General features: G+C 41.4%; 60 protein-coding genes (1 of these 60 running past the window's edge). All 60 read left to right on the top strand.

Translation table 11 applies throughout. The annotated features are described in order from the left end of the window. Positions 1-860, top strand: partial view of an ATP-dependent protease ATPase subunit HslU gene (gene hslU, locus AB4114_RS22980; RefSeq protein WP_441990532.1) — the 3' portion only. 538 nt of this gene lie to the left of the window's left edge; 860 of the gene's 1,398 nt are visible here — the last part of the coding sequence; its start codon lies off the left edge, out of view; its stop codon occupies positions 858-860. Between the two features lie 36 nt (positions 861-896). Next, entirely contained in the window at positions 897-1,682 is a 786-nt protein-coding gene (gene codY / locus AB4114_RS22975; RefSeq protein ID WP_056624907.1) for a GTP-sensing pleiotropic transcriptional regulator CodY, read from the top strand. 225 nt (positions 1,683-1,907) lie between these two features. Further along, entirely contained in the window at positions 1,908-2,315 is a 408-nt protein-coding gene (gene flgB / locus AB4114_RS22970) for a flagellar basal body rod protein FlgB (RefSeq protein ID WP_056624910.1), read from the top strand. A gap of 6 nt (positions 2,316-2,321) precedes the next feature. Further along, on the top strand, positions 2,322-2,771 hold the full coding sequence (flgC, locus tag AB4114_RS22965; RefSeq protein WP_441990531.1) for a flagellar basal body rod protein FlgC: 450 nt from the start codon (positions 2,322-2,324) through the stop codon (positions 2,769-2,771). 11 nt (positions 2,772-2,782) lie between these two features. Beyond that, on the top strand, positions 2,783-3,091 hold the full coding sequence (fliE, locus tag AB4114_RS22960) for a flagellar hook-basal body complex protein FliE (protein ID WP_441990530.1): 309 nt from the start codon (positions 2,783-2,785) through the stop codon (positions 3,089-3,091). A gap of 41 nt (positions 3,092-3,132) precedes the next feature. Then, positions 3,133-4,704, top strand: coding sequence for a flagellar basal-body MS-ring/collar protein FliF (gene fliF / locus AB4114_RS22955; protein ID WP_441990529.1), 1,572 nt, complete (start codon positions 3,133-3,135; stop codon positions 4,702-4,704). 12 nt (positions 4,705-4,716) lie between these two features. Continuing rightward, positions 4,717-5,733, top strand: a complete 1,017-nt coding sequence (fliG, locus tag AB4114_RS22950; RefSeq protein ID WP_068662580.1) for a flagellar motor switch protein FliG — start codon at positions 4,717-4,719, stop codon at positions 5,731-5,733. Continuing rightward, entirely contained in the window at positions 5,687-6,550 is an 864-nt protein-coding gene (locus tag AB4114_RS22945; RefSeq protein WP_441990528.1) for a FliH/SctL family protein, read from the top strand. The genes fliG and AB4114_RS22945 overlap by 47 nt, the downstream gene beginning before the upstream one ends. Next, positions 6,550-7,878 (top strand): flagellar protein export ATPase FliI, encoded by a 1,329-nt coding sequence (gene fliI, locus AB4114_RS22940; protein ID WP_441990527.1) that lies wholly within the window; start codon positions 6,550-6,552, stop codon positions 7,876-7,878. Before AB4114_RS22945 ends, fliI begins: the two co-directional genes overlap by 1 nt. 9 nt (positions 7,879-7,887) lie before the next feature. Continuing rightward, a complete protein-coding gene (fliJ, locus tag AB4114_RS22935; protein ID WP_171635804.1) occupies positions 7,888-8,331 on the top strand; it encodes a flagellar export protein FliJ in 444 nt (147 codons plus the stop codon). A gap of 23 nt (positions 8,332-8,354) precedes the next feature. Continuing rightward, the gene (locus AB4114_RS22930; RefSeq protein WP_441990526.1) at positions 8,355-9,272 is read left to right on the top strand and encodes a MotE family protein; all 918 of its coding nucleotides are present in this window, start codon (positions 8,355-8,357) and stop codon (positions 9,270-9,272) included. Positions 9,273-9,305: 33 nt separating this feature from the next. Further along, positions 9,306-10,760, top strand: coding sequence for a flagellar hook-length control protein FliK (locus tag AB4114_RS22925; RefSeq protein ID WP_441990525.1), 1,455 nt, complete (start codon positions 9,306-9,308; stop codon positions 10,758-10,760). Between the two features lie 32 nt (positions 10,761-10,792). Continuing rightward, on the top strand, positions 10,793-11,236 hold the full coding sequence (locus AB4114_RS22920; protein ID WP_441990524.1) for a flagellar hook capping FlgD N-terminal domain-containing protein: 444 nt from the start codon (positions 10,793-10,795) through the stop codon (positions 11,234-11,236). Next, positions 11,233-11,625 (top strand): TIGR02530 family flagellar biosynthesis protein, encoded by a 393-nt coding sequence (locus AB4114_RS22915; protein WP_441990523.1) that lies wholly within the window; start codon positions 11,233-11,235, stop codon positions 11,623-11,625. Before AB4114_RS22920 ends, AB4114_RS22915 begins: the two co-directional genes overlap by 4 nt. A gap of 96 nt (positions 11,626-11,721) precedes the next feature. Beyond that, the gene (gene flgG / locus AB4114_RS22910; RefSeq protein WP_441990522.1) at positions 11,722-12,543 is read left to right on the top strand and encodes a flagellar basal body rod protein FlgG; all 822 of its coding nucleotides are present in this window, start codon (positions 11,722-11,724) and stop codon (positions 12,541-12,543) included. 62 nt (positions 12,544-12,605) lie between these two features. Then, a complete protein-coding gene (locus AB4114_RS22905) occupies positions 12,606-12,827 on the top strand; it encodes a flagellar FlbD family protein (protein ID WP_314804889.1) in 222 nt (73 codons plus the stop codon). Continuing rightward, positions 12,828-13,313 (top strand): flagellar basal body-associated FliL family protein, encoded by a 486-nt coding sequence (locus tag AB4114_RS22900; RefSeq protein WP_056624955.1) that lies wholly within the window; start codon positions 12,828-12,830, stop codon positions 13,311-13,313. A 35-nt stretch (positions 13,314-13,348) separates the two neighbouring features. Next, a complete protein-coding gene (gene fliM, locus AB4114_RS22895; protein ID WP_441990521.1) occupies positions 13,349-14,347 on the top strand; it encodes a flagellar motor switch protein FliM in 999 nt (332 codons plus the stop codon). Continuing rightward, positions 14,340-15,608, top strand: coding sequence for a flagellar motor switch phosphatase FliY (fliY, locus tag AB4114_RS22890; protein WP_441990613.1), 1,269 nt, complete (start codon positions 14,340-14,342; stop codon positions 15,606-15,608). The genes fliM and fliY overlap by 8 nt, the downstream gene beginning before the upstream one ends. Positions 15,609-15,632: 24 nt before the next feature. Then, positions 15,633-15,995: a response regulator gene (locus tag AB4114_RS22885; protein WP_028558282.1), complete on the top strand. Its 363-nt coding sequence runs from the start codon at positions 15,633-15,635 to the stop codon at positions 15,993-15,995. 48 nt (positions 15,996-16,043) lie between these two features. Beyond that, positions 16,044-16,676 carry a flagellar biosynthetic protein FliO gene (locus AB4114_RS22880; protein ID WP_441990520.1) on the top strand — a complete coding sequence of 211 codons (633 nt, stop codon included), beginning with the start codon at positions 16,044-16,046 and terminating at the stop codon, positions 16,674-16,676. Between the two features lie 44 nt (positions 16,677-16,720). Then, positions 16,721-17,446 (top strand): flagellar type III secretion system pore protein FliP, encoded by a 726-nt coding sequence (fliP, locus tag AB4114_RS22875; protein WP_441990612.1) that lies wholly within the window; start codon positions 16,721-16,723, stop codon positions 17,444-17,446. 26 nt (positions 17,447-17,472) lie between these two features. Continuing rightward, positions 17,473-17,742 (top strand): flagellar biosynthesis protein FliQ, encoded by a 270-nt coding sequence (gene fliQ / locus AB4114_RS22870; RefSeq protein WP_028558285.1) that lies wholly within the window; start codon positions 17,473-17,475, stop codon positions 17,740-17,742. 12 nt (positions 17,743-17,754) lie between these two features. After that, positions 17,755-18,555, top strand: a complete 801-nt coding sequence (gene fliR, locus AB4114_RS22865; protein ID WP_441990519.1) for a flagellar biosynthetic protein FliR — start codon at positions 17,755-17,757, stop codon at positions 18,553-18,555. Between the two features lie 10 nt (positions 18,556-18,565). Continuing rightward, positions 18,566-19,660 (top strand): flagellar biosynthesis protein FlhB, encoded by a 1,095-nt coding sequence (gene flhB / locus AB4114_RS22860; protein WP_441990518.1) that lies wholly within the window; start codon positions 18,566-18,568, stop codon positions 19,658-19,660. 21 nt (positions 19,661-19,681) lie between these two features. Then, on the top strand, positions 19,682-21,715 hold the full coding sequence (gene flhA / locus AB4114_RS22855; RefSeq protein ID WP_441990517.1) for a flagellar biosynthesis protein FlhA: 2,034 nt from the start codon (positions 19,682-19,684) through the stop codon (positions 21,713-21,715). Continuing rightward, positions 21,712-23,016, top strand: a complete 1,305-nt coding sequence (gene flhF / locus AB4114_RS22850; RefSeq protein ID WP_441990516.1) for a flagellar biosynthesis protein FlhF — start codon at positions 21,712-21,714, stop codon at positions 23,014-23,016. Before flhA ends, flhF begins: the two co-directional genes overlap by 4 nt. After that, positions 23,013-23,882 carry a MinD/ParA family protein gene (locus tag AB4114_RS22845; protein ID WP_441990515.1) on the top strand — a complete coding sequence of 290 codons (870 nt, stop codon included), beginning with the start codon at positions 23,013-23,015 and terminating at the stop codon, positions 23,880-23,882. Before flhF ends, AB4114_RS22845 begins: the two co-directional genes overlap by 4 nt. A 47-nt stretch (positions 23,883-23,929) precedes the next feature. Beyond that, on the top strand, positions 23,930-25,054 hold the full coding sequence (locus AB4114_RS22840) for a protein-glutamate methylesterase/protein-glutamine glutaminase (protein WP_441990514.1): 1,125 nt from the start codon (positions 23,930-23,932) through the stop codon (positions 25,052-25,054). Positions 25,055-25,097: 43 nt separating this feature from the next. Then, positions 25,098-27,170, top strand: a complete 2,073-nt coding sequence (locus tag AB4114_RS22835) for a chemotaxis protein CheW (RefSeq protein WP_441990513.1) — start codon at positions 25,098-25,100, stop codon at positions 27,168-27,170. Positions 27,171-27,239: 69 nt separating this feature from the next. Then, positions 27,240-27,701, top strand: coding sequence for a chemotaxis protein CheW (locus AB4114_RS22830; protein ID WP_057315684.1), 462 nt, complete (start codon positions 27,240-27,242; stop codon positions 27,699-27,701). A 3-nt stretch (positions 27,702-27,704) separates the two neighbouring features. Next, positions 27,705-28,325, top strand: a complete 621-nt coding sequence (locus AB4114_RS22825; RefSeq protein WP_441990512.1) for a chemotaxis protein CheC — start codon at positions 27,705-27,707, stop codon at positions 28,323-28,325. Further along, entirely contained in the window at positions 28,322-28,816 is a 495-nt protein-coding gene (locus tag AB4114_RS22820; RefSeq protein WP_171635822.1) for a chemotaxis protein CheD, read from the top strand. Before AB4114_RS22825 ends, AB4114_RS22820 begins: the two co-directional genes overlap by 4 nt. Beyond that, entirely contained in the window at positions 28,816-29,247 is a 432-nt protein-coding gene (locus AB4114_RS22815) for a hypothetical protein (protein ID WP_441990511.1), read from the top strand. The genes AB4114_RS22820 and AB4114_RS22815 overlap by 1 nt, the downstream gene beginning before the upstream one ends. Before the next feature lie 19 nt (positions 29,248-29,266). Then, positions 29,267-30,055 (top strand): FliA/WhiG family RNA polymerase sigma factor, encoded by a 789-nt coding sequence (locus AB4114_RS22810; protein ID WP_171635824.1) that lies wholly within the window; start codon positions 29,267-29,269, stop codon positions 30,053-30,055. Between the two features lie 28 nt (positions 30,056-30,083). After that, positions 30,084-31,499, top strand: a complete 1,416-nt coding sequence (locus AB4114_RS22805) for a DUF342 domain-containing protein (protein WP_441990510.1) — start codon at positions 30,084-30,086, stop codon at positions 31,497-31,499. An 18-nt stretch (positions 31,500-31,517) separates the two neighbouring features. Beyond that, positions 31,518-31,838 (top strand): hypothetical protein, encoded by a 321-nt coding sequence (locus tag AB4114_RS22800; RefSeq protein ID WP_171635826.1) that lies wholly within the window; start codon positions 31,518-31,520, stop codon positions 31,836-31,838. Between the two features lie 25 nt (positions 31,839-31,863). After that, complete coding sequence (locus tag AB4114_RS22795) at positions 31,864-32,445, top strand: hypothetical protein (protein WP_441990509.1); 582 nt, start codon at positions 31,864-31,866, stop codon at positions 32,443-32,445. Next, the gene (locus tag AB4114_RS22790) at positions 32,438-32,959 is read left to right on the top strand and encodes a hypothetical protein (protein ID WP_441990508.1); all 522 of its coding nucleotides are present in this window, start codon (positions 32,438-32,440) and stop codon (positions 32,957-32,959) included. The genes AB4114_RS22795 and AB4114_RS22790 overlap by 8 nt, the downstream gene beginning before the upstream one ends. A 248-nt stretch (positions 32,960-33,207) precedes the next feature. Beyond that, on the top strand, positions 33,208-33,906 hold the full coding sequence (rpsB, locus tag AB4114_RS22785) for a 30S ribosomal protein S2 (protein WP_056625008.1): 699 nt from the start codon (positions 33,208-33,210) through the stop codon (positions 33,904-33,906). 116 nt (positions 33,907-34,022) lie between these two features. Beyond that, positions 34,023-34,673, top strand: coding sequence for a translation elongation factor Ts (gene tsf, locus AB4114_RS22780; protein ID WP_057315674.1), 651 nt, complete (start codon positions 34,023-34,025; stop codon positions 34,671-34,673). A gap of 90 nt (positions 34,674-34,763) precedes the next feature. Beyond that, positions 34,764-35,489: a UMP kinase gene (gene pyrH / locus AB4114_RS22775; RefSeq protein ID WP_056625013.1), complete on the top strand. Its 726-nt coding sequence runs from the start codon at positions 34,764-34,766 to the stop codon at positions 35,487-35,489. Positions 35,490-35,492: 3 nt separating this feature from the next. Next, positions 35,493-36,047 (top strand): ribosome recycling factor, encoded by a 555-nt coding sequence (frr, locus tag AB4114_RS22770; RefSeq protein ID WP_056625017.1) that lies wholly within the window; start codon positions 35,493-35,495, stop codon positions 36,045-36,047. A gap of 68 nt (positions 36,048-36,115) precedes the next feature. Further along, positions 36,116-36,889: an isoprenyl transferase gene (locus AB4114_RS22765; protein WP_441990507.1), complete on the top strand. Its 774-nt coding sequence runs from the start codon at positions 36,116-36,118 to the stop codon at positions 36,887-36,889. Positions 36,890-36,964: 75 nt separating this feature from the next. Continuing rightward, entirely contained in the window at positions 36,965-37,759 is a 795-nt protein-coding gene (locus AB4114_RS22760) for a phosphatidate cytidylyltransferase (RefSeq protein ID WP_441990506.1), read from the top strand. A 23-nt stretch (positions 37,760-37,782) separates the two neighbouring features. Continuing rightward, on the top strand, positions 37,783-38,928 hold the full coding sequence (locus tag AB4114_RS22755; protein WP_441990505.1) for a 1-deoxy-D-xylulose-5-phosphate reductoisomerase: 1,146 nt from the start codon (positions 37,783-37,785) through the stop codon (positions 38,926-38,928). 274 nt (positions 38,929-39,202) lie between these two features. Further along, entirely contained in the window at positions 39,203-40,462 is a 1,260-nt protein-coding gene (gene rseP / locus AB4114_RS22750) for an RIP metalloprotease RseP (protein ID WP_441990504.1), read from the top strand. 21 nt (positions 40,463-40,483) lie between these two features. Then, the gene (proS, locus tag AB4114_RS22745; protein WP_441990503.1) at positions 40,484-41,932 is read left to right on the top strand and encodes a proline--tRNA ligase; all 1,449 of its coding nucleotides are present in this window, start codon (positions 40,484-40,486) and stop codon (positions 41,930-41,932) included. A 66-nt stretch (positions 41,933-41,998) separates the two neighbouring features. Continuing rightward, positions 41,999-46,309 (top strand): PolC-type DNA polymerase III, encoded by a 4,311-nt coding sequence (locus AB4114_RS22740; RefSeq protein ID WP_441990502.1) that lies wholly within the window; start codon positions 41,999-42,001, stop codon positions 46,307-46,309. A gap of 273 nt (positions 46,310-46,582) precedes the next feature. After that, positions 46,583-47,047 carry a ribosome maturation factor RimP gene (rimP, locus tag AB4114_RS22735; protein WP_441990501.1) on the top strand — a complete coding sequence of 155 codons (465 nt, stop codon included), beginning with the start codon at positions 46,583-46,585 and terminating at the stop codon, positions 47,045-47,047. A 36-nt stretch (positions 47,048-47,083) separates the two neighbouring features. Next, positions 47,084-48,181: a transcription termination factor NusA gene (nusA, locus tag AB4114_RS22730; protein ID WP_028558311.1), complete on the top strand. Its 1,098-nt coding sequence runs from the start codon at positions 47,084-47,086 to the stop codon at positions 48,179-48,181. Positions 48,182-48,210: 29 nt separating this feature from the next. Beyond that, positions 48,211-48,528 carry an RNase P modulator RnpM gene (gene rnpM, locus AB4114_RS22725; RefSeq protein WP_056625035.1) on the top strand — a complete coding sequence of 106 codons (318 nt, stop codon included), beginning with the start codon at positions 48,211-48,213 and terminating at the stop codon, positions 48,526-48,528. Further along, entirely contained in the window at positions 48,518-48,847 is a 330-nt protein-coding gene (locus AB4114_RS22720) for a L7Ae/L30e/S12e/Gadd45 family ribosomal protein (RefSeq protein WP_235550652.1), read from the top strand. The genes rnpM and AB4114_RS22720 overlap by 11 nt, the downstream gene beginning before the upstream one ends. Continuing rightward, positions 48,837-51,728, top strand: a complete 2,892-nt coding sequence (gene infB, locus AB4114_RS22715; RefSeq protein WP_441990500.1) for a translation initiation factor IF-2 — start codon at positions 48,837-48,839, stop codon at positions 51,726-51,728. Before AB4114_RS22720 ends, infB begins: the two co-directional genes overlap by 11 nt. A 7-nt stretch (positions 51,729-51,735) precedes the next feature. Then, a complete protein-coding gene (rbfA, locus tag AB4114_RS22710) occupies positions 51,736-52,095 on the top strand; it encodes a 30S ribosome-binding factor RbfA (RefSeq protein WP_056625044.1) in 360 nt (119 codons plus the stop codon). After that, the gene (locus AB4114_RS22705) at positions 52,092-53,093 is read left to right on the top strand and encodes a DHH family phosphoesterase (protein ID WP_441990499.1); all 1,002 of its coding nucleotides are present in this window, start codon (positions 52,092-52,094) and stop codon (positions 53,091-53,093) included. Before rbfA ends, AB4114_RS22705 begins: the two co-directional genes overlap by 4 nt. Continuing rightward, a complete protein-coding gene (gene truB / locus AB4114_RS22700) occupies positions 53,090-54,004 on the top strand; it encodes a tRNA pseudouridine(55) synthase TruB (protein ID WP_441990498.1) in 915 nt (304 codons plus the stop codon). Before AB4114_RS22705 ends, truB begins: the two co-directional genes overlap by 4 nt. 47 nt (positions 54,005-54,051) lie before the next feature. Further along, positions 54,052-54,999, top strand: coding sequence for a bifunctional riboflavin kinase/FAD synthetase (locus AB4114_RS22695; protein ID WP_441990497.1), 948 nt, complete (start codon positions 54,052-54,054; stop codon positions 54,997-54,999). A 154-nt stretch (positions 55,000-55,153) separates the two neighbouring features. Beyond that, complete coding sequence (gene rpsO, locus AB4114_RS22690) at positions 55,154-55,423, top strand: 30S ribosomal protein S15 (RefSeq protein WP_028558319.1); 270 nt, start codon at positions 55,154-55,156, stop codon at positions 55,421-55,423. Positions 55,424-55,689: 266 nt separating this feature from the next. Beyond that, positions 55,690-57,671: polyribonucleotide nucleotidyltransferase (locus tag AB4114_RS22685; RefSeq protein ID WP_441990496.1), on the top strand; the 1,982-nt coding region annotated here is incomplete at its 3' end.

The raw sequence follows: 57,671 nt of genomic DNA, 5'->3' as shown, positions 1-57,671 counted from the left end.
CCGAACAATTATCCAATGGTAAATTAGAAAACGATCATGTAGAAATTGAAGTGGAAGACGCTACACCTTCCATGCTTGATATGCTTGGTGGTCAAGGCAATGAACAAGCAGGGATGAATATGCAAGAAATGTTCGGGAGTTTGCTGCCCAAAAAGATGAAAAAGAGGAAATTGCTTGTGAAAGAAGCTAGAAAAGTTCTAACACAAGAAGAAGCACAGAAATTAATTGATATGGACGATGTGATCCAGGAATCAATCAACCGTGCAGAGCAAAGTGGTATTATTTTTATAGATGAGATTGATAAAATAGCAAGCAGCAGCCGCGGTGGAAGTGGTCCTGATATTTCGCGTGAGGGTGTTCAAAGAGATATCTTACCTATTGTGGAGGGTTCCACAGTTGTAACTAAATACGGTTCTGTTAAAACAGATTATGTGTTATTTATTGGGGCAGGAGCTTTTCATATTGCCAAGCCATCTGATCTCATTCCGGAACTTCAGGGTAGATTCCCAATCCGAGTCGAGCTAAGCGATTTGACATTAGAAGACTTCGTTTCGATTTTAACGGAGCCTAAGAATGCTTTGACTAAACAATATACAGCTTTGTTGCAAACGGAAGGTATAACGGTTGAGTTTGCGGAGGAAGCTATTCATGAAATTGCTCGGATTGCGGTTGAAGTAAATCAACAAACAGAAAATATTGGAGCTCGTCGTTTACATACAATTTTAGAAAAATTGCTGGAAGATTTATCTTTTGAAGCACCGGAAATCACATTAGAGTCACTTGTGATTAATCCAGCTTATGTACGCGAGAAACTAAGTAGTATTGTGCAAAATAGAGATTTAAGTCAGTATATCTTATAAGAAATAAGCAGGTTGCAGTTAGTAGGAGGCAGTTACATGAGTTTATTAAATAAAACAAGAAGGCTGAATCGTTTGCTCCAAAAAGAAGCGGGTAATGCGGTTAGCTTTATGGATATGGCAGAAGTACTGCGAGATGTCGTCATCGCAAATATTTATGTGGTTAGCCGTAAAGGAAAAATTTTAGGCTACGCGGTTACGAATGATCCAGTGTCTCCTGAAATGAATCAAACGATTCTAATCGAACGCAGATTCCCGATTGAATCTAACAATTTATTGCTAAAAATCGAAGAGACTTCATCTACATCGGAGCCAGACAGTCCGTATTTTTATTATACAGACCAGATGAAGGATATGTTTCCAGCGACGCATACAACTTTAGTGCCAATTATTGGTGGTGGCGACCGTTTGGGCACTTTGATTCTAAGTCGAAGCGAAGGTCACTTTATTGATGATGATCTAGTTTTAGCAGAATATGGTTCGACAGTAATCGCAATGGAAATATTGCGTGAGCGCGCGGAAGAGATTGAAGAGGAAGCTCGCAGCAAAGCAGTTGTTCAAGTTGCAATTGGCTCATTGTCTTTCAGTGAAATGGAAGCTGTTGAACATATATTCGAGGAGCTGGACGGCAAAGAAGGATTGTTGGTGGCGAGTAAAATTGCAGATCGTGTGGGTATAACTCGTTCTGTTATTGTAAATGCCCTGCGTAAACTGGAAAGTGCTGGCGTGATTGAAACGCGATCACTAGGTATGAAAGGCACTTATATCCGTATTCTAAATGAACAACTGATGCAGAGTATTGAACAGATGAAGTCAAAATTATAAAAATAGATGTTGAAGTCCTATCTGATAAAAAGATAGGGCTTTTTTCTTATTGTAACTTAACGTAATATCTTAGATGATAAAGAGTATAAGTCAAAGGTTTACAAAATTCTACATATAGAACTATTTTGTATCGGAAATCGAGAATTATGTCGAAACAAGAAGGAATCAATTCTCCCGATGTTGAAATAGTAACTGAATATTATTTAGAGTGAAGGGGAATCGTTTATGTCTTTATTAGACAAGCCTAGTTGGAATATGATGGAGCGTTCGCTGGATGCATCGACGCTAAGGCAAAAAGTGGCGGCGAATAACATTGCCAATGTAGATACTCCTAACTTTAAACGTTCCGATGTTGCATTTGAAGAGCTCTTACAAGGACAAATGAATGCGAATACACCTTCAATAGATGGCTTTCGTACAGATCCAAGGCATTTTGTAATTGGGAAAACGACGACATTGCCAAACACTGAAATTAAATCAGATAATTCGACAGCAATAAACAACAACTTAAACAATGTGGACATGGATTACGAAATGTCATTGATGGCCAAAAATCAACTTAAATACAATACGATGATTCAACAGATGAATAGCGATTTCAAAAAACTTCGTACGGTCATTGGGGGCAGGTAATAAACGATGAGACTTACAAACGGATTTGATATTAGTGCATCAGCTTTAACTGCGCAACGCCTGCGTATGGATGTTGTTTCGTCCAATATTGCCAATGCGGATACGACAAGAGCAAGGTTTGTTGATGGAAAATGGATGCCTTACACGAGAAAGTTAGTTTCATTCGAGACGAAATCTCAGCCAAGTTTCGCCCAGTCACTGAAATCAGCGATGGCCGATGGAACTGGTGAGGGAGTTCGAGTGAATAAGATATTTGAAGATACATCACCATTAAAACAAGTGTATAATCCTTCACATCCTGATGCAGATACCAATGGATTCGTCTATATGCCAAACGTTGATATTACCAAAGAAATGGTGGATATGATTTCAGCAACGAGATCATATGAAGCCAATGTGACAGCATTAAATGCAAGTAAAGCGATGATAACCAAAGCATTGGAAATTGGTAGATAGGAGGTTGCGCCATGATTGACAAAATTAGTTACAGTCCGATAAATATAATGAGTTCTATTACTCCAAAGGATAATGCAGGTGAGGGGGCAGATGATTTAGGTAAGAAATTTGGTTCATTTCTGAACGAGGCGATGACCAATTTGAGTGCTCAGCAAAAACAAGTCGATCAGTTGAACGAAAGCTTCATTAAAGGGGAACTTTCAGATGTACATCAATTGACAATTGCCTCGGAGAAAGCTTCATTAGGACTCGAACTAACTGTTCAGGTCAGAAATAAAGTGATCGAGGCGTACCAAGAAATCATGAGAATGCAGCTGTAACTATAGAGATGCTGCTAAATTTGGGTCAATGAGGTGACAGAGTGAACGAGAACCTGCTCCAGTACTGGGAAAAGGTGAAGCAATACTGGAATCGTTATAATCGAACGACGAAAATTATTTTTATAGCTACTGTGTTCTTATTAATTCTAACAGCTGCCATTATAAGTGTTAATTTGTCGAAAACAGATTATTCGTTGGCATATACAGAATTGCAGCCCAGTGATGCAGCCAATATCAAATCATATCTAGATACTGCCAAAATACCTTATCATCTGAGTGCCGATGGAAAAAGCATAGAAGTGCCAACAAGTGAAGTAGCTAATGTCAAACTTGCAGTAGAGTCTCAAGGATTGAATAAGAACGGTTCCTTGGGCTTTGAAGTTTTTAGCGGAAGCAGCTCATTCGGTATCACGGATAATGAATTCAAAGTGAAATACTTGAGCGCGATTCAAGGAGAACTTCAACAACTTATTAATGCGAATCAAGCTATTTCAAGCTCTAAAGTAAACATTTCTCTGCCAGAGGAAGGTCCATTCCTACAGCAGCAGGCGGAGAAAGCAACAGCATCAGTTGTTTTACAAATTAAACAGGGTTATTCCTTAGATCAACCTAAAGTAGATACGATTTACAATTTAGTATCTCATAGTATTAAGAATCTACCGATTGAGAATATTTCCATTTCGGATCAAAATTTACTCTCGTATAAGTTCAGTGGCGAAGCTAATAGCACACCGAGAGATACAGATATTAATACTCAGTTCCGAAATGATTTACAGAAGAACATCAACTCGATGTTGGGTACGATGTTTGGACGTGATAAAGTGAGTGTCAGTGTATTTACAACGATGAATTTTGATCAGAAGAAAACCAAAGAACAACTCGTAAGGGCACCGAACCAAGTTGATCAAAAAGGAATTGAAATCTCCCTCCAAGAAGCAAATGAGTCTTATCAAAATAAAGGCACGGAAACAGGCGGTGTTCCTGGTACCGGCGCAACGGATGTACCTGGTTATCCAGGGACAGCAAACAATGGGAACTCAACATCAGAGAAAAACAGTAAGACAGTTAATTATGAAGTGGATCGTATTACAAATGACATTATCTCTACACCGTATGTAGTGAAGGATGTAAGTATTAATGTTGGCATCGAGCCTCCAGTAAGAGATGATCCGAACTCTTTAACTGCTGAAACGAAAACAGCCATTCAGAATGCGCTAGTGAATATCGTGAGAACAGCACTAGCTGATAATAAGACTACTTATACAGACGATGAATTGCAGAAAAAAGTTACAGTTTTTGCTCATTCATTTGTAAGATCTTCCGATGCAAGCGCAACGAAGACATCTACTTACTTGACTTATGGTGCATTAGCGTTAGCGGCACTAGCTATTGGAGCATTTATTGGGTTTGCAATTAGAAAACGCAAGAAAGCAGCACAACAACTTCTGATTGATCAGGAGATGGATGTTGCTTCTCAAAAGGCAGAGCTTCCAACGATTGATATTGAAAATGTAACGAATGACAATCAAGTGCGTAAGCAGCTCGAAACGCTTGCAAGAAAGCGGCCGGAAGAATTTGTTAACTTGCTGCGTACTTGGTTAGTAGACGAATAGAGGTGCACTTGTATGGCCAGAGCCGCTTTACAAGGGTTGACCGGACGACAAAAGGCAGCTATTCTTTTGATCAGTTTAGGCCCTGAGGTTTCAGCACAAATTTTCAAACATTTGCGTGAAGAAGAAATTGAACAATTAACGCTTGAGATAGCGAATGTGCGTAAAGTAGATACCTTAGAAAAGGATTCAATTCTTGCCGAGTTTCACCAAATTTGTTTGGCGCAAGAGTTTATTTCTCAAGGTGGTATCGCTTATGCCAAAGATATTTTGGAGAAGGCACTAGGTTCTCAAAAAGCGCTTGATATCATCAATCGCTTGACAGCTACACTTCAAGTAAGACCGTTTGACTTTGCACGGAAAGCAGACCCTGCGCAAATTCTCAATTTTATTCAAAATGAGAATTCGCAGACCATTGCACTTGTTTTATCTTATTTGCAAGCTGAACAGGCATCGATCATTTTGTCGTCACTCCCACAGGAGAAACAAGCCGATGTTGCTAAACGGATTGCACTCATGGATAGTACATCACCAGAAGTTATTTCACAGGTTGAGCGCGTATTAGAACAGAAGCTTTCCTCGACGGTTACGCAGGATTACACAAATGCTGGTGGTATCGCATCCATCGTTCAAATATTGAATGGTGTTGATCGAGGCACAGAACGTACGATTCTCGACTCATTAGAAATTCAAGATCCAGAGCTTGCTGAAGAAATCAAGAAACGGATGTTCGTATTCGAAGATATCGTCAATATCGACAATCGTTCCATTCAACGTATTATCCGCGACATTGAAAATGCTGATTTGCAACTTGCGCTTAAAGTTGCGAGTGAAGAGGTTCGCGATGTGTTATTCAAAAACATGTCCAAACGTATGGCGGAGACTTTCAAAGAGGAAATGGAATTTATGGGGCCTGTTCGATTACGTGATGTGGAAGAAGCACAAACCCGTATCGTGGCTACGATTCGTCGTTTAGAAGAGTCGGGTGAAATCATCATCGCACGTGGTGGAGGAGATGATATTATTGTCTAATGTCATTAAATCATTCGCATATTATCCGATGGAAAGTAAAAAGATTTTTGAATCGCATGCCACTCAAACAGAAGCTGTTCCAGAAGCTCCCGCTGTTGAAAATAGCATGTCAGCTGAAATGCAAATTGAGATTAACGATGCAACCTCGTTGAAAAAACAAATTTTGGATGATGCTGAAGCTTTTGCTAGTGATCAAATTGAACAGGCCAAGCGAGAATGTGCATTAATCCGCCAAGAAACAGAATCTGACATTGCTAGCTGGTGGGAAAGCAAGCGAGCTGAAGATGTAGAGCTAGCGAACGCATCGAAACAAGTAGGATTTGATGAAGGTTATCGTCAAGGTGTTGCTCAAGCGGAGAATGTTCTTCGAAAAGAATATGATGAAATGTTGGCTGAAGCTAGATCCATCCTTGAGTTATCTTATAAGCTGAAGCAACAAATTATCCAAGAGTCAGAACCTTTTCTAATAGAATTAAGCACATCCATCGCAGAAAAAATTATTGTTCGACAGCTTTCTCTCGAACCCGGTTGGGTCATTGAGTTCATTCAGAAAATACTTTCTCGCCGACGTGAAAAGGGAATTATTACTTTATGTGTAGCTCCTTCGCAATTCGCGTATATCCAGGATGCTAGAGAAGAATTGATCACTTCCATTGATTCACAAGCCGAACTCGAAATTATTCCGGATTCTTCTGTGCAAGATCAAGGTTGCGTAATTCGCTCATCGTACGGAAGCATAGACGCGAGAATTGATACTCAGTTGAAAGAAATTAAGTCAACACTTCAGCAACTGGCCTTACAAAGTGAGGAATCATAATGACACAGACATCGCTCCCGAAGGTGGATAAATACAAAGAAGTTTTACAAACGATTGATCCAATTAGGGTAAACGGTAAAGTGACGCAAGTTATTGGACTTACAGTTGAATCTGAGGGTCCTGACGTCAGTATTGGTGATCTATGTTATATCTATCCGCATAAATCCAATAAACCATTAAAAGCGGAAGTGGTCGGTTTTCGAAGCAACAAAGTTATTCTAATGCCGCTTGGTGATCTCGATGCCATTGGACCTGGTTGCGATGTTGTTGGCACAGGTAAACCTTTAACAGTCCAGGTTGGACATGAGCTATTGGGAAAAGTTTTAGATGGTCTAGGTCAACCATTAGATGGTTCCTATCTGCCTTCAAGGATGGCGCAGTATTCGACGAATAATTTACCCAGTAATCCATTAACACGCCCACGTGTGCTTAATCCAATATCTGTTGGTGTTCGTTGTATTGATGGATTATTAACAATTGGTAAAGGTCAACGTGTTGGTATTTTTGCAGGGTCTGGTGTTGGGAAAAGTACTTTAATGGGAATGATAGCCCGCAACACTTCAGCCGATGTCAATGTTATTGCTCTCATTGGAGAACGAGGCAGAGAAGTGTTGGATTTCATTGAGCGAGATCTAGGTCCAGAAGGTTTGGCAAGATCGGTTGTGATCGTGGCGACATCCGACCAACCCGCATTAATTCGGATTAAAGGCGCTATGATTGCGACAAGTATTGCTGAGTATTTTAGAGATCGCGGCTTAAATGTCATGATGATGATGGATTCCGTAACACGATTTGCTATGGCACAACGTGAGGTGGGATTAGCCGTTGGTGAACCTCCAGCCACACGTGGATACACTCCATCTGTGTTCGCTATGCTTCCTAGGCTTCTAGAACGGTCAGGTACAGGTGCGAAGGGCTCCATTACTGCATTTTACACGGTGCTTGTCGACGGTGATGATATGAACGAGCCTATTGCAGATGCGGTCCGAGGAATCTTGGATGGTCATATCGTCCTAAATCGTAGTATTGCGAACAAGGGTCATTATCCTGCGATCGATGTCTTATCAAGTGTAAGTCGAGTTATGAAAGAGATTGTACCGTCAGAACACATGGAAGCTGCTGATCAACTTAAGCGTCTTCTCTCTATTTATAAAGATTCGGAAGATCTTATCAATATCGGGGCGTACCAGAAAGGTTCTAATCCAAATATTGATATAGCGATGGATAATATTGAAGCTATTTGGGATTTCACGAAACAGCGAACAAGTGAAAAGTTAACATACGAAGAAGCTCAAGAACGATTAATCCAAGAATTTTATAAGGGATGAGGGTCCTAGATGAGTTTTCGCTACTCTTTCCAGCAAATTGTCGATTTGAAGAATAATGAACGAACGCAAGCAGAATGGATTTTATCTGAAGCAATGGGGCAGTTAAGGAATGAAGAAACAAGCTTAAACGGATTGTTCGAGCAGAAGGAAAACTTGCACAATGAAATGATTCAAGCAACTAGCCATTCTGTGTCGATATCGAACATGCTTCTCATGCAGAGCTATATGAATCATGTGGACAAACAAATTGTTCGCAAGCATCAGGATGTTAAACAAGCTAAACATATCGTAACTGAGAAGCAAGAACATTTGTCTGTGAAAATGATAGATGAAAAAGTATGGACCAAAGCAAGAGAAAAAGCTCATACCCAATTCCAATTCATGATCGCTAAAAAAGAGCAGGATGCTCTTGATGAAATGGCTACGAATCGTTTTAGGCGTTTATCGTATTAAGCTAGAAAAGGAGGGACGAAGAGATGGCCGATACAAGCGTAGAGGGTGCATCTTATAGTGCACTGGAGCGATTTTTGATATGGTTTGTCATCCCCTTTGTGTTTACGGCGGTTTTACTCTTCGTGCTGCTTTCAATTTTTGATTATGATATCAAAAGTAGTATTCAAAAAGCATTGCACAACACGCCTGTCGTTGGATTAGTAGTCCCAGCACCAAAAGAAACTGCACCAGTGACAGCTGAAGGTAAAGCAGTATCATCTGAGCAAAGTGTAAAACTTAAGGAAGATGAGATAGCGAAGCTGAATGCTCGCGTTAATGAATTGACAGCAGCCTTGCAAAAAGCGGATTCGACGACTGAGAATAAAGACGTTTCCCTAAAAGCAGCAGTTGCGAAGGTTGCCGAACTTGAGGAAAAGTTAAAAGATAAAACGCAATCAGAAGAAGAGTACACGAATCAAATCACACAGCTTGCCAATATGTACGCCAAAATGACGCCGAGTAAAGTTGCACCTATCATTGAGGCATTGACACCAAATGAAATGGTACTGGTGTTCTCTATGATGAAAGCAGATAATCGTGGAGCGATTCTTGAGAAAATGGATGCTGCAAAAGCAGCTGCTGCTTCCATCGGCTTGAAAGATATCGTGCCAGTTCGTGACAAAGAAATAGCTGCTTTACAAGAAAGACTTGCCACGAATAACACGAAGGATGCGAAGGCAGCGACAAGCACGGTGAGCACTTCGGATCTTGGACAAACTTTTGCCAATATGACACCAAAAAGCGCTTCAAACGTCCTGCTAGAGATGAATAAATCAAACCCAGCAAAAGTTGTATCCATTTTAAGTGGGATGGATAATTCATCACGTTCTAAAGTGATGTCAGCCCTCTCAGATGCTAATAAGGAGATTGCAGCAACAATTGCAGCAAAGCTTGTACCGTAACTTGCAGGTAAATTAGGAAGGGAGGTGAAAAAAATGGACGTACAGATGACTTCAGCACCGGTAACTCAAACAGGAGCAACAGCTTCAACAACTACAGGTAAAGCGACTTCTAAAGGAAATGGAACGACAGATAGCTTTTCAGCACTTCTTTCTGACCAAACCGCACAAGAGAAGGTACCAATGGTTGAAGGGCAACCATCAGAAACTGAGCTTTCAATGAGTATGATGTTGCAAATGCTTCAAAGCTTGGTCATGCCAATTCAAACTGATGTGGCTCAAGAATCAAAAGTGACTTCGTCCGATGGTACTTTGCCAGAATTGCTTTTAGAAGCCATGAATAGTAATCCTGAACTTGCTGACAAATTATTGCAAGATCCTAAAGTGAAAAAGTGGTTTGTTGATGCAGAAGATTTGTTAGCTGCACTTAGCAACACGCCAAACCCACTTGCGGCTGGAAATCTTGCAATGTGGCAACAGCCAACAACTAATTCGCTGAGCCTGAAAGCACAGAATACTTTGTTAACACTGTCAGCTTTATCCAAGCAGCAGCCAGACAATCCGATTCTAAACTTCTTGAATACAGAACTCGCGAGTACGATTCAACCGTTACTTCCAGAGGTTATAGCAGAAGTTGGAAGAGCACAGAAGATAATAACTGTCGATGATGTATCCTCTAGTTCTATTGAGTCTAATGTTCCCGTCACTGGAGCTAAAGAACACACTTCACCAAATGGGAGAATTGCTTCCAACAAGTACATAAGCAAACGTGATAATGACTCGTCGCTAGATAACAGTCTTTCCGTAAATCTTCAATCGCTTCAGCCAAAACAAGAGAAATTTGCAATTAAGCATATCCCATTCGTTGTAACTAAACAGTCAAATGACGTTTCGGAATCGACAATTCTCCCACTCGTTGATCTACCAATTGAGACAACTACGGGAACAAATTCAATCGTAACGATTGGTGATTTACAGAAATCTCAGCAAGTGACGATAGTAGCTGATAAAACGCCAGTACCGGTGTTAACAACCGCTAATTTCACAGAAGAGATGACAACACATGTATTAAAAAACATGAGAATTACGATGTCCGAAGGATTCTCTGAGGCTAAACTATCTTTGTTTCCTAAGAATTTAGGACATGTAGATGTGAAAATTTCCATGCATGATGGACAACTATTTGCTCAGTTTGCGGCTGATACTTTAGCTGGCAAACAAATGTTAGAAAGCCAGTTGCCTCAATTACGTCAAGCGCTTCTGACGCAGGGATTACAAGTTGAGAAATTAGAAGTTACGCAAAGTCAAAACATGTCTTCTAACATGTTCCAAGAACAACGTCAACCGCAAAGCTTTAATCAATCACAACGACAACCCAAAAATCGCTCGAGTGAAATTGAAGTGGATGCTACCCAGTTTAAAGAAGATATGGAGCAAATTGCACAGCTTCGCATTCATACAAACGGTAATTCCTTCGATGTCATTGCCTAATTGAAGTAGAATGAATTGTTGGAGGTGAACGTATGGCTACAAATCCAATCGTTGGTAATGTCACTGACCTGATTAATAAAGGGACTAACGCGAAAACCAAAGAGAAGGACAGTACAACCCTGGGTAAGGATGATTTCCTGAAAATTTTAATTACACAGCTTCAGAATCAGGATCCTACACAGCCTTTACAGGACAAAGAGTTTATCGCTCAAATGGCTCAATTTACTTCTGTTGAGCAATTAACGAATATGGCTAGTGAAATGAAACTAATGAGACAATCATTAGGCTTCGTGTCTGGATTAATTGGTAAGTCAATATCATGGACAGGAACAGATGCATCAGGTGTTACAACTGAGATGTCTGGCGTAGTAGATTCGATAACTTTTAAAGATGGAAATCAATTTGCCACTGTGAATGGTGTGGAAGTTTCCTTGGATAAGTTAAAGAAAATTGAAAACGCTGGAGAAACAGAATGACAGAGCGAATATCCATAGGTCAACTTTATCCTAGCGCGGTTTCTCCTACTTCAACGAGAAGAACACCAACGCAGCAAGTAATACCTAACGGGAATAACGTAAATCCTACTTTTCAGAAGATTTTCCAAGATCAATTTGTAAGGTTTAGTCATCATGCTGAGGTCAGGTTAAAAGAACGCGGCATTCAACTCAAACCAGAGCAAATTGAGAAAATGAACAATGCCATTGATAAAGCTGCATCCAAAGGTGCCAAAGACGCACTACTGATCTTAGCAGGGAATGGATATATCGTAAATGTACCCAATCGAACCGTAGTGACTGCGTTAGATGGCCAAGCAATGAATGATCATGTGTTTACACAGATCGATAGTGCAATGATAATTTCATAGGTTTGCAGGGCTCGACCTTTTAGGAAGCCTGGAGTTGTGGATCGAAAGAAGCAACTCAAATTTATATACTTACATCCGATTTAGGAGGCCTATTTCATGTTAAGATCTTTGTACTCAGGCGTTTCAGGTATGCGTGGCTTTCAGACGAAGTTAGACGTTATTGGAAATAATATCGCTAACGTAAATACCATCGGATTTAAAGGTAGTCGTGTTATGTTTAAAGACATTCTTAGTCAGACGGTTTCAGGCGTTAGCGCGCCTGATGAAAACCGAGGTGGTGTGAATGCACAGCAAGTTGGTTTGGGTGTTAGTTTGGCTGCTATTGATACTGTGCACACAGCTGGTAGTGCAATGACGACAAATGTTGTAACAGATTTACGTGTGAATGGCGATGGCTTCTTCGCAGTTGGGACTGTCGATCAAGTAGATGTTCCTTTTTTGACAAGAGCTGGTAACTTCACAGTGGATCCGGATAGGAACCTTGTAAATTCTGAGGGACTTCATGTTATGGGCGCTGATGGAGCAGGTCCCGTTATCATTCCAGAGGAAATTGTATCGTTCTCGATTGCTCAAAATGGTGACATTATTGGCGTAAATGCGGATGGTGAAACGATCAATACAGGGCAACGAGTTGGCGTTGTTAAAGTAACCAACCCAGCTGGACTTGAGAAAATCGGTGGAAATTTGTATCAAATGACCGCAAACGCTAATCCAGGGGGTGAGATTGTAGTTGGCTCTGCTGGTGATCCAGCAACGGGAACGGGTACACTCATCTCTGGGCAACTAGAAATGTCCAATGTAGACTTAACTGGTGAATTTACAGAAATGATCATTGCTCAGCGTGGATTCCAAGCGAACTCCAGAATTATTACAACGTCAGATGAAGTGCTTCAAGAAGTTGTTAATCTGAAGCATTAATCAGTAGTTGAATGAAAGAAGGGGGAGCTCTGCTCCCCTTACCCTGATTCAGGAGGAGAACGATGATCTCACTCACTCGTTTAAATGGTAAACCGCTTATCTTGAATGCAATTCTAATTGAGCTTATCGAAGAAACTCCGGATACGATGATTACGTTGACGACAGGCAAGAAAATCACAGTTCTCGAAAAGGCAGAGGTTGTGGTAAGCTTAGTGCGGACCTACATGCAAGATATTGGTTCCGTCCGAGCGACAATACAGTCCAGGGATACGGAGGGTTCATAAGTGTTTAAGAACAAAATATTTATACTCATTGTTTCCATCCTTATTGCTATCACACTAATTCTGACTGCAGCGTTCGTGTTGTGGAACTTTATGGAGAAGAATAATGAATCCACAGATCCTGCAGTGAAGGCTCAGGATGCTGTTGCGAGTGTGAAACCAACAAAAGCGCCATCAGCGGAGACGGTTAAGGCGAATACTTCTATCATTAAGGATATTTTAACGAATTTATCAGGCAGTCAAAATTTTATCAAAATTAGCTTTGCGTTTGAAATGGAAAATTCAAAGGCCAAAGCTGAGTTCGATAGTTTGCTCGATTCAGCCGTTAAGGGAACGATTGTCCAGATTCTTGGCGATATGACGAAAGAGCAAATTGAAGGAAGCAAAGGTTCAGATAGTTTAACTTCTACAATAATGAACAAACTAAACCCATTATTGCATGAAGGTAAAATCAAACAAATTTGGATAACTGATAAAGTGCTGCAGTAACTCATAAATGATTTTGCTTAAAGGAGGTGACTCGAATGGTTGATGTTTTATCGCAAAATGAGATCGATGCCTTGCTAGCTGCGCTGTCCTCCGGGGAAATGGATGCAGATGAACTTAAGAAGGAGGATACTCAGAAGAAGGTAAGGGCTTATGATTTTAAGAGAGCAGTACGCTTCTCTAAAGACCATATTCGTAGCTTAACTCGGATTCATGAAAATTTCGCGCGTTTTTTAACGACATATTTTTCAGCTCAACTGCGTACTTTCGTGCAAATCAGTGTAGTTCAGGTTGAACAATTGCCCTATGATGAATTTATTCGTTCGATCCCGAAAATGACCATTTTGAACATCTTTGAAGCAGAGCCTTTAGAGGGTCGAATGGTACTTGAGGTACATCCCAATGTTGCCTTTGCTATGTTGGATCGATTACTAGGCGGAGCAGGTACGACGCCAACTAAAATTAATGCATTAACCGAGATTGAAACGATCGTTATGGAGCGCATTTTCAGTCGAGCATTTGATAGTTTGCAAGAAGCATGGAAAACTGTTATTGATATTCAACCTCGTTTAGAGGCACTAGAAACGAATCCGCAGTTTATGCAAATTGTTTCTCCCAATGAAACGATTGCATTAATATCGCTGAGCACCAAAATCGGGGACACAACAGGTATGATCAACTTATGTATTCCTCATGTTGTTATTGAACCTATCATGCCTCGGCTTTCTGTACATCACTGGTTTGTTTCCCAGAAGAAAACGAGAGCACCTGAAGAAGTGGAAGCACTTCAATCACGCTTGGAGAAAACCAAGCTACCTCTCATTGCAGAATTGGGATCGTCTGAAATTTCTATCCAAGAGTTCTTAGGTTTAACAATAGGCGATGTAATCCCTCTGCATAAATCCGTCGAAGATTCGCTTCAAGTCAAAGTGGGCGAGAAGCTGAAATATCTCGGAAGCCCTGGTACCGTAAAAGGGAAGATGGCTGTACAAATTACAGAAATCGTGAATGAAGGAGAAGAAGAATATGATGAATAACAGAGATTATTTGTCGCAGGAAGAGATCGACGCTTTATTGAGACAATCATCTGAAGAAAGTTCTGTCTCTTCATTTCATGGGCCTCCGCAAGTAGAAGATTTTTTATCCCCGCTCGAGCAGGATGCACTTGGGGAAATTGGTAACATTACTTTCGGCAGCGCGGCGACAGCGTTATCGACGTTACTGGGCAAAAAAGTAGATATTACGACACCTAAGGTGTCTGTTATCGGTAAAGAAGAATTGGAAGAACAGTTTCCAAGACCTCATGTAGCCGTACATGTGAACTATGTTGATGGTTTCCATGGAATTAACTTACTTGTTATTCAAACCAAAGATGCTCAAGTTATCGCCGATCTTATGATGGGTGGAGATGGCACCGGCGGTGATGAAAATCTAAGCGAAATTCATATCAGCGCGGTACAGGAAGCCATGAATCAGATGATGGGTTCATCAGCTACCTCCATGTCTACCATATTTAATAGATTTGTCAATATCTCTCCACCAGGAATCGACATATTAAATTTGTCGAAAGGAGAAGGAAAACTGCCTGATGAGGACGTATTTATAAAGATATCGTTCCGACTTGCCATTGGCGATCTTATTGATTCCAATATTATGCAGTTATTGCCTGTTCCTTTCGCCAAAGAAATGGTATCGATCTTAATGGGTGGTGGTGATACTGATTCAGAAATGGAAGCTGCACCGGCGGCGCAAGCACCACCAGTAGTAGCTCCACCTGTGCAAGAAGCTCCTAAATCGCAACCAGCACCAATGTATGAGCAACCTGTATACCAACAACCGATGTATGAGCAGCCGATGTATCAGCAACCTCCTATGGGTCAGCCGATGTATCCACCACAACAACCGATGTATCCACCGCAGCAGCCAATGTATCAACAACAACCTCCAGCTGCATATGGTGGTATGCCGAATCGTAATGTGAATGTTCAACCTGTTCAGTTTGGTAATTTGCAATCAGGCTCTTACGCGCAAGCGGATGATACAAACCTGAATTTACTTCTCGATATACCACTTAAGGTAACCGTAGAGTTGGGCAGAACGAATAAGGTGATTAAAGACATCTTAGAACTGTCTCAAGGGTCTATCATTGAATTGGACAAGCTTGCTGGTGAACCGGTAGACATTTTGGTCAATAATAAGTTGATTGCTAAAGGTGAAGTTGTAGTTATCGATGAGAATTTTGGGGTTCGTGTAACTGACATTGTTAATCAATGGGAACGAATTCAAAAATTACAATAATTTAATTTTAGGGGGATATTTTCAATGGCTAACCGTATTCTAATTGTGGATGATGCAGCTTTTATGAGAATGATGATTCGTGATATTTTATCTAAAAATGGGTATGAAGTATGTGGCGAGGCGAATGATGGTGCACAAGCTATCGAAAAATATAAAGAGTTGAAACCAGATCTAATTACGATGGATATCACGATGCCTGAAATGGATGGTATTCAAGCTTTAAAAGAAATCAAAAAAATTGAACCAAATGCGAAAGTAATTATGTGTTCTGCGATGGGTCAACAAGCCATGGTTATTGATGCCATTCAAGCTGGGGCGAAAGACTTCATTGTTAAACCATTCCAAGCTGACCGCGTAATCGAAGCTATTAAAAAGACTCTAGGTTAAACCGTCCGGATTCGGTTGAGTCTTACATAAACCGAAAGGGTTGTTCTTATGAAAAGACTTCAATCGAATAAAGCATACTTAACGATTCTCAGTTTTATGGCTATGTTCTACACAAGTACAGTCGTACATGCGGAAACTGAACCGAATAAAGTTGATCCAATTTCTGACTACCCAGGTTCATTGGGCTCAGGTGACTCACTTTTGATGGTAGTTAAGGTGATTTTAGTTCTTGCCTTTATAATTATTCTTTTTTATGTACTGATGAGATATGTGGCAAAGAAAAATAAAGGTACAATGTTTGGGAACTCGATACGTTCTTTAGGTGGAGTTCCCCTTGGCCAAAACAAATCCATACAAATTGTGGAGATCGGTCATTCCCTCTTCGTTGTTGGCGTCGGTGAGAACATTCAGTTATTGGATAAAATCATTGACGCTGATGAAGTGGCTTATATCTCAGAGCTCTTACAATCCTCACAGGATGATCGAATGGGTTTTGGCACTATAAGCAAGTGGATTAACAAGATACCACGAAAGAAGAACGATATAGAAGAGGAAGTAGAGATTACTTCTTCGTTCCAACAAGTATTTCATGATAAATTAAAGCGTGTAACAGATCGAAATAAGCATGTAGAAGAATGGTTGTCTGATCAAAAACAAACAGATCGGTTGAATGAAGAATGAAAAGAAATAAATTAATCGGCTTAGTACTGCTCACTGTGATATCCATGTTCCTATTGTCATTAACTGCTTCTGCTGCCGAAACTGATCTTACGAATCCGATTCCCGGATTAAACGTCAATATTGGGACGAGCACGGCAACGGGGGGTTCTTCGAATACGGTAACGCTCCTTTTGTTGCTTACGGTATTAAGTCTAGCTCCTTCTATTCTTATTTTAATGACGAGTTTTACACGCATTGTTATTGTATTGGGTTTTGTTCGAACGTCATTAGGAACTCAACAAATGCCACCTAATCAGGTTTTAATCGGACTCGCTCTGTTTTTAACCTTTTTTATTATGTCTCCAACTTTAGGGGAAGTTAATCAAACAGCACTTCAACCGTACTTAAAAGGTGAAATCAATCAAACGCAGGCTTTTCAGACGGCATCACTGCCCATGAAGAAGTTTATGTTTAAACATACGCGCCAGAAGGATTTGAAGCTGTTTCTCGACTATTCTAAAGCCAAAGCGCCAACTGGTGTTGAAGACATACCTCTCACTTCACTAGTACCTGCCTATGCCATAAGTGAATTAAAATCTGCTTTCCAAATGGGATTCATGATATTTATTCCGTTTTTGGTGATAGATATGGTTGTATCCAGTACATTAATGGCGATGGGGATGATGATGCTCCCGCCCGTGATGATTTCACTTCCATTCAAAATCCTTCTTTTTATTCTTGTAGATGGTTGGTATCTTGTGGTGAGATCGTTACTCTTAAGCTACGGTTAAAGACCAAGATATCGGAGGTAATCTAGATGGGTTCGGAGTTTGTAATACGAATTGCTGGCGAGGCTGTATATACCGTTCTTAAGGCTAGTGCGCCAATGCTGCTTATTGGATTAATCGTTGGTTTGGCTATTAGTATTTTTCAAGCGACGACACAGATTCAAGAGCAAACACTTGCCTTTGTTCCGAAAATTGTTGCAGTATTGCTTTCCATCCTTATCTTCGGATCATGGATTATGAATACATTAGTTGATTTTACCTTTAATCTACTCAACAATCTTTACAAATTCGTTGGTTAGGTTGTGAGTGAAATGCCAACAATTATTCAAGCGATCCCTATTTTTCTGCTTATTTTTTGTCGAATTACATCATTTTTTGTCGTGGTTCCAATTCTTTCTTCCAGAAATATTCCAATGATGTTCAAAGTGGGGCTCTCTGTATTTATATCATTGATTATTTTGGCAACATTGGGGATGGAGAAGTCCATGCCAATTGATGGTGTATATGTACTGTTGATTATTCGTGAGATGCTAATTGGTATCATTTTAGGTTTCCTCGCTTATCTGTTTTTCACCGTAGTCCAAACGGCGGGTTCATTTATGGATATGCAAATTGGATTCAGTATGGCGAGCGTCATTGATCCTTTATCAGGTGCTTCAACACCGATGCTAGGTAATCTGAAATATATGATTGCAGTCTTGTTGTTTTTGTCCTTTGACGGTCATCATTACTTGATCAGAGCAATCATTGACAGTTACAAATGGGTGCCAATTGATAACGCATTATTTAGTCGCATCTATGATGGACAAATCTCAGATTTTTTATTTAAATCACTTTCCAAGATGTTTTACCTGTCATTCCAACTCGCTGCTCCCATAGTAGCTGCTTTATTTCTAACTGATTTAGGTTTAGGACTCCTGACAAGAGTTGCACCGCAATTCAATATTTTTGTAATCGGCGCACCTCTTAAAATGATTCTTGGATTTTTCCTGCTTGTTATTGTATTCCCAGAGTTAATTTCACAATTTCAGCAATTGTTTGGAACTATGTTTGACTATATGGAGCAAATGCTTCATATTATGGGCGGTTCGCCGCAGACAACACTTAAGTAGGAGGAGAGCCGTGTCCCAACAACTTCGTTTACAGCTTGATTTACAATGGTTTGCTGGGGAAAAAACGGAGCCTGCTACTGCAAAGAAAAGACAGGATGCCAGAAAAAAGGGCCAAGTTGCAAAAAGTATGGACTTGCCCGCGGCTTCCATTTTACTTTTTTCATTCGTGGCTTTTCTAATGTTTGGTTCTTTTATGAAAGGAAGGATTATTCATATCTTCCGGGATGTATATGCGAATCAATTAGGCATGAATGTAACAGTAGGGAACGTACAAGTGTTATTCACGGATTTAACGATACAAGGATTGATCATTCTGGCCCCAATTTTTCTACTGGTAGTTCTGATCGCTTTTATAGCGAACTATGCGCAAATTGGTTTTATGTTTATCGGTGAGCCCTTGATGATGAAGTTTGACAAGATTAATCCAATCAGTGGTTTTAAACGGATTTTTTCGATGCGAACAGTGGTGGATTTTTTAAAGTCGACTTTGAAAATGTTAATCATCGGTTATGCGGTTTATACCACGTTGATGGGGCAAAAAGCTAGATTATTGGGGTTAGGCCACACGCCTTTGGAAAGTACATTTTCATTTATTGCTTCGGTTACGTTAAGCTTAGGAATAAAAATCGGGGCTATTCTGATTGTACTAGCTATTTTTGATTTTATTTATCAGAAATACGAACATGAGAAAAGTCTCAAAATGTCCAAACAGGATATTAAGGATGAGTATAAGAAAAGTGAAGGCGATCCTCTTATCAAAGGGAAGATCCGTGCCAAACAACGTCAAATGGCCATGCAACGCATGATGCAGGAAGTTCCTAAGGCCGATGTTATCATTACCAACCCAACTCACTTCGCAGTTGCCTTGAAATATGATGCCAAAAATATGCAGGCTCCTACAGTAATTGCAAAAGGGGCAGATTATGTTGCATTAAAAATTAAAGAAGTCGGCAAACAAAATGGCGTTATGACGATGGAAAATAAGCCGCTTGCTCGAGCGATTTTTGCACAGGTGGAAATTGGTGATGCCATTCCAGCAGATCTATTCCAAGCTGTGGCAGAAGTACTAGCGTATGTATATAAGATGAAGGGTAAGACGAATTAACGTAGAGGGAGGTGCAATCTGATGAAAATCAAGGATTTATTAGTTTTAGTCGGTATTATTGGCATCGTGTTGATGATGATTGTACCTGTTCCGATCCCTTTGCTGGACTTTTTACTTATTATTAATATTTCCATAGCATTAATGATTATTTTGGTTGCTATGAATACACAAGAAGCGCTTCAGTTCTCTATTTTCCCTTCTTTGCTACTGATTACAACACTCTTTCGATTAGCATTAAACGTGTCAACAACACGTAATATTTTGGCGCATGCTGAAGCAGGCGACGTGGTCAGAACTTTTGGTTCATTTGTTGCGCAGGGCAATATCGTCGTGGGATTCGTTGTGTTTCTCATCCTTGTCTTAGTGCAATTTATCGTTATTACCAAAGGTTCTGAGCGCGTGGCCGAGGTAGCGGCAAGGTTTACCTTAGACGCAATGCCCGGCAAGCAAATGAGTATTGATGCCGATTTGAATGCTGGTTTAATCAATGAGGTTCAAGCAAGAGAAAGACGACAAAAGATTGAGCGTGAGGCAGATTTTTATGGAGCCATGGATGGTGCCAGTAAATTTGTCAAAGGCGATGCGATAGCCGGGATTATTATCCTTGTTATCAATCTAATTGGTGGATTTATCATTGGGATGACCATGAAGGGGATGGATTTTCAAGAGGCACTGCAAACTTTCTCGATCCTAACAATTGGTGACGGGTTGGTCAGCCAAATCCCTGCACTATTAATTTCAACTGCAGCAGGTATCATTGTTACTCGCGCATCATCTGAGGGTAATTTAGGTCATGATATTACAAAACAATTAACGGCTCAACCTAAATTGTTGTATATCGTTGCCGGCACTTTAGTTGTTTTAGGTACTTTTACTCCGATCCATTGGTTTACAACGTATCCGATAGCTGGCTTATTGGTGTATGCCGCATTTAAAATGCAAAAGAATTTGGATCGTGAAGCGATTAAAGAAGAGCAATTGGTGGAAGAGCAGCAGATTGAGGAAGTTCGAAGTCCAGAAAGTGTTATTTCCTTACTACAAGTTGATCCGATCGAGTTTGAGTTTGGCTATGGACTAATCCCTCTTGCAGATACGCAGCAGGGCGGTGACTTATTAGATCGGATTATTCTCATACGTCGTCAATGTGCATTGGAGCTTGGAGTCGTAGTTCCTGTTATTCGAATTCGCGATAATATCCAATTAAGACCCAATGAGTATATCATCAAAATTAAAGGCAATACAGTTGCACGCGGCGAACTACTTTTAAATCACTATCTGGCCATGAGTCCAGGTTTTGATGATGATTCGATATCAGGTATTGAAACTACAGAACCAGCATTCGGTTTACCAGCAATTTGGATTGATGAAGTAAACAAAGAACGAGCAGAACTATCTGGCTATACTGTCGTAGATCCACCGTCCGTTGTGGCCACGCATTTAACTGAAATTATCAAGAAACATATTCATGAGCTACTGGGTCGTCAGGAAACGAAGGCGCTTATCGAAAATGTAAGAGAGTCATATCCTGCGCTTGTTGATGATCTAATCCCTTCCGTACTAGCTGTTGGAGATATTCAGAAAGTTCTATCCAAACTATTACGTGAGAAAATATCAGTTCGTGACTTGGTCACAATCTTAGAAACTCTTGCGGATTATGGTACGTACACGAAAGATCCTGAGATTTTAACTGAGTATGTGAGGCAGTCACTATCAAGACAAATCACGCAACAGTTTACTTCACATGGAGATTCACTCAAAGTAATTACGGTAGGTCCTTCGGTGGAGAAAAAAATTGCAGATTCTGTGCAACAATCAGATCAAGGCAGCTATTTGGCGTTAGATCCTTCATCATCACAAATTATTTTTCATCGTGTAACGGAGCAAGTTACGAAATTAATCCAATCAGGGCAGCAACCAGTCATTTTAACTTCACCAACAATTCGGATGTATGTTAGACAGCTTTTAGAACGAACACTGCAAGATATACCCGTACTTTCGTATAGCGAATTAGAGCCTAGCGTTGAAATCCAAAGCATGGGGGTAGTCAATTTATGAGAGTAAAAAGATATGTTGTTGATTCCATGCCAGATGCTTTGCAAAAAATTCGGACGGATCTTGGCAAGGATGCGGTGATTCTGAATACGAAAGAAATTCGGACCGGCGGTTTTCTTGGTATGTTTGGAAAGAAGAAAATAGAAGTCATTGCCGCAATTGACGCTGCTAATGCGAAACCTGCGCCTGCTCCCCAACGAGTAGCGCCACAGATGCCACCGCAGCCTAAGGTGAATAGTCAGGTAGCTCCACTTAAAACTAGTTTTCAATCAGATTTTCCAGATGTACCTGATGTAATAGCACCTGTGGCAATGATGAGCGAGCCAGTAACAGTAAGTGCCATTCCTCAACCAGAGAGAGTTGTGAATCCTGCAGCGCATCAAGCCTATTCACCTTCTTCTGTTCAATCAGCAGCGAGGGCGTCGGTAAAAGATGACCAAGTAATGGATGAGCTCAAACAAATGAAAGAAATGATGAAGAAGCTTACACAAGTGAACGACGGGGATAAGCTTCCTGAAGCGTTACAAACGCTTGAGCAAAGACTCTATGACCAAGAAGTGAACCCAACACTTGTACGACAGATTATGGATGAAGTTATGGCGGATTTTCAACTTGCGGATGAACCTGTTACAGAAGAAACAGCTCATCAACTTGTTCGTTCGAAATTAGGAGAGATTCTACAAACGGATCATAGTAAGCATATATCTACACAAACTCGCGTTGTTCATTTCGTTGGCCCTACTGGTGTTGGTAAAACAACCACGATAGCCAAGTTGGCCGCGGAGCAAGTATTGAAATACCATCGTAAAGTTGGATTCATTACTTCAGACACTTATCGGATTGCTGCGATTGAGCAGCTGAAAACATATGCAACCATTTTAAATGTGCCACTTGAAGTTGTATTTTCACCGCAGGATTTGACGAAAGCCTTTCAAAATCTAGCAGAATGCGACATCATTTTCATGGATACGGCAGGACGTAATTTCCGTAACGAAATGTATGTTTCAGAATTGAATTCATTACTGAAGACACAAGGGAATAGTGAAACGATACTAGTATTAAGTTTAACGACCAAATATCGTGATTTACGAGCGATTACGAATAATTTTAGTAAATTCAAATTGGACAAAGTGCTCTTTACCAAAATGGATGAAACGGATTCCTATGGCGCCATTTTGAATGTTGTTCATGAGTTTTCTCTCAAGCTTTCGTATGTGACAACTGGGCAAAGTGTACCCGATGATATTACGGAAATGAATGAGTGGCAAATCATTGATTTGTTATTGGAGGAGCCTAGAACATGAAGGATCAAGCAGAAGGGTTGCGGAATCTGGTTCAAACACAAGGGGATAAAGGCACAAGAACAACCAGGATTATTACCGTAACCAGTGGAAAAGGTGGTGTAGGTAAATCCAATTTTACGCTAAACTTCGCTTTATCACTGCAGTCTTTGGGTTACAAGGTGCTTGTATTCGATGCAGATATTGGACTCGCGAACATTGATGTATTAATGGGTGTATCTTCAACGTATAGTCTATATCACTTGCTAAAGAAGGATAAGACGATTTGGGAAATCATCCAAAAGGGATCAAATGATTTGGAGTTCATCGCGGGTGGATCTGGTTTTAATGACCTACTGCGATTAACGGAAGAAGAGTTAGATTATTTTGCGGAACAAGTTATGCAATTGAATGGCTATGTGGATTTTATTATTTTCGATACAGGGGCAGGCCTGTCCAAAGAAACGCTAAAATTCATACTTGCGGCTGAAGAAGCCATCGTAGTTACGACTCCTGAACCGACATCCATTACAGATGCCTATGCCATTATTAAAATGGTGAATTCAATGGGCCACGATGTTGCATTTAAACTAGTTATTAATCGTGTTACAGATGCGCGAGAAGGCAAGCAGACAGCGGACAAAATTTCTTTAGTAGCTAAACAATTTCTGAATATTCATATTCCAACCTTAGGGTTTGTTGATGATGATCCAGTTGTTTCTAAAGCAGTGAAAAGACAAATTCCTTTCTCAATTGCATTTCCTTATTCAACGGCAACTAAGAGCATCAAAACGCTTACCGACAATTATATTAAGGGATATCGCGTTATTGAAACGCCATCAACGGGTGTCAAGAGCTTTTTAAATAAAATGTTGAAACTTTTGAAATAGGAATTTTGAAAAACGTGTCGAATAAGCAGATAGAGGAGGGAAGCAGCTTGGCAATATATAACATTCTTGTCGTAGATGACTCCGTCTTTATGCGAAAAATAGTAAGTGATTTAATTTCAGAGAATCCGCAATTTAAAGTCATTGGTACTGCTAAGAATGGTCAAGAAGCAATTGAACAAGTTAAGCTGCTTCGACCAGATGCTGTCACAATGGATATCGAAATGCCTGTTATGAATGGATTGGATGCGCTTAAACACATCATGGAAGAGCAGCCAACTCCCGTTATCATGCTGAGCTCCTTAACGCAAGAGGGCGCTTCTGAGACGATTCGAGCTTTGGAGTTGGGGGCAGTAGACTTTATTCGAAAGCCATCGGGTTCCATCTCTCTGGATTTGTATAAAGTTAAGCTATTGCTGCATGAGAAATTGCTTATGGCAGTACGTTCAAAAATGAGTGTCAACCAACCAGCAAGCGTGCAATCACCTGTAGTAAAAGTTAATCCCTTGTCATTGAGATCTAAGATGATGAAAGACAATTTGAAACAAGCCGATTCGGTTGCTCAGACTATCACAACTACGACACATTTTAGTCATTTAGTAGCCATAGGGACTTCAACCGGTGGTCCGAGAGCCTTACATCAAGTTATTTCCAATATTCCTGCAGGATTTCCAGCACCAATTTTAATTGTTCAACATATGCCGCCTAACTTTACCAAATCACTAGCTCAACGTTTGAATGATATTTCTCAAATTAGGGTTGTTGAAGCTGCTGATGGAGAAGTCCTTCAAACGGCGACTGCTTATGTGGCCCCGGGTGGATGGCATATGGTTATTCACAAAGATCCGAACCGAACGTACAAAATTCGATTAACCAAAGATGAACCTGTTTCAGGTCATCGACCCTCAGTAGATGTGATGTTTGAATCTTTACTAAACATGAATGAGTTAAAACGACATGTCGTTTTGATGACAGGAATGGGAAGTGATGGAGCCAAAGGGATGCTTTCTTTGAAACAATCGGGGGCAACCACAACGATTGCTGAAGCAGAAGAAACTTGTGTCGTATATGGGATGCCAAGAGCCGCTGTTGAAAATCAAGCTGCAATGCATGTATTACCTCAGCAAGAAATTGCGGTTCGTTTATCTAGATGTGTACAGAATGAAATGAATTGAAGCAAACAAGGGGTACTGATGATTCTATTGGAGGTGTGTGGTAGTGGAACTTAGTCAATATTTATCGATGTTTATCGATGAATCCAAAGAGCATTTGCAATCATTGAATGAAAATCTTCTTAATTTAGAAAGTAATCCGAAAGATATAAGTATAGTACATAACATTTTTCGTTCAGCACATACGTTAAAAGGGATGTCTGCAACAATGGGGTTCGAGGACATCGCAGCTCTTACACATGACATGGAAAATGTGCTTGACCTTGTCCGTAATAGCAAACTAGATATGGATCCTTACATATTTGATTGTATTTTCAAAAGTTTAGATTCCTTGGAATCCATGGTTGAAGATATCATTCAAGGAGGGACAGGTAAAGCGGATGTCAGTCCAATTGTTACCTCTCTTAGATCCATCGTGACAGGGGACTACAAAAAAGCCCCAGCTGTTACAACTACAGTTGCAGTAAAAGAACCAGCCAAAGGCATTGAAGTGGATGAGTTTCAATACTCAATTCTTCAACAATCGATCGATTCAGGCTTTCTAGTTTTCTATATCGAAGTTAGCGTCAATGAAAACTGTGTCTTAAAAGCTGCACGTGCTTACATGGTATTCGATGCTATGGAAAGAATGGGCGAAATTATTAAGTCGACGCCTTCCGTGCAAGAAATTGAGCAAGAGAAGTTTGATCGCTCGTTCTCATTGTACTTTATCTCCAAAGTTGATCAAGCAACGTTAGAGAAAGAAATTTTAAATGTTTCTGAAATTGCTTCTGCTGTTATTATAACCGTGGATACAGAATCTCTTGCAGAATTATCCCGACCGATTGCAGAGATTGAAACAGCTCGTCAAGAAATCGCTGCTGCTGTTGCGACTACAGTGCCTACAATTGATGTAGCTGCACCCAAAGCTTCAGAACCAGCTGTGAATCCAGGTGCTGCTAAACCAGCCGCAGGTGGGGCTCCAGTTGCAAGCCGCACGATTCGTGTAGATATTGAGCGTTTAGATACACTGATGAATTTATTCAGTGAACTGTTGATCGATCGTGTTCGACTCGAGCAATTAGCGAGTGAAGTGAAACGGAATGATTTGACCGAGACCGTAGAACATATGTCCCGTGTCAGCAGTGATTTGCAAAATATCGTTCTGAAGCTTCGCATGGTTCCTGTAGATTCAGTATTTAATCGATTCCCTCGTATGATCAGAGATCTTGCTAAATCGTTAGACAAGAAAGTAGATCTAGTGATAACAGGTGCTGATACTGAATTAGATCGTACCGTTATCGATGAAATCGGTGATCCTTTAGTCCATTTATTGCGAAATGCAGTTGATCACGGAATTGAATCGATCAGTGAGCGTTTAGCCGTTGGTAAACCAGAACAAGGCACGATTCAACTTCGCGCATTCCACAGCGGGAATCATGTTTTTATTGAAATCGAAGAAGACGGTAAAGGGATTTATCGAGATAGAGTTTTGAAAACTGCTTTGAAAAATGGTCTCGTTACAGCAGAACAAGCAGCTAAATTAACAGATCATGAAGTGTATAATTTGCTCTTCGCATCAGGATTTAGTACGGCGGAGAAAATTTCAGATATATCTGGTCGTGGTGTAGGCTTAGATGTCGTGAAGACAAAAATTCAGATGCTTGGCGGACATGTTCAAGTAGATTCTAAACCAGGCTTTGGAAGTAAGTTTTCCGTTCAGTTGCCACTGACACTCTCCATCATCTCGGCGATGTTAGTACGTTTGGGCAGTGAGAAATATGCGATTCCATTATCCTCCATTGTGGAAACGTCAGCCATTCAGAAGTCGCAAATCCGCAACATCCAAGGTACTAAGATGATTGATTACCGCAAAACGGTTATCCCATTATTGTCCCTGAGCACATTATTTCAAGTTCCTGATTTTAACGAGGAATTGGAAGAAGAAACAGAAATCGTTGTTGTTCGCAAAGGCGATAAGCAAGTAGCACTTATGGTGGACGAATTTATTGGTCAACAAGAAATCGTGTTAAAAACACTAGGTAAATATTTAACAGGGATTTTCGCAATTTCTGGAGCAACCATTCTGGGGGATGGACAAGTTGCTTTGATCATTGATCCTAATGCATTGATTAAATAAACCATATTCGATTAAAGCTGATGCTTACGAAGTCAGTTTTCTAACGAAAACTTTAAGGAGGATTTGACAATGGGAGAAGAAAAGAAAGTTATTGTCTTCGCACTTGGATCGGAAGAGTATGGTGTAGAAGTAGAAAAAGTTAGAACGATTGAAAGAATGCAACCAATGACTCGCGTACCTAAAGCACCAGAATTTATTAAAGGTGTTATTAATTTGCGTGGTATTGTAATTCCAATTATTGATCTACGCGCTAGATTTGGACTTGAAGAAGTAGCAAGTACGGATGCAACTCGTATTATTATCGTTTCTGCGGCAGAATTTGAAGTAGGTTTGATTGTTGACTCGGCTAATGATGTTATTGATGTCGATACAGATAATATTAATACACCGCCAGAAGTAGTTGGTGGCATTAAAGCGAAATACTTGGATGGAATCGCTCGTGTAGGCGAGAGTCGATTATTAGTTCTTCTAAACCTAGAGCAAGTTTTGAATCGTAGTGAAATTCAGCAGCTTGAAAGATTTGAGGAATAGCTTGTGGACGTTTTTAGCCAATTACAGGATTTTCAATTAGATGTGCTTAAGGAAGTAGGTAATATTGGCGCAGGGCACGCAGCGACTGCGCTTTCTACCTTACTAGATAAGCCGATTGATATGTTGGTTCCAAAAGTAAGAATGTTGCCTTTCGAAGAAATTTGCGAAAGCGTCGGCGGGGCTGAGACAGTCGTACTAGCCATCTTCTTACGTGTTGAAGGGGATGCCCCGGGAAATATGTTTTTCATTCTTGACTTGGATGCTGCCAAAAACATGCTTCATGATTTGGTTGGTTTATCCTTAACGGATCATGAAGAGTATTCAGAGTTAGAATTATCAGCACTGAATGAAATTGGAAACATACTTGCCGGTTCTTATTTATCCTCGCTTGCTGATTTTACGAATTTAAATATGCAGCCGACGGTTCCAGCGCTGGCGATCGACATGGCTGGTGCAATTTTAAGCTATGGTTTATTGCAATTTGGTCAAATGGGAGACCAGGCTCTTCTCATTGATACTAAATTTTTGGAAGGGGAGAATGAAGTGCAAGGGCACTTTTTCTTAATCCCTGATCCTGAATCGTTTGGTAAAATCTTTTCGGCATTAGGGGTAGTCTCTCCATGACGCTAGAAAACTTAATTAAAGTAGGTATGGCTGACTTGAATGTTGCTCATCAAATTGGCGTTTTGAAGACAACAGGATTAGGTTCATGTGTAGGCGTTACCCTATACGACAGCCGATCAAAAGTAGCAGGAATGGCTCATGTCATGCTGCCTTCATCTGAAATAGCGCGAGAAGGTTCATTGAATATAGCGAAGTACGCAGATACGGCTATTCCAGAGCTAATTTCAAGAATGGAAAAGCTAGGAGCCAATATAAGTAAGCTTGAAGCCAAGTTGGCTGGTGGTGCTCAAATGTTTGCTTTTGCCGGAAATAATGATACGATGAGAATTGGACCGAGGAATGTAGAATCTTGTAAAGAAATGTTGAATCGTTACAAGATTCCTATTCTGGCAGAGGATACAGGAGCTAATTATGGCCGCACGATTGAGTTCTTTAGTGCGACAGGGATCCTCCAGATCCGTAGTGTTCAATTAGGAGTAAAGGAAATTTAATGATGATTGGTACTATTCGAATTAATCTCATTGTAGCTTTGTTAGCTGGAATTTTTACGTTTGCCTTATCGATAGGCAATAATTTATTCTTGTCATCCTGTATCAAAGCAGGATACAGCTTTCTCATTTTATTCGTTGTCACATTTGGATTTAGATGGGTCTTAGGGTTATTAATTGGACCTGTTTCTTCATTAGAGGATTCATTACTCGAGAACTCCTCATCCGGGGTTGGTCAGAACTTAGATCTAAGTACACCCGATGAGGATGAAGAAACACGCCAATTACTGAAATCTAACCACACGAATCAGACGAAAGATGCACAATCTAATGATATGCAGTTTTCACCATTGAATCCACCTAAGCTAGTCACCAAGAATAATTTGGACCCTGAACAACTGGCGGGTGCCTTGAGGCGAATGTCTGAAGATTAAGGATGGTGTATCATTAATCATGATTGATCAAAAGCAAGTTCAGCTTGCAAATATTGATTTATGGAAACAGTGGAAAGAACAAGGTGTTATTGCGGCTAGACAAGCTCTAATAGAGAACTACTTACCATTAGTGGAGTATGTCTCAGGCAGGTTAGCCATTGGTCTTCCCAAAAGTGTCTCCAAAGATGACTTATCTAGCTTTGGAGTTATGGGATTAATTGATGCTATTGAGAAGTTTGATTATGCAAGAGGCTTACAATTTGAAACTTATGCTTCTTGGAGAATTCGCGGGTCAATCATTGATGGCTTACGTCAAGGGGATTGGGTTCCAAGGTCAGTTAGAGAAAAAGCTAAAAAAGTAGAAGACGCTTATCAAAAGCTCGAACAACAATATCTTCGATCAGTTACAGATTCGGAGATAAGTACTTTTTTACAAATTAGCGAGCAAGATTTTCAACAAATGTTACAGGATATCTCTGTTACGACCATATGTTCGATTGATGACCCCATACGCGAAGAAGAGTCAGAGACTAGATTATCCCTTATCGTGGATGAGAAAGCCAAGAACCCAGAATCTCAAGTAAACGAGTTTTATTTGAAAGAATCCTTGGCAAAAGCGATAGATCGCTTGACAGAAAAAGAAAGAACTGTTGTTTCACTATTTTATTTTGAAGAGTTATCATTAAGTGAAATTGCAGAGGTCATGTGTTTATCACCATCGCGTATTTCTCAATTGCACTCTAAAGCGATCTTAAGACTTAAAGGTGTACTCGGACGATTTAAAAATCAACTTTTTCAAGATAATTAAACTTATTCTGAAAGTATGGAAAGGTGGTATGTCCGTGAGTGAAGGGAACATGCCTTTGGATTTCTTCATAAGTATTACAGTGTCAGATGACAAGTTATCTGCTCATTTACTTATCAGTAATACTGAAGATACGTTTAAAGTCTCAATTGGGCAATTATTAGATCTGGTTCAAAAAAATCGCATTATTCATGGAGTAAATCAAGTAGTGCTTGCAGAAATTGCAGCAAATCCTAAATCTTTTTCTCATAAAAAGACTCTAATTGCAACGGGAACTAAACAGGTAGATGGTCAAAATGGATATATTAAATTATCTTTTGACGTCGATGACAACGAAAAAAAACCCTTGGAGCTGGAAGACGGCCGGGTCAATTATAAAGAAGTCGTATCCATTCATAATGTTAGAAAAGGGCAATTGATTGGTCAACGCTTTTTAGCTACAGGCGGCACACCTGGTCGTGCTGTTACTGGTGAAACGCTTTTTTCAAAAACAGGTAAAGAAGCTAGATTCAAAGTAGGTAAAAATGTTGTAACTGATGCTGATCAGATGGGGCTATACGCAACGATTGATGGCATGGTAGTCCGTACGGATCGAGATAAAATAAACGTATTCCCTGTGTACGAGATTAATGGGGATGTCGATTATAATATTGGTAACATTGACTTTATCGGTACAGTTGTTGTTAGAGGGAATGTTCTACCTGGGTTCAAAATTCGAGCAGCTGGAGACATTCGTGTGACTGGTGGAGTTGAAGCCGCGGAGCTTGAAGCAGAAGGATCGATTGAAATTTCGGCAGGTATTGTAGGGCAAAATAAAGCTTTGATCAAAGCTGGTAAGAATGTGAAGAGCTCATTCATCCAGGATGCCACGATTGAAGTTTCTGGTGATCTAAACGTTTCCCAAAGTATCATGCATTCGACGGTTAGAGCGGGTAGAAGTGTCAATTGTGTGGGTGCAAAAGGTTTAATCGTAGGCGGGACCATTCAAGCTGGAGAACGCGTTACGGCTAGAACAATTGGGAATTCAATGTCAACAGCAACTGTAATTGAAGTAGGGGTTCTGCCTGAATTGCGGAATGAAATGATTCAACTTCGTAATCAACTAAGATCACTGAGTGAGAATATGGAAAAAACGAGTAAAGCGCTTACTTTGTTGGATCAATTAGCTGCTGCGGGCCAGCTCAGTCCTGATAAACTTGCCATGCGTATTAAACTTAATAATACGAAGAAGCAGTCTGTGGACGAACAAGTATCGATCAAGGAACGGATTTTGGAAATCGAGAAATCTCTTGAGGATTCTGAGAATGCTAAGGTTCAAGTTATTTCGACGATTTATGGTGGTACCAAAATTGTCATTGGTCGTTACACAAAATTTATTAAAGATCCAACGAACCGAATGACATTCCGATTAAGTGAAGGCGATATTGTCATGAGTGCAAATGTGTAAGTGAGGAGGGAGTAGACGATGAGTTTCAAAGCCATCGATTTACAATTCGCTGTACACAAGAATGATGAGGCTGGTATAAAGCAGAATCAATTGATGCAGAAGCCGCGGCAAGATGGAACGATTTTAGAAAATCAAGCTGTACAAACAACGGAACGTGACCGAGGACGGGCAAGCAAACTTGAAGAGAGTGGGCGCGCTGATATCTTGGATCGACGTGAACAGAAAAAAACGCAAATGGGTAAAGGTAAGACAAGAGGGCAATTAAATAATCTTACTAAGGATCCGGAACACCAACCGGACCATCCCTATAAAGGTCATCATATTGACTTCTCCCTCTAACTTGCTATAGGAAAAGGTGAACTTTATGGTTATGCAGCCGGTGCTCTATGTCATCCTTCTCGGTCTTGTGATGATTGTTTATGCGAGATTTATACCGAAGGAACCAACGACGGCTTCATCCGCAAATGCTACGGTAGTGCAGGAAATCGAAGATACAATAGAACATTTCGCCGCTGAGATGGATGAACAGAATCAAGCGATGCTTGATCTATTTTCAAAGACAAAGCAAGATTATGAAGTAGAGCTTGCTAAGTTAGCTGGCCGTTTGGAAACCTTGGAGCGACAAAAACACGAGCTGTCCAAAGAACTTACGACTCTTCATGTGAGTCAGCCACCAGTTCTTTCTCCGGCGGAGATGCTGAGTGCTCTGAACGCTCCTAATCATGGTATTCCTGCATCTGTACATGTAATCGAAACTGCTCCTGATCCTCTACCTGAGGAGCCAGTCTATGTGGGTTTAAGTATGAAGAGCAGATATTCTGAACTATTTACTTTACATGATCAAGGGAAAAGCGTGGAGGCAATAGCCAAAAAGCTTAGTATGAATAAAGGCGAGGTCAGTTTGATCCTTCAACTTTCGAGACAGGAGGAACGGACCCGTGTTTAAAAATAGAGCCTTAGTTACTGGTATTGGGGTAGGTATTATTATTGGCGCTATGCTTCTTCAAGTGATGCTGATTCGTCCAAGTAGCCCGAGCAAGTCAGGAATATCTTTGGAGGAGATGGATCCTCAGAAGCTCAAGGAAGAGGCCTCTAAATACTATTTGGTACTTGAGAAAAATGTGAAAATGTACACCCAAGCCGAATTGGATGCTGCTGTGCAGAAAAAAGTCAAAGACGAAGCCGATAAGCTAGCTTCGACGAAGCCGCAAGAAACGCCTAAATCGACTGCTCCCGCGGCAGTTACATCTTCAAAGATCGTCATCTATGTCCAACCCAATTTAGATGCAACGGCGGTTGCTGAGCTTCTTGTGAAGTCCGGTGTAATTACAGATCGCAAGGCGTTTGTAACCGAACTCGATAAGCAAGGCGGAAACACGAAGATTCAAGTTGGCTATCATGTATTTGAAGGTTTTATGGACACGCAGACAGTGGTGACGAACCTTATTACTTCGCAATAGAATTTCAGACTAAAGGATCTTCTTAGAGAGATCTTTTTTTGTTTGCTTATACATAAACTATCCAATTCAAGGGAAGAATGACATTCAGCATAAAAGGTTGCACCTTGTTTTCAGTTGTGGTATATTTATTCACGGTGTTAAAAACTCACGCCCGTCAATTTGCATAACGGTGCTTACTTCGGTAGGTTTTATGCAAAGATGCGAGGGGCGGCGGATACCAAATAAACCATTTAGAGGAGGGATTGGGGATGGCAGTTATCTCCATGAAACAGCTTTTAGAAGCTGGCGTACATTTCGGTCACCAAACACGTCGTTGGAACCCGAAAATGGACAAGTATATCTTTACTGAAAGAAACGGTATTTACATCATCGATCTTCAAAAAACGGTTAAAAAAGTTGAGGAAGCTTACAACTTTGTTAAATCCGTATCCGAAGACAATGGTACAATCCTTTTCGTAGGAACTAAGAAACAAGCCCAAGATTCCGTTGCTGAAGAAGCAGAACGTTGTGGCATGTACTTCATCAACCAACGTTGGTTGGGTGGTACATTGACTAACTTCCAAACAATTCAAAAACGTATTGATCGTTTGAAAACTCTTGAAAGATGGGAAGAGGATGGCACTTTCGAAGTTCTTCCTAAGAAAGAAGTTATCATTCTTCGCAAAGAGAAAGAGCGTCTTGAGAAATTCCTAGGCGGAATCAAGAACATGAAAGGTTTGCCAAGTGCACTTTTCATTATCGATCCTCGCAAAGAGCGTATTGCTGTAGCAGAAGCTCGTAAATTGGGTATCCCAATCGTTGGTATCGTTGATACAAACTGCGATCCAGACGAAATTGATTACGTGATTCCAGGTAACGATGATGCGATTCGCGCAGTTAAATTGTTAACAGCGAAAATTGCTGATGCAGTTATCGAAGCACACCAAGGCGAGCAAACAACAGCTTAAATTATAGCAATGTGAAAAGGGTGGTTGGAAGGTGTAACAGCCTGTCACCACCCTTTTTTTAAAGAATAAACTAGTGTTACATATAAAAATAAACATTTAACAGGAGGTTTCTTCTAATGGCAGTTACAGCAGCACAAGTAAAAGAGTTACGTGAAAAAACAGGTGCAGGTATGTTAGATTGCAAAAAAGCACTTGAAGAAGCAAACGGCGATATCACAAAAGCGGGTGAACTTCTTCGTGAGAAAGGTCTTTCTGCAGCAGCTAACAAAGCTGGACGTATTGCTACAGAAGGCGCTGTAGAATCTTATATCCACGCTGGTGGTAAAGTTGGCGTTCTTGTTGAGATCAACTGTGAAACTGACTTCGTTGGTAAAACAGAGCAATTCAGAACGTTCTGCAGAGACATTGCTATGCATATCGCAGCAGCAAACCCATCGTATGTTCGTCGTGAAGAAGTTCCAACAGAAGCTTTGGAAAAAGAAAAAGAAATTCTTCGTAACCAAGCTTTGAACGAAGGCAAACCAGAGAAAATCATCGACAAAATGGTTGAAGGTCGTATTGGTAAATACTACGAAGAGTTCTGCTTAATGGAGCAAGCATTCATTAAAGACCCAGACAAAACAATCGACCAATTGTTGAACGAGAAAATCGCTGCAATCGGCGAGAACATCTCCATTCGTCGTTTCGTTCGTTTCGGACTTGGTGAAGGTCTTGAGAAAAAACAAGAAAACTTTGCGGAAGAAGTTATGTCCCAAGTTAAACTATAATAGGTATTTAAAAAGTTGGAACACTTGGTGTTCCTTCTTTTTTAGCCCTTAAAGACATGGAGTTATGCATGGAAACGGAGGTCATACAAGTTGGGTCAACCTTTTTATAAAAGAATAGTGCTTAAATTGAGCGGCGAAGCTTTAGCCGGACAGCAGGGATATGGTATTGATTCAGAAGTGATTACCTCCATTGCTCAACAAGTGAAGGATGTTGTAGAGTTAAATGTGGAAGTTGCTATTGTTGTTGGCGGTGGGAATATCTGGCGCGGAATCGCAGGTAGTGAGAAAGGAATGGATCGTGCAACAGCGGATTACATGGGGATGCTGGCTACTGTCATGAATTCACTTGCTTTGCAGGATGCATTGGAAAACCTAGAGGTACCAACAAGAGTCCAGTCCTCCATTACTATGCAACAAGTTGCTGAACCTTACATACGTAGGAGAGCTATGCGCCATCTTGAAAAGGGTAGAGTAGTTATTTTCGCTGCGGGAACAGGTAATCCTTATTTCTCGACGGATACGACGGCTGCATTGAGAGCTGCAGAGATTGAAGCAGAAGTTATTCTTATGGCCAAAAATAAAGTGGATGGCGTCTATTCAGCTGATCCATTCAAAGATCCAACAGCTAAGAAATTCGAAACGTTAACCTATATGGAAGTTATAAGCAATAACCTTGGTGTCATGGACTCCACTGCATCTTCCCTTTGTATGGATAACAACATTCCGTTGGTTGTATTTAATATCACGGAAAAAGGGAATATCAAACGAGTGGTCCTTGGCGATAAAATTGGGACTACAGTTAAAGGGAGCGTATAAACCATGCCTCAATCAGTGAAGAAGAACGCAGAAGATCGGATGGACAAAGCAATTGGAGCACTAAGAAGAGATTTGACTTCTCTTCGTGCGGGGCGTGCAACGCCATCGTTATTAGATCGCATTCAAGTGGAATACTATGGTGCAATGACACCTGTTAATCAATTAGCTAATTTGACAACACCAGATTCACGTACCCTTCTCATTCAACCATGGGATAAGAGCTCTATGTCTTCTATTGAGAAGGCAATTATGAAGTCCGATTTAGGTTTAACACCTTCGAATGACGGGATTGTTATTCGTATTGTTATTCCTGCATTAACAGAAGAGCGTCGTAGTGATTTGGTGAAAATGACGAAGAAATTTGGCGAAGAAGCCAAAATTGCTATTCGTAATATTCGCCGTGATGCGAATGACGAAATTAAAAAGCTTGAGAAAGCAGGTATTTCTGAGGATGAGTCCCGCAAGCATCAAGAGGACATTCAGAAATTTACTGATAAATTCGTAGCTGAAGTTGAGAAAGTTTTGGCTGCTAAAGAAAAAGAAATCATGGAAGTATAAGATAGATATGCCCCCGGGTATTCATTTGCTGGGGGTTTTTCATCTTTCCCTAGTTGGGAGGAACAACTGTGCTCAAGCTATTTAAGAAATGGTTTAATCCAACACCTAAGCCAGTGAACGAAAAAGCAGCGGATATAGAGTTGGACAAAGTACCTGCGCACGTTGCGATAATTATGGATGGAAATGGTCGATGGGCCAAACAGCGAGGCTTGCCTCGTGTAGCAGGTCATCATTCGGGTATGAAAAATGTAAAGAAGATTACAATGGCAGCCAATGATATTGGTGTCAAAGTACTTACCATGTATGCTTTTTCAACTGAAAATTGGAAACGCCCCAAAGAAGAAGTCGAGTTTCTAATGAAGCTTCCTCAAGAGTTTTTCCCTTTGGAAATTGAAGAATTAATTCAGAACAATGTGCGTATTCGAATGACCGGTTGGAAAGATGGTCTACCTGACTATACGCTGAAAGCTATAGAAGGTGCGATCGAGCGAACGAAAGATAACACGGGTCTTATTTTGAATTTTGCTTTAAATTATGGCGGACGTAAGGAAATCATTGCAGGTGTTCAGGATATGATGAAGGACTTGCAGAACGGGAACTTGAACCCGGATGAGTTGAACGAACAACTCTTTTCATCCTATATGTTAACGTCAGATTTGCCTGACCCTGATTTGTTGATTCGTACGAGTGGAGAATTGCGATTAAGCAACTTTTTACTATGGCAATTAGCGTATTCGGAATTATGGTTCACAGATGCCTATTGGCCAGAATTCACAGAGGACTTATTTATGCAAGCCATTGCTGAATATCAGCGCCGCGGAAGAAGATACGGTGGTATTTAACATCTGATTGTGTAATCGTTTTTCACTAAAAAGGATGACTTAGAGATAAACGTTGTTCATCTAGGGGGATTCAACTTGAAACAAAGGATCATAACAGGCGTTATTGCCGGTCTTGCATTTATTACTCTACTTGTACTTGGTGATTTGTGGTATGCAGGATTAATCGTACTCTGTTCAATTATTGGATACCGCGAGTACTTACAAATGAATGGGTATATGCCATTTAAACTAACAGCTGTTGCTGGACTTATAGCACTTTTATGTTTAACGATCCCTTGGGGGTTGTTAGGTATAACATGGACAATTTCGTTTACAACCGTTATTTGGTTTGCCATGTTTTTGTTGCTTTTCATAACAGTAGCTTCCAAGAATAAAATAACGATTGATCAAGTATCTGTGATTTTACTAGGCGTTGTTTATATTGGATTTGGCTTCAACTATATGATCCAGGCTCGCTTGGCGGATAATGGATTGTTTTGGTCGATCATGGTGTTTGTTTGTATTTGGGCGTCTGATGCAGGTGCTTATTTTGTCGGTTCGAAGTTAGGCAAGCACCCACTATGGCCACAAATAAGTCCTAAAAAGTCGATTGAAGGAGCGCTAGGCGGAGTAGTTATTGCGATGATTTTGGCAGTATGCTTTGCTTTGTACGCACCAGATCTCTTAAGTGTAGGGAAATCACTCCTGTTAGGATTTATTATTGCTGTAGTAGGACAAATTGGTGATTTAATTCAATCCGCTTATAAGCGTGTTAAAGGAATTAAAGACACGGGAACTTTGCTGCCAGGTCATGGTGGTGTACTCGATCGGATGGATAGTTGGTTAATTGTTTTCCCCTTTATCTATTTGCTCAATTTGATTCCTAACTAATTTTCATAAGCGGGGTTGAACATATGAAGAAAATTGCCATCTTGGGATCGACAGGTTCCATTGGAACTCAAACCTTGGATCTTGTACAGCATTCGCCAGAAAAGTTTCAGGTCGAGGCAATATCAGCAGGGTATAACAGTGATCTTGTCATTGAGCAAGCTAATCAATTTCGACCCAAGCTCGTTTCTGTTGCTACGAAGGAATTAGCTGAAATTGTTGCAAGGCAAATACCATCAAACATTAAGGTTCTTTATGGTGAAGCTGGTTTGTTGGAGGTCGCTGCTGCGACAGATGCGGATTTGCTTGTAAGTGCATTGGTGGGGAGTCAAGGATTAAGACCAACTTTGGCCGCGATTGAAGCAGGTAAAGATATTGGACTAGCCAACAAGGAGACCTTAGTAAGTGCGGGTCACATTGTAACTGAAGCCGCTTCTCGAAAAGGTGTTGCCTTATTACCTATAGATAGCGAGCATTCTGCGATTTTTCAATGTTTGAATGGTGAGAATCGTTCTCAAATTTCTCAAATCACGATTACGGCTTCAGGTGGCTCATTCCGCGATCGTACGCGTGAACAATTAGTAGGTGTTACCGTGGAGGATGCACTAAAGCATCCGAATTGGTCGATGGGCGCCAAAATTACGATTGACTCTGCAACAATGGTGAATAAAGGTCTTGAAGTAATGGAAGCACACTGGCTTTTTGGGTTAGCTTATGAGGATATCAAAGTGTTGCTTCATCCGGAAAGTGTCATTCACTCTTACGTTGAATTTGTTGATCATAGTGTTATCGCTCAGTTAGGTAATCCAGATATGAGGGTTCCCATCCAGTATGCGTTAACGTATCCAAATCGCTTTCCAACACCAACAACAAGATTAGACCTAGCCGCAATCGGTAAACTTCATTTCCGTGAGATGGATTATACACGATTCCCTTGCTTGCGCATGGCGTTTGAAAGTGGTAAACAAGGTGGAATTACGCCTACTGTGTATAATGCTGCTAATGAAATTGCGGTGGCTCGTTTTCTTAAGGGTGACATTTCATTTCTACAAATTGAGGATATTATCGAAGCTTCTTTGCAAAAACATGAATCATATGCTAATCCTACAATTGAAGTTATTCACGAACAAGATCAATGGGCTAGATCGTTTGCAGCGTCTATCCGTTTCTAAATGTCAGGAAGAGATGAGGTCAGCTTGCATGGCTCAGCTCTTCTTTTCAATTTCCGACACCGAGGTTGTAAAGCAAAGTCTATATATTTCACTTAGTTCGTATAATGACCTGTACGGGCATAGCTTGTATTCAGCCGTTCAATAGTGGTAATCTAAGAACAAGAACAGCTGATCTGAAGTAGATGCTTAGAAGGTAGACTCATTTACCGAAAGCGTCGGGTCATTGCTACATAAGGTAGTTTTCTGAAAGAAAACCCGAAGGAGGAAATACGACTTGTCGGCTATTGAAGTTGGGTTAAAGGTTATTCTGCTGTTTTTCGTTCTTGTTACGATTCATGAATGGGGTCATTTTTACTTTGCAAAACGTGCAGGTATTTTAGTTCGTGAATTTGCGATTGGCTTCGGTCCCAAAATATTTTCATATAAAAAAGGGGAGACCCGATATACGTTACGGATTTTACCGATTGGTGGATTCGTTCGCATGGCAGGTGAAGACCCGGAAATCGTTCAAGTTAATCCTGGACAAACGGTTGCAATTAAATTAAACAAACAGAATGAAGTTACATTCTTATATCTAGATCAATTAGATCGCCGTTCTAACGTCATCATTGGTGTCGTAGAACAAATTGATTTAGAGCGAGCACTTCGCATATCCCTGGATGTCGACGGTGAGAAAGTGACGTATCCGATTGATCCGCAAGCCATGATGGTGACGAAGGGAACAGAAACCCAAATAGCGCCATATGATCGTCAATTCGGCTCGAAATCCGTAGGGAAACGTGCCATTGCTATCGTTATGGGACCCGTTATGAATTTTATTCTGGCGATTGTTTTGTTTTTCATCGTGGTGATTATGTCTGGTGTGTTCACGAATGTGAAGCTGGATTCTGTTCTTGCAGGTAAAGCAGGTGAGAAGTCAGGCCTTCAGAAAGGCGACATCATCATGTCCATTGATAAGCAGCCTATTGGTGATGATCGGGAGAAACTAGTTACCTCGATACAATCTTCTGCTGGTAAGCCAATGACATGGGTAATCGATCGCGCTGGGAATCCAATTACACTTCAAGTAACACCAGAAATGGAAGCAGGAGCTGGGAAGCTTGGTGTTGTCATTAGCGGTGACCGGAGAAGTGCAACTTTGGGTGAAGTATTTACAGGGACCTATGATCAAGTAGTAGGTACTACCATTGGAATCGTAACAGGTTTGCAAAAACTCGTTATGCTTCAATTCAAATTAGATGATCTCGGTGGGCCTGTGAGAACTGCTCAAGTGTCTGCTGAGTTTGCTAAAATGGGACTGACTTACTTAATCTCTTGGGCTGCCACTTTAAGTTTATATCTAGGTATTTTTAATTTATTGCCAATCCCTGCGCTAGACGGAAGTCGTCTGCTTTTCATGGGCTTAGAAGCATTGAGAGGTAAGCCGATAGACCCGAACCGTGAGAGTATGGTTCATTTTGTTGGTTTTGCACTCCTGATGCTGTTGATGGTAGCTGTTACATACAATGATATTTTACGATTGATTAAGGGTTAGTCCTAATCTGTGGGAGGGTTTATGTCAAACGATAAGCAATTTGTTAAAGAAATAACACCACAAGGAGAAGACTTCTCCCGATGGTATATAGATGTTATTAAGAAAGCAGATTTAATGAGCTACTCCCCGGTTCGTGGGTGTATCGTGTTCAAACCGGATGGTTATGAAATTTGGGAAAATATTCAACGTGAGTTGGATAGCAAATTTAAAGAAACGGGTCATCGCAACGCGTACTTCCCGTTATTTATCCCAGAGAGCTTTTTCCAAAAGGAAAAAGAACATGTCGAGGGCTTTAATCCAGAACTTCCTTGGGTCACTGAGGCAGGTGGGGAGAAGTTAGAAGAGCGTTTGGCTATCCGTCCAACCTCAGAAACGATGATCGGACACATGTACGCCGAATGGATTAACTCCTATCGTGATCTACCTTTATTAATCAATCAATGGGCAAACGTAGTTCGTTGGGAGAAGCGCACGTTGCCGTTCTTACGTACAACTGAGTTTTTGTGGCAAGAGGGTCATACTGCGCACGAAGACGAGCAAGATGCTCGACGCGAAACGATGCAAATGCTTGATGTGTATCGTCAGTTTGCAGAAGATTTCCTAGCGATCCCAGTTATCGTAGGCCAAAAGACGCCATCGGAGAAATTCGCAGGTGCCATTGATACTTTCTCCATTGAAGCTATGATGAAGGATGGCAAAGCTGTTCAAGCCGGGACTTCTCATTACCTTGGAACGAATTTCGCAGTTGCCTTTGATATCAAATTCCTAGACCGTGAGAATCAACACCAATTTGCACATACAACTTCATGGGGAGTTAGCACGCGATTAATTGGCGCGCTTATCATGGTTCACGGGGATGATCGCGGATTAGTATTACCGCCGAAGGTTGCACCTACGCAAGTTATCATGATTCCAATAGGACCTCCAAAAACGCGCGAGCAAGTAATTGGACGGGTTGACGAGTTGTTCGCGGACCTGAAGAAAGCTGGCGTTCGCGTTAAAGTGGATGATCGTGCAGATCAAAGTCCAGGTTGGAAATTTAATGAGTACGAAATGCGCGGTGTTCCAATTCGCGTAGAGTTAGGTCCTCGCGACATGGAAAATGGCGTAGTCGTTCTTGTTTCTCGCGTAAGTGGAGAAAAGAAAATTGTTCAACAGGCTGACTTCGTGCAAGAAGTTCAAAATTTACTTGCTGAGATTCATCAGCAGATGTATGATAAAGCGAAGCAATTCCGTGACGAGCATTATATTGCGGTAGATACGATCGATGAGTTTAAGACTTTCTTGGAGACGAAACGCGGATTTGCCTTGGCTGGCTGGTGTGGATCTAACACTTGTGAATCGCAAGTGAAGGAAGAAACAGGAGCAACAAGTCGTAATATCCCGTTCACACCATCCGAAACCAAATCGACTTGTCTTGTGTGCGGCGATCCTGCCAAGCATACAGTTGTCTTTGGTCGAAGCTATTAATTACAATCAAGGGCATATGGAGGTCTCACTCCATTGCCCTTGGTATGTTTTATGGGGAGGCTGTTCATGAGTAATTTGGCTGATAAACGGAATCGCTTTGAGCTTTTGATGCAGCAAGCCGAGATTCCAGCCGATGTTGTACGTTCATATTTTGCAGAAGGGTACATTGATCAAGTAGAAATTAGCCGAAAAAATCGCGACTGGACATTCTATTTGGTGAAAAATGACCTTGTGCCTCTGAATATTTATCGTTCATTTTGTAAAATGATTCAAGAGAAGTTTGCACAGATCGCAAAAATTCGGTTTATTTGGAAATATGAACAAGCAGAACCTGCTGCTCTCGTTGAGGAGTATTGGGGATTATTTATGGAATGGTTACAGCGAGAAGTCCCTTCTGTAAATGGTTGGTTGTCCAAAGCTAGGTTCGAAGTACAGGGAAATGCCCTATCGTTGATCATGTTGGATGCTATAGGTCTAGAATTAGCGAAGAAAAAGAATATCGATATGTTTATTCGGAATTTTTTTCATAACTTTTTTCAAACAGAGCTATCTGTCAAATATGCTATTAGTGATACCACAGAAATAGTTGCGGAATATGAGAAGTTTGCAAAGCAGCGTGAGCAAGGTGAAAAATCATATACACAAGAAATCATGATGTCCATTGACATGGAGGAAGAAGAGTCATCCTTGCCTGAGGGTGATCTGAAGCTAGTCATGGGCATTGATATAAAAGAAGTTCCTACGCCACTTAAGGATATCCAAGAAGAAGAGAAGAAAATCGCTGTACAAGGTACTGTATTTGGCTTGGATGTCAAAGAATTAAGAAATGGCAATACGTTATTCACTTTCAATATTACAGATTTCAGTGATTCACTAGCAATGAAGGTTTTTGCGAAGACCAAGGACGATGTGAAGATCATGAGTCTTCTTGCCAATGGGACTTGGATTAGAGCAAGAGGGAAAGTTGAGTATGATCGTTTCATGCAAATTCCTGAGCTGGTGATGATTCCGAATGATCTATACGAAGTGATGGCACCAAGGGATCGTATGGATGACGCTGCTGAGAAGCGAGTAGAGTTTCATTTGCACACGACGATGAGCACGATGGACGCACTGACACCGATCGATCAATATGTGAAAATGGCGGCAAAATGGGGTCATAAAGCGATTGCTGTTACAGACCATAGCAATATTCAATGTTTTCCTGATGCCGGAAAAGCGGCCAAAAAGCATGGGATTAAAGTGATTTATGGTGTTGAAGCGAATGTAGTTAATGATTCGGTTCCTATTGTCATGAATGGTCGAGATCTTGACTTAAAACAAGCCACTTATGTTATTTTCGACGTGGAGACGACAGGACTGTCTGTTATCAATAATCGAATTATTGAGCTTGCAGGCGTGAAAATGCAGGATGGGAAAGAAATAGATCGCTTTGCAACATTCATTAATCCACACGAGAAAATCCCTTATAACATTCAACAATTAACGAATATTAATGATGATATGGTCAAAGATGCTCCAGATATTGAGGACGAGTTGCCTAAGTTTGTTGAGTTTATTGGAGACTGTGTGCTTGTCGCACATAACGCGCGATTTGATATGGGCTTTCTCCAAGCGAATTTAAAGCGCATGAACCTTCCAGAGGTTACGAATGCTGTTCTTGATACGTTGGAGCTAGCTAGATTTCTCTTTCCTTCTATGAAAAACCACCGATTAAACACGTTGTCGGATAAATTCAAAGTGGGTCTTGATAATCATCACCGTGCGATTGATGACTCGATTGCTCTTGGACATGTACTTTACCATTTAATTAATGAGGCTAATGATCGTCAAATTACGAGCTTAGCTAAACTAAACGATTATGTGGGGAAAGACCTCTCGAATCAGCGCCCTTTTCATTGTTGTATTTACGCACTCAACCCAGTCGGCAAGAAAAATTTATTTAAACTGATCTCATTGTCTCATACTACCTATTTGCAGCGAGCTGCGACAATCCCCAAAAGTGTATTGGTCGAACACAGAGATGGACTTCTAGTCACCTCTGGATGCGAGAAAGGGGAATTTTTCGAAGCTGTTCTTAATAAAACGATTGAGGAAGCTGAACAGGTTTCGGAATTCTATGACATTCTCGAAATTCAACCCGTTAGCTATAATATGCATCTCGTAGAAAAAGGCTTGGTTGGTTCGAAAGAAGATCTAGAGGATGCTGTTCGTCGTGTATGTGAAATTGGTTATAAAACGGGTAAGCCGGTCATTGCCACTGGGAACGTTCATTATCTGAATCCGCGTGAGAAAGTGTGTCGGGATATTACGATCAATGGGATTACAGGCTTTAGTCCGCTGAAAGCAGTGAAAAAGCCTGACGCACATTTCCGTACAACGAAAGAAATGCTCGAAGAGTTTAAGTTTTTGGGTGAAGAAAAGGCAATTGAGGTTGTCATTCGCAGTACGAATGATCTTGCCGATCGGTTTGAATCTATCGAGCTTTTCCCAGACAAGCTATTCACACCTATTATCGAGGGTGCAGACGAAGAAATTCGAACAACCTGTTATGAAACTGCGAAAAGTATGTACGGGGAAGAGCTTCCCGAAGTCATTATTGCGCGACTAGAGAAGGAACTAGTTCCGATTATTAAATTCGGATTCTCTGCCAACTATTTGATTTCCGAACGTCTCGTGAAAAAATCGAATGCGGATGGCTATCTGGTAGGTTCTCGGGGATCCGTTGGCTCCTCTGTCGTTGCCATGATGTTAGGGATTTCAGAAGTTAATCCATTGCCACCTCACTATATATGCCTTTCCTGCAGGCACAGTGAATGGTTCCTTGACGGTAGTGTTCCGAGTGGTTTCGATTTGCCAAACAAAGTATGTCCTTCCTGCGGCGGGAATTTAAAAGGGGATGGGCATGACATTCCGTTCGAAACGTTCTTAGGATTTAAAGGGGACAAGGTTCCCGATATCGATTTGAACTTCTCAGGGGTTTATCAGCCGGTTGCACATAACTTCACGAAGGAGATCTTTGGACCTAAGAATGTATTCCGGGCAGGGACAATCGGTACTGTTGCTGAGAAAACGGCTTTCGGATTCGTAAAGAAATATGAAGAAGAACAAGGTCAGAAATGGCGCGGTGCAGAAATTGCGCGGTTGGCTTCAGGCTGTACGGGGGTCAAAAGAAGTACTGGGCAGCATCCAGGCGGTATTGTTGTTGTTCCTGATTACATTGAGGTTGATGATATTACACCGGTTCAATTCCCTGCAGATGATAAAAATTCAGAATGGATGACGACACATTTTGACTATCATGCTTTCGATGCGAACCTGCTCAAATTAGATATTCTGGGGCACGACGATCCGACGATGATGAGAATGCTTCAGGATTTGACAGGCATCGATCCAACAACGATTCCAATGAATGATGCCAAGGCGATGAGTATCTTCAATTCTACGGATGCACTAGGCGTAAGGCCAGATCAAATTCGTTCTCCTGTGGCTACGTATGGCGTTCCCGAAATGGGAACCAAATTCGTTCGTCAGATGCTTCAAGAAACGCAACCTTCGTCTTTCGCCGATTTATTGCAAATTTCAGGGTTGTCACACGGAACAGGTGTTTGGTTGGGGAATGCGCAAGAGCTTATCAAAAAAGGGATTTGTAACATTAAGACAGTTATTGGCTGTCGGGATGATATCATGCTTTATCTGATTTACAAAGCGGGAATGGATGCTGGTCTTGCTTTTAAAATTACGGAGAGTGTGCGTAAAGGGAAGGGCCTTACCGACGAATGGAAAGAAGAAATGAAACGCTGTAATGTTCCCGCTTGGTATATTGAATCCTGCGAAAGGATTGAGTATATGTTTCCAAAGGCGCATGCTGCAGCTTACGTTATCTCCGCCGTACGGACTGCTTACTTCAAGGTGTATCATCCGATAGCTTACTATGCTACTTACTTTAGTGTACGCGCTGCTGATTTTGATCTTGAACTGCTTTGCCAAGGATATGATGCGATTCTCAGACAACTTGTAGAAATTGAAGCGAAAGGTTTCCAAGCACTACCGAAAGAGAAAGCTATGGTTTCAATTCTTGAAATGTCACTGGAAATGACGTCACGCGGCTTTAGTTTCAAGCCGATTGACATCTACCGCTCCGATGCAACGAAGTTTATCATTGATGGCAATTCCTTAATTCCACCGTTTGCAGCGATGTCAGGAATTGGTGAAAATGCGGCTAAAAACATTGCGGCTGCTAAGGATGATGGGGATTTCTTATCCATTGAGGACTTCCAGAATCGTTCCAAAGCTTCCAAAACGGTAATTGAATTGTTAAGCTCAATGGGTTGCTTCCGCGGGTTGCCTGAATCCAATCAACTCTCATTGTTCTAGTCATAAGATGCTTAAGAAGTCACCTTTTCTTCGAAAAACTTTAAAGTAGATGCTTACGAAGCGAGTTTTCTAAAGAAAACTTTAGGCTGTCAAGTGAAAATGATTAACAAGTTTGCTATTGTAATGCAAAGAATGGTTATGGTATAATTTTTATTGGCAATAATGAGGATATCATCTTGTGATTAAAGAGTGGGGAAACCCACTCTTTACATTTTGATATAGGACTTTTCGGGATACGACAAGGAGAAGTCAATTTAGGAGGTACACATATCTGTGGCTACACAAGAACAAATCAAATCCATCATTGAGGACATGCTGAAGGATTTTGTTGAACAAAATGGATTTGAAATCGTGGATATTGAATATGTCAAAGAAGGCAGCAATTGGTTCCTTCGCGTCTATGCTGACAAAGAAGGCGGAATTGATATAGATGATTGCGGCCGCATCAGTGAATACTTAAGTGTTCAATTGGATGAGAAAGATCCGATTACTGATGCTTATTTCTTGGAAGTTTCTTCTCCTGGAGCAGAACGTCCGCTTAAGAAAACTCAAGATTATTATAAAGCCGTGAATAGTCACGTATTTGTTACTTCGTATGAACCGATCGACGGTTCTAAGGAATTTGAAGGGTTGTTGCAGTCTTATGACGAGGAAGTACTCGTGATTGAGATTGGTAAAAAGAAAATCAGCATTCCGGTTGCCAAAGTAGCTAGTGCACGTCTCGCTATCGTATTTTAGTAATCGTTACTTATTGAAGGGGGGGACTCAGTTCAAATGAACACGGATTTTATTGAAGCGCTGTCGGAAATTGAACGAGAGAAGGGTATCTCCAAGGAGCTACTCATTGATGCTATTGAAGCGGCGATGATTTCAAGTTATAAACGTAATTTCAACACGGCACAGAACGTACGTGTAGATATCAATCGACATACGGGTCTTATTAAGGTTTATGCACGGAAGACCGTAACAGAGGAAGTATTGGATCCAAGATTGGAAATTTCTGTTCATGCATCGCGTGAAATTAATCCGAACTACCAATTGGAAGATATTGTTGAAATTGAAGTGACGCCTCGTGATTTTGGACGTATTGCTGCACAAACCGCTAAACAGGTTGTAACGCAACGAATCCGCGAAGCCGAGCGTGGCTTAATTTATAATGCGTTTATCGATAAAGAAGAAGATATCGTAACGGGTATCCTGCAACGTCAAGACCAACGTAATATTTATGTTGACCTTGGCAAAGTAGAAGCTGTTCTTCCACTTACGGAGCTTATGCCTACGGATAAGTTCAAACAGGGAGACCGTATTAAAGCTTATATTACGAAAGTCGAGAACACGACAAAGGGACCTCAAATTATTTTATCGAGAACACATCCAGGGTTGTTGAAGCGTCTATTTGAGCTTGAAGTGCCTGAGATTTTCGATGGCGTAGTAGAGATTCGTTCCGTTGCACGTGAAGCAGGCTTCCGTTCGAAGATTGCTGTTCATTCTCGTAACCCAGAGGTTGATCCAGTCGGATCATGCGTAGGCCCTAAAGGACTTCGCGTACAAACAATTGTAACCGAGCTGCGCGGAGAGAAAATTGATATCGTTCGCTGGATGGAGAGTGTAGAAGAGTATGTAGCGAATGCGCTAAGCCCTTCTAAAGTGCTTGAAGTTCAGATTCATGAAAATGAAAAAATGGCACGAGTCATTGTACCTGATTATCAGCTTTCTCTGGCAATTGGGATTAAAGGACAGAACGCTCGTTTAGCTGCAAAGCTAACAGGCTGGAAAATCGATATCAAGAGCGAAACACAAGCAGAACAAGAATATGGCAGAGTGAAAACTTATTCGGAAGAGATGCACCAAGATTCGATTAGCATCGATTAAGTTTTTGTTTGGAACAAGGGGTGATCGGAATGAAGCAGAGAAAAATCCCTCTGAGAAAATGCGTTGCCTGTCAGGAAATGATGCCGAAGAGGGAATTGATCCGCGTCGTCAAAACGCCTGAGGATGACATTCTCATTGATCTTAAGGGGAAGAAGTCTGGGCGCGGTGCCTACCTGTGCGGTAAAGTTTCTTGTTTTAAATTGGCAAAGAAAAGCAAAGCCCTGGATAGAGCTCTGAAGCATGCTGTAGGCGCAGACATTTATGACCAACTGGAACAAGATTTCATTCGTGTTGAAGATGAATTCCTTTCTTCGAAAGAGGAGGAGGAATCAGAAGATGAATCCTAAATTTTTAAATCAATTAGGATTAGCGATGAGAGCCGGTAAACTCGTAACGGGTGACGAAGGTGTTTTCAAAGCCATTCGCTCGGGTGAGGCCAAGCTAGTTATTATGGCGGAAGACGCTTCTGCTAATACACGTAAGAAATTTCAAGATAAATGCCTATTTTATGGGGTTAAGCTCATGGAAGTCGGTACGAAGTATGAATTGGGCCGCAGCATTGGGAAAGAAATGCGTGTCACCATAGGTGTATTGGACGGAGGCTTCGCGCAGATGCTGCAGAAGAGTCAAGAAAATCCTGCGGAGGTGAAACATATTGACCAATAAACAAGATAATAAAGACAAGACACGCGTGTACGAATACGCGAAACAGCTCAATATGAGCAGCAAAGAAATTATTACCATTCTCAAACGATTAAATATACCTGTTAACAACCATATGAGTGTTATGGAGAATGACGCAGTTAGCAGTGTGGAAAAGTTTTTTAGAGATATCAAAGCTAATGCAGCTGCCAAACGAGCAGCTACGGACGGAGGAAATGTGAGTTCATCTACGACGAATCAGAATCCTGCATCGCAGGCTCCAGCACAAGAGAATAAAGGTGCAGTAACTCCGGCGGCAAAGCCAGTTACTACTGAGCAACAATCAACTAGTCAACCGACTACATCAACTGGAGCCACGACTCCACAACAAGGTCAGTCTACACAAAATACGTCAAGTCGCCCCCCACAATCACGTCCAAGTGGTCAAAGCAGCAACTACCAAGGAAATCGCCCTAATAATAGCCAAGGCGGACAACGAACGGGCTATCAAGGATCTAATCCAAATGGTGGACGTCCAAGTGGTCAAGGTTCCAGCCAAGGTGGACAGCGTACAGGTTACCAAGGTTCCAATCCTGGTGGACAACGTACGGGTGGTTACCAAGGTTCCAATCCTAGTGGACAACGTCCTGCAGGTGGAAGCAGCGGTGGCTACAACAACAGCAGTCGTCCAGCTAGTCAAGGATACAGCCAAGGCGGACAAGGACAAGGCGGAGCACCTCGCACGAATAGTAATTATGCAGGCACTCGTCCGAATCAAGGTGCAGGCGGCGCTGGCGCAAGCAGTGGTCAAAGCGCGAACAGTGGGCGTCCACAATCTAGTCCGAATCGCAGTGCTGGCCCTAATCGTCAGTCCAAGCCTTTCGAGAACCGCAATAATAACCAAAGTGGAAGACCGGTAGTTCAAGAAGCTAAACCGCAATTTCATGTTGGCGCAACAGCGGCTGAGTTGGATGATGCAGCAGCAAAAGCTGGCGTGATCACAACGAAGAAATCCAAACCAACACCAAAACGTTTTGACGATAATAGATCTGGTGGTAATCGTGGTCCTGGTGGCAACAACAGAGGCAACCAACGCGGAAACAACAGAGGTCGTTACCAACAAGACATGGTTAAGAAAGAAAAAGTGGATAACACACCTAAGAAGATCATCGTTCGTGGTAATATGACTGTTGGTGAAACAGCGAAATTGCTTCACAAAGATGCTTCTGAAGTTATTAAGAAGCTTTTATTCCTTGGCACAATGGCTACGATCAACCAAGAGTTAGATTTGGAAACTATTCAATTGATTGCGACCGAATTTGGTGTTGAAGTTGAAATCAAAATCAAAGTCGAAGAAGATAACTTCGAAACATTCGAAGAAATCGATGACGAGGCTGACTTGCTCGAACGTCCACCTGTTGTTACGATCATGGGTCACGTCGATCACGGTAAAACAACATTGCTTGATGCCATTCGTAAAACGAGTGTAACTGAAGGCGAAGCAGGCGGGATTACACAGCACATCGGTGCTTATCAAGTCGAAGTTAATCATAAGAAAATTACTTTCTTGGATACGCCAGGTCACGAAGCGTTTACTACAATGCGTGCCCGCGGTGCTCAAGTTACGGATATTACGATTATCGTTGTTGCAGCAGATGATGGTGTAATGCCACAAACCGTAGAAGCGATTAGTCATGCTAAAGCGGCTGGCGTACCGATCATTGTAGCCGTGAACAAGATTGATAAAGAAGGCGCTAATCCAGACCAAATCAAGCAAGCTCTAACGGCTTATGAGTTAGTTCCGGAAGAGTGGGGCGGCGATACGATTTTCTGCGAAATTTCCGCAAAACAACGTATTGGTCTTGAAAACTTGCTTGAAATGATTTTGCTAGTAGCTGAAGTACAAGAGTACAAGGCTAACCCGAACAAGCGTGCTAGAGCGACTGTTATTGAGGCTGAGTTGGATAAAGGAAGAGGCCCAGTGGCTAGAATCCTAATTCAACACGGTACGTTAAAAGTTGGAGATAGCTTCGTTGCCGGTGTATGCTTCGGTCGTGTTCGTGCGATCGTAAACGATAAGGGTAAACGTTTGAAAGAAGCAGGTCCTTCAACTCCGGTTGAAATCACGGGTCTGACAGAAGTTCCACAAGCTGGGGATCCGTTCTTGGCTTATGAAGATGAGCGTAAAGCAAGAGACATTGCAGATCGTCGTGCGATTGCACTTCGTCAATCCGAGATGACAGCTAATTCACGTGTTACTCTGGAAGACCTCTTTAAGCATATTAAAGATGGTGAAGTGAAAGATCTGAATGTGATTATCAAAGGTGACGTTCAAGGTTCTGTAGAAGCACTGAAAAGCTCTCTTGAGAAGATTGAAGTTGAAGGTGTTCGCGTTAAGATTCTTCACAATGGTGTTGGCGCAGTAACTGAATCAGATATTATTCTGGCATCTGCTTCCAATGCGATTATTATTGGATTTAACGTTCGTCCTGAGCCTGCTGCGAAAGCAACGGCTGATCAAGAGAAAGTTGATATCCGTCTGCATAACATCATTTACAACGTAATCGAAGAAATCGAGCAAGCGATGAAAGGCATGCTGGATCCAATCTTCAAAGAAGTTGTTCTTGGTCAAGCTGAAGTACGTAATGTTTTCAAAATTACAGGTTCAGGAACAATTGCAGGTTGTTATGTAACTTCAGGTAAAATTGCTCGTAATGCACAAACTCGCTTAGTTCGTAGCGGAATTGTTGTTCATGAAGGCAAAATTGATTCCTTGAAACGATTTAAGGATGATCAAAAAGAAGTTGCACAAGGCTATGAGTGTGGTATATCTCTTGAGCGTTATCATGATATTAAAGAGGGCGACATCATCGAAGCCTTTATCATGGAGTCCGTTGAGAGGTGATTAAAAAATGGCTAGAGTTCGTGTAGGTCGAGTTGGTGAACAAATCAAGAAAGAGTTAAGTCAAATCATTCAAGCGGAACTGAAAGACCCACGTATTGGTTTCATGACCGTTACAGGTGTTGAAGTGACGAATGATTTATCCCTGGCTCGTGTGTATCTAAGTGTAATGGGAACTGAAGAAGAGAAAGCTGCCACCCTTAAGGCGCTTTCTGTTGCTTCAGGATATATTCGCTCAGAGTTAGGCAAACGAATTCGTTTACGTAAGATTCCAGAGCTTCAGTTTAAATTTGATGCTTCTATCGACTATGGTAGTCACATTGACCAATTGTTGTATAAGCTCAATCAGGAAGGAAATACAAACGTATGAATATCGGAATGAACCATGCCACCGAATACTGTCAGCAGCTGGCAGCAGCAGCTGCGTTTATCGAGCAGCATGATGATTTCTTGGTAGTATCTCACATCCAGCCGGATGGAGATGCCGCCAGTTCAACGTATGCAACAGGTTGGATATTAAGTCGGCTTGGAAAGTCATTCACAATGATCAATGAGGGCGCTATGCCCTCTAAATTTTCCTACTTAGCAGGTAGTAAACATACGATTGATTATAGTGAACAGGCACCGAATCGACTTTATCAAACCATCATAAGTGTTGATTGTGCTGATTTCTCCAGAATGGGTAGGATCAGCACTCTTTTTGATGAGCAGGCAAACCTGCTCAATATTGACCATCATCCAACGAATGATGAATTTGGTTCCTGTCATTTAATCAAGCATGATGCCGCGGCGACCGTTCAAATTTTGTATGATTTGGCGATACATATGAAACTGCAACCTGATATTTACTTCGGTGAATGCATTTATACTGGCTTGCTTACAGATACAGGTGGATTTCGATACTCAAATACCTCTTCAGAGGTTATGAAAATTGGAGCCTCCATGTTGGAGTTAGGGGTCAAGGGTGCTGAAATCGCTGAGCATGTACTTGAACGAATGACGTATGCACAGATTGTACTTCTCCAAAAAGCGCTATCCACACTTTCCTTTGCCTATGATCGAAAGTTAGCTTGGCTTGCTGTGTCGCTAGCAGATTTAGAGTTAACAGGTGCGTCGAGCGACGATTTGGACGGTTTAGTGAATTATCCTCGTAATGTTGAGGGTGTTGAAGTGGGCATGTTGATTAAAGAGAAGGCACCTGGCGTCATTAAAGTAAGTCTGCGCTCCTCTGGACTAGTCGATGTTGCTGCAGTAGCACAATCACTAGGTGGTGGAGGACATGTTCGCGCGTCAGGATGTACTGTCCATGGTACGCTAGATGAAGCAATTGCTAGAATGGTTGAGGAAGTAGGGGACAAGCTGAAATGACGCTAGAAGGCATACTGCCTGTTTGGAAACCAGCGGGCTTTACATCACATGATGTTGTCGCCAAAGTTAGAAGGATACTAAGTATTAAAAGAATTGGTCATACGGGTACGCTTGACCCACAGGTGACAGGGGTACTGCCACTTTGCATCGGTCGTGCTACACGGATGGTTGAATATATTCAAGAGTTGCCGAAGGAATATGAAGCTGTTTTACGTATTGGCTTATCTACAGATACTGAAGATATGACGGGGACAGTCTTGGAAGAGGTGCCTCATGTGTCACTTGACGAAAGTCAAGTACGTGAAGTGCTGGAATCTTTCGTAGGAGACATCGAACAAATCCCTCCTATGTTCTCTGCTGTTAAAGTAGATGGTAAACGACTCTACGAATTGGCGAGAGAAGGTAAGGAAGTTGAACGAAAAGCTAGGAAGGCGACCATCCATGAACTTGAGATTCTCGAGCTCAACTTGGATCAGAAGCACCCTGAAATTCGTTTCCGAGCTGTGTGCTCCAAAGGTACCTACATCAGAACATTATGTGTAGATTTAGGAAAAGCACTCGGATATCCGGCCGTTATGGTAAGTTTGATACGTACGTCAACAGGGAATATTCGTAAAGAGCAATGTTTAACCTTTGAACAGATTGTTCAATTGCTGGAGGAAGGATCATTGCAGCAGCATATGATTCCAATGGACATTGCGATCTCACACATACCATCTATCTCCCTCACTGATCAAGAAGCACTTCATTCCTTGCAAGGTAAGAAAATAGATCTAGCTGCGAATCGAGTGGCTCATGCAGATGCATCACAATCCATATTTCGGGCCTATTCTCCAGATGAACGATTTCTTGGTCTGTTTGAATGGAAAAGCACTAGCCACGTCTTGGTCCCGGCCAAAGTATTCCTTTAATCATAACGTCGCGGGACGGGTTGAAATGGGTAGGTGAACGAACTTTTATGCAAATAATACCAATATCATATCCGATGGATTTGGATCAGCTAACACAGTTTGTAGGGAAACAAGTGGTGGCCATTGGTGACTTCGATGGTGTACATTTAGGACACCAAGAGGTAATAGGACGGGCAAAGCTAACGGCTAAGAACCTTGGACTAAACTCGGCCATCATGACCTTCTATCCCCATCCTAGGGCTGTAATGGGGCAAGATAAATATGTGGAGTCGTTGACTCCCACGAAGAAGAAGATGGAGATCTTTGAAAGCATGGGCATCAATCATGCTTACATCGTAACGTTTGATGCCTCGCTTATGCGGCTATCTCCGGAACAATTCGTCGATCAAGTCCTTGATCGTCTTGGCGTGGATAGTGTCATTTGTGGTTTTGATTTTACCTTTGGATTTCAAGGTAAAGGTACTCCGGATTCACTCTGTGAGTTGAGTCACGGGAAATTCTCTGTTGAAGTGGTGAGACCTTTTCATATGAATGGTGAAAAAGTGAGCAGTACGCGTATACGTGAAGCATTGCAGGTTGGAGAATTGGAAACTGTGACTAGGCTGTTAGGACGTCCCTATAGCATAAGTGGTACTGTAGTAGATGGGGCGAAGAGAGGGAGAACCCTTGGTTTTCCTACAGCGAATCTCCAACTAGAAGAACCGTATGTCAGTCCGACGAACGGTGTCTACGCAATAAAAGCAACCGTCCGCGGGGAAGTTTATCAAGGTGTCATGAATATTGGTGTGAAACCAACATTTGAGACAGGAGAACTCAAACCATCATTTGAAGCGCATTTATTTGAATTTTCTGAGCAAATATATGGAGAAACCGTTCTGGTTGAGCTTATCGCTTTTCTTAGACCCGAACGTAAATTCACTTCACTAGAAGAATTAGTTGCTCAAATAAAGCTTGATACAGCTGAAGCAAGACAGAAATTGACGTTAGAGACTTAATCCTACATTTACTTCTACTAGTCAATTGTGATATACTGAATAACGTTGTCGAATGGACTTGTTCGTTTGGCATGAACCTTAGCTTGGATTGACGTTTTCATCGGCGCTTTCTAGGCTAGCGGGGATACTAATAGAATTTAGGAGATGAACGATTATGGCAATTACGCAAGAGCGCAAAACGCAACTGATTCAAACTCACAAGGTACACGATACCGACACAGGTTCACCTGAGGTACAAGTAGCAATCCTTACAGAAAACATTGTTAACCTTACAGACCACCTTCGTACACACAAGAAAGATCACCACTCCCGTCGTGGTTTGCTTAAAATGGTTGGACAACGTCGTAAGTTGCTAGCATATGTTAAAAACAAAGATGTAAGCCGCTATAGTGCTTTGATTGCAAAGCTTGGTTTGCGTCGATAAAACCGACAATGAGAAGCAACCTGTTGCTCCTTTGCTAGGCTTGATAAAGCTCTGGCAGAGAGCAGCAAATGGTTGCTTTTTCTTGTATTTTTAAAACAGGAAAAGAAGGAAATACTAGACATAACGCAGAAATAGAGGATAACTCCATAGCTTGTCTATTTGCATACATACGGAGCAGATTCAGATTGGTCTCTGGATCTTATGATTTCTGTACATGTTTATCAAACACATATTTTGAAATTCAAACCATGCCTTAGGAGGATTTTATGGAGACAAGGGTACAAATGGAACTTGGCGGTAAGCCGTTCATTCTTGAAACAGGCCGACTAGCCAAACAAGCCAATGCAGCTGTAACTGTTCGTTATGGCGACACGGTTGTGCTTAGCACAGTAACGGCTTCCAGCGGACCGAAAGATTTAGATTTCTTTCCGTTAACTGTGAATTATGAAGAAAGATTATACGCGGTAGGTAAAATTCCTGGTGGTTTTATCAAGCGTGAAGGACGTCCTAGTGAGAAAGCTATTCTTGCGAGCCGTTTGACGGATCGTCCGATTCGTCCGCTTTTCCCAGAAGGCTTCCGTAATGATGTTCAAATCGTGTCGATCGTCATGAGCGTGGATCAAGAGTGCCCACCTGAAATGGCTGCAATGATCGGTACTTCTGCTGCACTTGCGATCTCTGATGTTCCTTTTAACGGACCTGTTGGTGGCGTGATTGTTGGACGTGTTGATGGACAATTCGTTATCAATCCAACTGGTGAAATTGCAGAGAAGAGCGATCTTCACTTAACTGTAGCTGGTACCAAAGATGCGATTATGATGGTTGAAGCTGGAGCGAAAGAAGTTTCAGAGGAAGTTGTCCTTGAAGCGATCATGTTTGGTCATGATGAAATTCGTAAGATTGTTGCGATTATCGAGGAATTGGTTGAGCAAGTAGGTAAGCCGAAAATGGAAGTTAAACTCCATGCTGTTGATGCTGAAGTGAATAGCGCGGTGCGTGAATTTGCTCAAGCAAGATTAGTGGATGCGATCAAAATTCCTGAGAAACATGCTCGTCAAGAAGCGATCGATGTTGTCAATGCGGATGCTGTTGGACATTTCACTGCATTATATGTAGAAACACCAGGTCTTCTAGGTGATGTGAAAGAAACGCTTTATGATATCGTGAAAGAGGAAGTACGCCGCTTAATCACTCATGATAAAGTAAGACCAGATGGACGTAAACCAGAAGAAATTCGTCCAATTGAGTGCGATGTTAACTTGTTGCCGCGCACGCACGGTTCCGGTTTGTTCACACGTGGACAAACGCAAGCTCTTAGTATTTGTACATTAGGTGCGCTTGGTGATGTTCAAATCTTGGACGGTTTAGATCTGACTGAAACGAAACGTTTCATGCATCATTATAACTTCCCGCCATTCAGCGTTGGGGAAGCAAGACCTTTGCGTCCTCCAGGTCGTCGTGAAATTGGACATGGTGCATTAGGTGAGCGAGCTATTGAGGCAATTATCCCGAATGAAATTGAGTTCCCTTACACAATACGTCTTGTGTCTGAAGTGTTGGAATCGAACGGTTCGACTTCTCAAGCAAGTATTTGTGCAAGTATTCTTGCACTTATGGATGCTGGGGTTCCGATTAAAGCGCCAGTTGCAGGTATTGCAATGGGTCTAATCAAAGACGGCGATCATTTCTCCATTTTGTCCGATATTCAAGGTATGGAAGATCACCTAGGCGATATGGACTTTAAAGTTGCAGGTACTGCAGAAGGCATCACAGCACTACAAATGGATATCAAAATTGACGGCATCGACCGCAGCATTTTGCAACAATCGTTGCAACAAGCCAAAGAAGGCCGCTTGCATATTTTGAGCAAAATGGTATCACGTATTTCTACACCAAACAAAAATCTTTCTAAATATGCGCCTAAAATTCTCACAATGAACATCAACCCGGATAAAATCCGTGATGTCATTGGAGCGGGCGGTAAAATCATCAATAAAATTATTGAAGAAACTGGCGTGAAGATCGACATTGAGCAAGACGGCCGCGTATTCATTGCATCGTCGAATCAAGAAATGAATGAGAAAGCTCGTTCCATTATTGAAGGTATCGTACGTGAAGTCATCGTTGGCGAAACTTACCTTGGTACAGTGAAACGCGTAGAGAAATTCGGCGCATTCGTTGAAATTCTACCTGGTAAAGAAGGTCTCGTACACATTTCACAAATTTCTACTGAGCGTGTAGCGAAAGT

The organism is Paenibacillus sp. 2RAB27 (genome assembly GCF_052115445.1).
GTDB lineage: Bacteria > Bacillota > Bacilli > Paenibacillales > NBRC-103111 > Paenibacillus_E.
The sequence above is the reverse complement of the archived record's forward strand: the minus strand, read 5'-3'. Positions and strand labels throughout refer to the sequence as shown.

Bases quoted from the DNA above. Each gene is read 5' to 3' on its own strand.
- fliP (WP_441990612.1), top strand. From the start codon at position 16,721: ATGTTCCTATTGTCATTAACTGCTTCTGCTGCCGAAACTGATCTTACG.
- AB4114_RS22800 (WP_171635826.1), top strand. From the start codon at position 31,518: ATGAGTTTCAAAGCCATCGATTTACAATTCGCTGTACACAAGAATGAT.
- AB4114_RS22915 (WP_441990523.1), top strand. From the start codon at position 11,233: ATGACAGAGCGAATATCCATAGGTCAACTTTATCCTAGCGCGGTTTCT.
- AB4114_RS22815 (WP_441990511.1), top strand. From the start codon at position 28,816: ATGATGATTGGTACTATTCGAATTAATCTCATTGTAGCTTTGTTAGCT.
- fliI (WP_441990527.1), top strand. From the start codon at position 6,550: ATGACACAGACATCGCTCCCGAAGGTGGATAAATACAAAGAAGTTTTA.
- truB (WP_441990498.1), top strand. From the start codon at position 53,090: ATGACGCTAGAAGGCATACTGCCTGTTTGGAAACCAGCGGGCTTTACA.
- fliG (WP_068662580.1), top strand. From the start codon at position 4,717: ATGGCCAGAGCCGCTTTACAAGGGTTGACCGGACGACAAAAGGCAGCT.
- flgG (WP_441990522.1), top strand. From the start codon at position 11,722: ATGTTAAGATCTTTGTACTCAGGCGTTTCAGGTATGCGTGGCTTTCAG.
- rpsO (WP_028558319.1), top strand. From the start codon at position 55,154: ATGGCAATTACGCAAGAGCGCAAAACGCAACTGATTCAAACTCACAAG.
- fliJ (WP_171635804.1), top strand. From the start codon at position 7,888: ATGAGTTTTCGCTACTCTTTCCAGCAAATTGTCGATTTGAAGAATAAT.
- AB4114_RS22925 (WP_441990525.1), top strand. From the start codon at position 9,306: ATGGACGTACAGATGACTTCAGCACCGGTAACTCAAACAGGAGCAACA.
- AB4114_RS22795 (WP_441990509.1), top strand. From the start codon at position 31,864: ATGGTTATGCAGCCGGTGCTCTATGTCATCCTTCTCGGTCTTGTGATG.
- flgB (WP_056624910.1), top strand. From the start codon at position 1,908: ATGTCTTTATTAGACAAGCCTAGTTGGAATATGATGGAGCGTTCGCTG.
- tsf (WP_057315674.1), top strand. From the start codon at position 34,023: ATGGCAGTTACAGCAGCACAAGTAAAAGAGTTACGTGAAAAAACAGGT.
- frr (WP_056625017.1), top strand. From the start codon at position 35,493: ATGCCTCAATCAGTGAAGAAGAACGCAGAAGATCGGATGGACAAAGCA.
- flhA (WP_441990517.1), top strand. From the start codon at position 19,682: ATGAAAATCAAGGATTTATTAGTTTTAGTCGGTATTATTGGCATCGTG.
- AB4114_RS22810 (WP_171635824.1), top strand. From the start codon at position 29,267: ATGATTGATCAAAAGCAAGTTCAGCTTGCAAATATTGATTTATGGAAA.
- AB4114_RS22905 (WP_314804889.1), top strand. From the start codon at position 12,606: ATGATCTCACTCACTCGTTTAAATGGTAAACCGCTTATCTTGAATGCA.
- AB4114_RS22885 (WP_028558282.1), top strand. From the start codon at position 15,633: ATGGCTAACCGTATTCTAATTGTGGATGATGCAGCTTTTATGAGAATG.
- fliR (WP_441990519.1), top strand. From the start codon at position 17,755: ATGCCAACAATTATTCAAGCGATCCCTATTTTTCTGCTTATTTTTTGT.
- flgC (WP_441990531.1), top strand. From the start codon at position 2,322: ATGAGACTTACAAACGGATTTGATATTAGTGCATCAGCTTTAACTGCG.
- rnpM (WP_056625035.1), top strand. From the start codon at position 48,211: ATGAAGCAGAGAAAAATCCCTCTGAGAAAATGCGTTGCCTGTCAGGAA.
- nusA (WP_028558311.1), top strand. From the start codon at position 47,084: ATGAACACGGATTTTATTGAAGCGCTGTCGGAAATTGAACGAGAGAAG.
- AB4114_RS22755 (WP_441990505.1), top strand. From the start codon at position 37,783: ATGAAGAAAATTGCCATCTTGGGATCGACAGGTTCCATTGGAACTCAA.
- fliY (WP_441990613.1), top strand. From the start codon at position 14,340: ATGAATAACAGAGATTATTTGTCGCAGGAAGAGATCGACGCTTTATTG.
- rpsB (WP_056625008.1), top strand. From the start codon at position 33,208: ATGGCAGTTATCTCCATGAAACAGCTTTTAGAAGCTGGCGTACATTTC.
- AB4114_RS22880 (WP_441990520.1), top strand. From the start codon at position 16,044: ATGAAAAGACTTCAATCGAATAAAGCATACTTAACGATTCTCAGTTTT.
- AB4114_RS22705 (WP_441990499.1), top strand. From the start codon at position 52,092: ATGAATATCGGAATGAACCATGCCACCGAATACTGTCAGCAGCTGGCA.
- fliE (WP_441990530.1), top strand. From the start codon at position 2,783: ATGATTGACAAAATTAGTTACAGTCCGATAAATATAATGAGTTCTATT.
- fliM (WP_441990521.1), top strand. From the start codon at position 13,349: ATGGTTGATGTTTTATCGCAAAATGAGATCGATGCCTTGCTAGCTGCG.
- proS (WP_441990503.1), top strand. From the start codon at position 40,484: ATGTCAAACGATAAGCAATTTGTTAAAGAAATAACACCACAAGGAGAA.
- AB4114_RS22930 (WP_441990526.1), top strand. From the start codon at position 8,355: ATGGCCGATACAAGCGTAGAGGGTGCATCTTATAGTGCACTGGAGCGA.
- AB4114_RS22720 (WP_235550652.1), top strand. From the start codon at position 48,518: ATGAATCCTAAATTTTTAAATCAATTAGGATTAGCGATGAGAGCCGGT.
- flhF (WP_441990516.1), top strand. From the start codon at position 21,712: ATGAGAGTAAAAAGATATGTTGTTGATTCCATGCCAGATGCTTTGCAA.
- AB4114_RS22740 (WP_441990502.1), top strand. From the start codon at position 41,999: ATGAGTAATTTGGCTGATAAACGGAATCGCTTTGAGCTTTTGATGCAG.
- rbfA (WP_056625044.1), top strand. From the start codon at position 51,736: ATGGCTAGAGTTCGTGTAGGTCGAGTTGGTGAACAAATCAAGAAAGAG.
- AB4114_RS22820 (WP_171635822.1), top strand. From the start codon at position 28,322: ATGACGCTAGAAAACTTAATTAAAGTAGGTATGGCTGACTTGAATGTT.
- codY (WP_056624907.1), top strand. From the start codon at position 897: ATGAGTTTATTAAATAAAACAAGAAGGCTGAATCGTTTGCTCCAAAAA.
- AB4114_RS22920 (WP_441990524.1), top strand. From the start codon at position 10,793: ATGGCTACAAATCCAATCGTTGGTAATGTCACTGACCTGATTAATAAA.
- AB4114_RS22805 (WP_441990510.1), top strand. From the start codon at position 30,084: ATGTCCGTGAGTGAAGGGAACATGCCTTTGGATTTCTTCATAAGTATT.
- fliQ (WP_028558285.1), top strand. From the start codon at position 17,473: ATGGGTTCGGAGTTTGTAATACGAATTGCTGGCGAGGCTGTATATACC.
- AB4114_RS22695 (WP_441990497.1), top strand. From the start codon at position 54,052: ATGCAAATAATACCAATATCATATCCGATGGATTTGGATCAGCTAACA.
- AB4114_RS22830 (WP_057315684.1), top strand. From the start codon at position 27,240: ATGGGAGAAGAAAAGAAAGTTATTGTCTTCGCACTTGGATCGGAAGAG.
- AB4114_RS22845 (WP_441990515.1), top strand. From the start codon at position 23,013: ATGAAGGATCAAGCAGAAGGGTTGCGGAATCTGGTTCAAACACAAGGG.